Source organism: Nannocystis bainbridge (assembly GCF_028368995.1).
GTDB lineage: Bacteria > Myxococcota_A > Polyangia > Nannocystales > Nannocystaceae > Nannocystis > Nannocystis bainbridge.
Genome location: NZ_JAQNDL010000001.1, coordinates 1,379,300 through 1,436,970, shown reverse-complemented (window position 1 = coordinate 1,436,970; position 57,671 = coordinate 1,379,300). Strand labels below are relative to the sequence as shown.

The following is a 57,671-nucleotide window of genomic DNA, read 5'->3' as shown; positions in this document are numbered from 1 at the left end:
GCCGCAGCGCTACCTCGAGATCGATCGCCTGCCGACGCACGAGAGGTTCCAGCGGATGGAGCGATTCGCCCGCGAGGAGGTGGGTGACCCGCAGTTGCGCGAGCGCCTGCTGCGGGCGCTGGAGGGCCGCGGGCCGTTCCGCCGCTTCAAGGAGGCGCTGCTGTCGGCGCCGCCGGTGCGTCAGCGGTGGTTCGCCTACGAGGCCGCCGCGCTGCGCCGGGCGATCGAGCAGTGGTTCGCCGAGCGCGACCTGGCGGTCCGCACGGCGCCGCCGTGGGCCCGCGGCAGCGACGCGACGAGCCACGCGGCGGGCGGATGAGAGGCGCGGGGACGCGTGGCGCGAGCGGCCTGACTCGATCGCAGCGCTGCGTGCATTCCTCGTTTGCGGCTCGTTCGCGGGTTCACAGCAAGTTTCACGTGGGTCAATGCGAGTCGAAAGGCCGCTTCGTCGGCGGGGCGTGGCGCAGGTTGACCTCGATCCAGGAGCGGCGCATCGAGCCGTCACGCAATTGCTGTCAGGTGGCCGCGTGGAGGGCGAAGGCGGCGCCCTGCGGATCCTCGCAAACTGCCACGCGCGCGCCCCCGGGCCCGCGCAGCGGCTCGCCGGCCACGCGGCCGCCCCCGCCGCGCACGCGTCCCAGCGCGAGCTCGAGGTCGTCGACCGCGAAGTGAAACAGCCAGTGGGTGTGGATGCCCGGGCGCAGCGCCGCGTCCGACATGCCGCCGACGCTGTGACCGTCGGGCTGCCACGCGAACTCGTGATAGCTGCCGCGCGCGGGCCCGAGGTCGTGCTGCTGTTTCGGTGCCCAGTTGAAAAGTTCGCCGTAGATCGCCGCGGCGCGAGCGGGATCGCCGGTGTGAAGATCACACCACGCGAGCGTCGCCGTCGCCGGCGGGCGCGAGGTGACAGCCAGCACGGCTCCCAGCGGATCGCGCAGCGGGGCGACGAGGTTGCCGTCGGGGCGCGTCTGCGTCGGCCCCAGCGGGCTCGCGCCGGCAGCGACGAATCGTTGCACCGCGATCGCTACGTCGGCGACGGCGATGTGGCCGAGCCAATGCGCGGGAGCGCCGCGGGCGGCCGCCTGCGCCGGCAACGGGGCGAACTCGCCGAGCTCGGGCCCGCCGCTCGCGAGGCGCCAGCGGGCGTCACCCGCGGCGGCGAGGAGGCCGAGGGCATCGATATAGAAGGTTCGCGCGGCGGTCGGGTCGGTGGTCCGGAGCTCGTACCAGCAAAAAGAGTGCATGGGCGGCGATCCTCGGCTCGGCGCGCAGGCTAGCAGAAGCGCGCGCGCACGGGCCTGTCGCTGCGGTGATTGCCGGCCAGGGCCGCGGTGATACGCATGACGATGGAGCCTTGCGCATGCGATCACCGGACCTGGCGTGGATGTTGTCGTCGTGGCTCGTGCTTGTGAATTGCGGCGAGCCCGCGGCGCGCACGGAGGCTGTGACCGCGGTCGGCAGCGCGGCAGGAGCGGCCAGGAGCGTCGAGACGGAGGACAGCGCCGCGCGGGCGGACGCGGCCGAGGTCGCGGCGCCCGAGGCGATCGCGGGCGAGGATGTCGTGCCGCGAGCACCGGTGCCGGCGACCGCGGAGGCGGCCGCGCGGCAGATGGCGGCGTGGCTGGTGGAGCGCGACGCGCCGGTGCCGGCGCTGCTCGACGATCGCTCGCAGATCGTGGTGGCGATGGACTGCGGCGCGTGCGACGGCAGCGAGCCGGGCAAGACGGCCCAGGCGGTCGGCCTCGACGGCCTTATCGCGGTCGATCGCGACCTGCGCAAGGGCGTGGTGCTCGGCCTGTGGGACTTCGGCGATCAGGTCGATTGCAAGGACGGTTGTTGCCGCTTCCTCATCGACCCCGAGGTCGGGCTGCAAGAGCACATGCTCGGGCTCAAGAAGGTGTGCGTGCGCACCGACGAGGATGGCAAGCCGCTGGGGTACACGCGCATCGAGGGCGTCGGCGGGCGGCTCAAGCTCGGCGCGCGCTGAGGCCAGGCCGTCGCGCGCTTCAGGACGCGAGCGGGCGCGTCAGCGAGGTCGGCGTCACGCCGAGCACGCGGCGCATGCAGCGGGCCATGTGGCTCTGGTGCGAGAAGCCGACCTCGAGCGCGACCTGACTGGCGGCCATGCGCCCGTGCAGCAGCATCGCGCGGGCGCGGTCGACCCGGCGATGGATCACGTAGGTGTGGACCGGCAGGCCGAGCGAGCGGCGAAACAAGGTCTTGAAGTGCGAGGCGCTGAGGCCGGCGACCTCGGCGAGGGTCGCCAGCGAGAGGTCGCGGTCGAGGTGGTCCTCGATGTAAGCCGTGACGGCGCGCAGCTGCTGCGAGGTGAGGCCGCGAGCGGGCCGCGGCGGGGCGGCGACGGGACCGAGCAGGCGGACCGCGAGCGCCAGGCCGAGGCTCTCGCGGAACAGCGCGCCGCCCGGGTGACCGGCCGCGCGCTCGGCCTCGAGCGCCCAGGCGATGTGCTCGAGCTGCGGATCGCGGATCTGGTGGCGCATCGCCACCTCGACGCGGGCTGGATCGCGACCTGCCTCTTCGGCCACCCGGCGCACCAGCGCCGGCGCCAGCGAGACCACCAGCCCGACGCTCGCATCGGCCTGGTGCCACTCGTCGCTGGTGCCGGCGGGGTAGACGTCGATCTCGCCGCGCGTGTGGACGAAGCGGTGATGGCGACACTGGCCGTGCGAAGGCGGGCCGGCGTGGAGGCGCACGCGGTGATCGGCGGAGGCCGCGAGCGTGGCCAGGCCGGCGTCGCGGGTCTCGAGGGCGAGGTGCGGGGCGAGGGGAGCCGCGAGCCGATCGGTGCCGGTCATGGCCGCGAGCGTACCCGAGAGCGCGCGCGAGCTGACCGCAGGCGGTCGTCCGATCGTGTCCTCGCGGCGTCCGAACGTGCGCGACCGCGGCCGCCCGCGCCTCTATCCCTGGGGCATGCATTCGCACTCCACAACCCACGAGGCCGCCTTGCTCGGCCTGGGAGCGATGGGCACGGCCCTCGCTCGCGCGGCGGCGTCGAAGGGCCGCCGCGTCACTGTCTGGAATCGGACCCCGGCCAGGGCGACGCCGCTCGCAGCCGCGGGCGTCACGCTGGCGCCGAGCGCCGCGGCGGCGGTGGCCGCGAGCCCGCTGGTGATCGTGTGCGTCACCGATTACGCGGCGACCCGTTCGCTGCTCGAGACGGTCTCGCTGGTCGGCAAGACGCTGGTCCAGCTCAGCACCGGCACCCCGCACGAGGCGCGCGAGCTGGCGGCCTGGGCGACGGCCCGCGGGGCGCAGTACCTCGACGGCGCGATCCTGGCGGTGCCGAGCCAGATCGGCGGACCACACGCGAACATCCTGACGTCGGGCGCGCCGCGGGCGTTCGCGGCGGCCGAGGGCGTGCTCGCCGACGTGGCCGCGGTCCGCTTCGCCGGCGAGCCGCCGGGCGCGGCCGCGGCGTTCGACCTCGGCGTGCTCGGCAGCCTGTTCGGCGCGCTGCTCGGCTTCTATCACGGGGCGCGATTGATGGAGTCGGAGCAGCTCCCGGTCGACGCGCTCGGCGAGCTGATGGTCGCGGTCGTGCCGGCGCTCGCCGAGATGGTCCGGGCCGACGCCGAGGCGATCCATCACGACCGCTACGAGGTGCCCGAGGCGTCGCTCGACATCTGCTGGCGCAGCATGGAGCTGCTGGCTCGCCAGGCCCGCGAGGCGGCGATCGACAGCAGCTTCCCGGCGTTCGCGGCGGGGGCGTTCCACCGCGGCATGGCGGCCGGCCTCGGTCACGAGGCGCCGGCGGCGATGATCAAGGTGCTGCGGGCGGCGTCAGCCGAGGGCGGAGCGCGGTGATGACGGACCACGCAGACAAGCGCGCGGTGATCGTCGGCGGGACGCACGGGATCGGGCTGGCGACGGCGAAGCTGCTGCGCGCCGGCGGGGCCGAGGTGCTGGTGACCGGCCGCGATCCGGGCAACGCGGCCGCGGCCCGGCGCGAGCTCGGCGATCGGGTGCTGCAGTCGGACCTGGCCGATCTGGCGGCAATCGAGGCGCTGCTCGATCCGGTGCGCGCGCGCCTCGAGTGGATCGATCTGCTGTTCATCAACGCCGGGGTGGCCGAGCTCGAGCCCTTCGACCGCGTCACCGCGGCGTCGTACGACCGCACGTTCGCAGTGAACACCCGCGGGGCGTTCTTCGCGGCGCAGCGGCTGGCGCCGCTGGTGCGCGCGGGCGGGTCGATCGTGTTCACGACCTCGATTGCCAGCACCAGCGGGACCCCGGGCATGGCGGTGTACTCGGCCAGCAAGGCGGCCCTCGGGGCGTTCGCGCGGGTGATGGCGGCCGAGCTGCTGCCGCGAGGCGTGCGCGTCAACACGGTCAGCCCGGGCTTCATCCGCACGCCGACGATGGGCACGGCCAGCAGCACGCCGGACGAGCGGGCGGCGTTCGAGCGCGAGGGCGACGCGATCACGCCGATGGGCCGGATCGGCACGCCGGAGGAGGTGGCCCGCGCTGTCGTGTTCCTCGCCTTTGCGGCGACGTTCACCACCGGCTCCGAGCTGTACGTCGACGGCGGGCTCGGGCAGCAGCTGTCGCCGCCGCAGGAGCATGGGGACATGTCCTCGGGGACATAGATTCACCGACATGTCCTGGAGAGCATGTGCTTCGAGACATGCGCTTCGGGACATGCGGGCCGCGGAGCAGCGGCGCGGCGATCGTCCCGCGCCCGGTGACGGCGACGGCGCGGTGACGCCGACGAACGTCCGCGGACGTGGCTGATGTGTCCGGGCCGCGGTTTGCCGCGGCGGCGAAGCGGTGACCGGCACGCCGGCGCGGCGAATGCCGCGGGTGGCGTGCGCTTCGTCATGCATCCCTGGCCGCGCCGCTCGCTCGCCGCGCGACCAGAGGTGCGAAGCTCCGTCCCCGCCGGCGTGCCCCATTCTCGAGAGATCCCCGTGATGTTCGACCTCCGGAGCCTGCGCGCATGATCGAGACGATCGTGGCGACCGCGGCGCTCGTGGTGTTGGTGACGGTGCTGGCGGCGAATTTCGCCACGCCGGAGAAGAAGCTGGCGCGGCGGGTGCACCACCACCACGACGTGTGCGACCCGCAGTTCCGGCGCGAGATGGGCGTCCTGCTGGGGCCGTCGATCGTCGAGGGCAACAGCGTCGTCGACCTGCAGAACGGCGACGAAATCTTCCCGGCGATGCTCGCGGCGATCCGCGGCGCCCGCAGCACGATCGAGTTCGAGACCTACATCTACTGGTCGGGCGCCATCGGCCGCGAGTTCAGCGAGGCCCTCAGCGAGCGCGCCCGCGCCGGGGTCAAGGTGTGCGTGATCCTCGACTGGGCCGGCGTCCTCAAGATGGACGACGCGCTGCTCGACGAGATGCGCCGCGCGGGCGTCCGCGTCGAGCGCTATCGGCCGCTCCGCTGGTACAACCTGAGCCGGCTCAACAACCGCACCCACCGCAAGCTGCTGGTCGTCGACGGCCAGATCGGCTTCACCGGCGGGGTCGGCATCGCCGACCTGTGGACCGGCCACGCGCAGGACCCCGAGCACTGGCGCGACATGCATTTCCGCGTCGAGGGCCCGGTGGTGTCGCAGATCCAGGCGGCCTTCAACGACAATTGGATCAAGACCACCGGCGAGGTGCTGAACGGCGAGCCGTACTTCCCGGCGCCGACCCGAGCCGGCAGCATGGCCGCGCACCTGTTCATCAGCTCGCCGGCCGGCGGCAGCGAGAGCATGCACCTGATGTACCTGATGGCGATCGCCGCCGCCGCGCGCAGCATCGACCTCGCCGCCTCGTACTTCGTGCCCGACGCGCTCATCGATCAAGAGCTGCTGGCGGCCCGTCGCCGCGGCGTGCGCGTGCGGATCTTGCTGCCCGGCGTGCACACCGACTCGGAGGCGGTGCGCCTGGCCTCGAAGGCCGGCTGGGGTCCGCTGCTGGAGGCGGGCGTGGAGATCCACGAGTACGCGCCGACGATGCTGCACACCAAGCTGCTGATCGTCGACGGCGAGATGGTCTCGGTCGGCTCGACCAACTTCGACATCCGCTCGTTCCGCCTCAACGACGAGGCCAGCCTCAACGTCTACGACGCCGGCTTCGCCGCCCGCATGACGGCCCAGTTCGAGGCCGACCTCCAGCGCGCCCGCGCGTGCACGCTCGCCACGTGGCTCGCGCGCCCGCTGCGCGAGAAGCTGGCCGAGAAGCTGGTCCGGCCGATCAAGTCGCAGCTTTAGCGGCTGACGCGGCGCGGCGAATGGTGCGACCCGAGAATCGCATGAGCATGCGATTCGCGGGGCCGCGAATAGAGGGCCGGGTGGGGATCGAACCCACGACCGATGGATTAACAATCCATCGCTCTCCCGCTGAGCTACCGACCCGGGAGGACGCGACATTTGCTCTGTAGGGGATTCGAACCCCTGCGAACCTCGGTGAAAGCGAGGTGGCCTGAACCGCTGGCCGAACAGAGCGCTGATGCGCGGGCGGAGGGACTCGAACCCTGCGTCTCGGGGGTGAGGACCCCGGATCCTGGCCTGTTAGACGACGCCCGCGTCTGCTGGAGAGATTCTCCTGCGCGGGCCCATCACTCAACCCCCGCGCAGGATCCGCTCGAGCTCCCGTTCCTCGTTGCCGAGGACGCGGAAGCGAGCAGGATTGCTCGTATTGGGATTGAGGCGCGACATGGCGAACCGGAGTATCCGCGAGGTCCGGCGCCGCGTCAAGCCCATTCAGAGAGGTATGGCCTTTAATTCGTAGGAGAGCAGTTCCGCGCGAGGTGTGTACATTCCGGCCGGGCGGCCGCCGGACGCGGGGAGTCGTGGCGGAGTCGGCGGCAAAATGCCCGAATCGCCATGTTCTTTGGAGCATGTTCGAATGAGCATGTCCTCGAGGACACGCTCAGACGAAGAACTCGCGGAACACGTGCGGGCCGTAGACGGCCTCGCGGATCCGCTCGAGCTCGGCGTACATGTCCCAGGCGTCCTGGGCCCGCTGCTGCCGGCTCGGGCGGGCCAGGTAGCGGACGAAGCGCTGCAGCGGGTCGGGCACGTGGGCCGGCAGGTCGAGGCTCAGCGGGTCACCGCCGAGCAGGAACGCCAGCGTGCGGCCGACCGACAGCAGGTCGGCGGCGGGCGTCGGCGGGCCGCGCTGGGCCACCTCGGGGGCGCTGTACTCGTCGTGCACGGCGCGGAAGCCCTGGCCGGTGCGGGCCGGCTCGACGATCGCGTAGCACCAGTCGACCAGCACGACCCGGTGGTCGCGCGGGCGGACGATGATGTGCGCGGGCTCGATGTTGCCGTGCAGCACGCCGCGCTCGTGCGCGTGGCCGAGCACGCTGAGCGTGCGGCGGGCGATCCAGACGATGTGCTCGGGCGGTACGCCTTCGGGCAAGCGGGCGCGCAAAGCGGCACCGTCGAGGCCCTCGACGAGGCCGAGCAGGTTGCCGGCGCGGCCATCGGCGGTGAAGAAGCGATCGTGCAGGCGCGGGAGCAGGTCGCGCTGGCGCGGATCGCCGGCGTGCAGCCGCTGCAGCACCTCGGCCTCGTTGAACAGCAGGTCGTTGTCGGCGGCCGCGAGCGCGACCTTGGCGACGCACGGGTCGCCGTCGTCACCCGCCGCGCGCCAGATCGCGGCGAGGTCCCCGTCGCCGAGGTGGTCGGCGAATTCCCGAATCACACCGGCGACCTCGACCCGCAGACCAGGAGGCGGAGGCGCCGCCGCTCGGTAGGGACCCGGGTCCGCAGAAGCATGCGCCGGGAGGGCCGCGGGGGATCGATCCTGCTGCAGGGTCGCAGGCCCGGACTGCACGGTTGCAGCGGGGCCAGACGGACCCGAGGACAGGCGTTGCAGGGCTTCGGCGTGGAGCTGGTGGAGCTGGCGTTGCAGCTGTCTGGCCAGGTCCTGCGCGTCGGGGTTGCCGCCGTAGCGCTCGGGCGCGGCGACCGTCGACCAGCGTCGCAGCTCGTCGGCGAGGGCCCGCGCGCGCGCCGGGCCTCGCAGCGAGCCGTCGCGCAGCGACATGAACACGAGCTCGGGTCCGCCGCCGCGCGCCAGCAGGTCTCGCAGGCCTCGCAGCTCGTCGATCCGCATCGCCGGCGACTGTATCACGGGCGCCGCGAACGACGCCGGCGGGGGCCCGCAGCCGCGCCCGCGTCGCCGCGTCGGAGCGCGCGCGGATCCACGTGGCAGGCCGGGCGGAGGGCGCAGCGGGCCGGCGGTTGACGCCGCTCGCGCGGCTCGATATGCCGCGTGTGCCATCATGTCCAACGAGCTTCGCTACGACGGAAGAGTCGCCATCATCACCGGGGCCGGCAACGGGCTCGGTCGCGCCCACGCCCTCCTGTTCGCCTCGCGGGGCGCCAAGGTCGTCGTCAACGACCTCGGCGGCAGCACGCGCGGCGACGGCCAGAGCTCGGCCGCCGCCGACAAGGTGGTCGAGGAGATCCGGGCCGCGGGCGGCGAGGCGGTCGCCAACTACGACAGCGTCGAGGACGGCGCCAAGATCGTGCAGACGGCGATCGACGCGTTCGGCCGCATCGACATCGTCGTCAACAACGCCGGCATCCTCCGCGACGTTTCGTTCCACAAGATGACGGACGGCGACTGGGACATCATCCAGCGGGTCCACGTCAACGGCGCGTTCAAGGTGTCGCACGCCGCGTGGCCGAAGATGCGCGACCAGGGCTACGGCCGCATCATCTTCACCGCCAGCGCCGCCGGCATCTACGGCAACTTCGGCCAGGCCAACTACAGCGCCGCCAAGCTGGCGCTGGTCGGCTTCAGCAACACGCTCGCGCTCGAGGGCCGCAAGTACAACGTGCGCGCCAACACGATCGCGCCGATCGCCGGCTCGCGCATGACCGAGACGATCCTGCCGAAGGAGCTCATCGACGCGCTGCGGCCGGAGTACGTCAGCCCGCTGGTCGCCTGGCTGTCGCACGAGTCGTGCGAGGACACCGGGGGCCTGTACGAGGTCGGCGGCGGGTTCTTCAGCAAGCTCCGGTGGGAGCGCACGCAGGGCCACACGGTCCGCCTCGGCCGCGCCATCACGCCCGAGCTCGTCAAGTCGAAGTGGAGCACGATCGTCGACTTCGCCAAGGCCACGCACCCGGCCGACGTCGCCGCCGCGCTCGGCCCGGTGATGGACAACGTCAACGCCGGCGCGAGCAAGGGCGGCAACGACCTCGTCGACGTCGACCAGGCGCTCGGCTACGAGATGCCGAAGGTCACCACCGAGTACGACGAGCGCGACCTCTCGATGTACGCGCTCGGCGTCGGCGCGGCGTCCGATCCGCTCGACGACACCGAGCTGCGCTACGTCTACGAGATGCACGGCAAGGGCTTCTGGCCGCTGCCGACGTTCGCCGTGATCCCGGCCCAGACCGGCATCATGCAGGCGTTCAAGGACGGCCACACCGCGCCCGGGTTCAACTTCGGCCTCGACCGCCTGCTGCACGGCGAGCAGTACACGGAGCTGAGGCGCCCGCTGCCGCCGCACGCCAAGCTGACCCATCGGACATGGGTGAAGGACATCTTCGACAAGGGCAAGAACGCGTTCATCGTGTTCGCCACCGAGAGCTCGGACGAGTCGGGCGAGATCATCGCCTACAACGAGCTCGGCGCGGTGATCCGCGGCGCGGGCGGCTGGGGCGGCGACCGCGGCCCGTCGGGCGACAGCAACACCCCGCCCGACCGCAAGCCCGACGCGGTGGCCGAGGAGCAGATCCGGCCCAACCAGGCGCTGCTCTACCGCCTGTCGGGCGACTGGAACCCGCTGCACGTCGACCCGGCGTTCGCCGGCGCGTTCGGGTTCCCCAAGCCGATCCTCCACGGCCTGTGCACTCTCGGCGTGGCCGCCCGCCACGTGATCAAGCACTTCGCCGCCGGTGACCCGCGCAAGTTCAAGAGCATCAAGGTCCGCTTCAGCGAGAGCGTGTTCCCCGGCGAGACGCTGGTGACCGAGATGTGGAAGGAGTCGGACAACCGCGTGATCCTCCGCTGCAAGCTGAAGGAGCGCGACAAGGTGGTGCTGTCGCAGGCGGCGATCGAGTTCTATTCGGAGATCCCGCAGCCGAAGCCGAAGGCCAAGCCGGTCGCCGCGACGGCGAGCGCGAGCGCCGAGGCGACGCCGATCAGCGCCGATATCTTCGCGGCGATCGATCAGTTCCTGACGAAGAACCCGGACCAGGCCAAGAAGGCCGGGCTGGTGTTCCAGTTCAAGCTGAAGAACCCCGAGAGCACGTGGACGCTCGACCTCAAGGACGGCAAGGTCGCGGCCGGCGAGGCGGCGCCGCCCGAGTGCACCCTCGAGCTGAACGACGCCGACTTCATGGACATGTGCTCGGGCAAGGCCGACGCGCAGAAGCTTTACATGAGCGGGAAGATGAAGATCGCCGGCAACCTGATGGCGTCGACGAAGCTCAACTTCCTGACCAAGCTCGATCCGGCGACGGTGATGGCGGCCGCGCGGGCCCGCGTGGGCGCGGGCGGCGGCGATGTCGTCGGCAACGGCGCGGCCGCAGCGGCCCCTTCGACGCCGACCAGCGCCGACTACATGGCGGCGATCGGCGAGTTCGTGAAGGGCAACGCCGAGCTGCCGGCCAAGGTCGCCACGGTGTTCCAGTTCCGGCTCAAGAACCCCGACTCGAGCTACGTGTTCGACCTCAAGTCGAACCCGGGCAAGGTCCACGCCGGCGAGGTCGAGGGGGCGAACTGCACGCTCGAGCTCAGCGACAGCGACTTCATCCTGATGACGACCGGCAAGGCCGACCCGCAGAAGCTGTTCGGCGAGGGCAAGCTGAAGATCGGCGGCGACTTGATGGCGTCGATGAAGCTCGGCTTCCTCAAGAAGATCGACATGAGCAAGGTGAAGCCCGGCAGCGCGCCGAAGGCGGCCGCTCCCGCAGCGGCAGCGGCGGCTCCGAAGGCCGCGCAGGCGCCGGCGGTGCTCGACCAGGCCGCGGCCAGGCTGGCGGCGCTCAGGTCGGACCCCGAGGTCACGATCGCGCTGCGCGTGAAGAACCCCGACGCGGCGTTCTTCCTGCAAGTCGGGCCGCAGGGCGGCAAGCTGGTCGACAAGGCCGCCGGCCCGGCGACCGCCACGATCACCGTGGCCGACGAGGACCTGGCCGCGCTCGCGCAGGGCAAGGCCAAGCTCGTCACGCTCTACCAGCGCGGCAAGCTGCGCGTCGACGGCGACGTCGCGGCGGCCCACCTGCTCGCGGCGCTCGAGCAGAGCAACTAACGGACGAACGAAAGCCAAGCAGAGGAATCACAGCCATGAGCAACAAAGTCAACGTGATCGGCGTCGGCATGGTGAAGTTCGCCAAGCCCGGCGCGAGCGACGATTACCACGTGATGGCGGCCAACGCGGCCCGCACGGCGCTGCAAGACGCGGGCGTCGATTACAAGGACGTCGAGCAGGCGTTCGCCGGCTACGTCTACGGCGACAGCACCTGCGGCCAGCGAGCGGTCTACGAGCTCGGCCTCACCGGCATCCCGGTCGTCAACGTCAACAACAACTGCTCGACCGGGTCGACGGCGCTGTGGCTCGGCCGCCAGGCGATCCTCGCCGGCGAGGCCGAGTGCGTGCTGGTCGTCGGCTTCGAGCAGATGGAGAAGGGCGCGCTCGGCAGCAAGTTCAACGACCGGCCGGGGCCGCTCGACAACTTCGCCGGGACGATGGACCGCGTGCAGGGCTTCAACCAGGCCCCGCCGGCGGCGCAGATGTTCGGCGGCGCCGGTCGTGAGTACCGCTGGAAGTACGGCACCCGCCGCGAGACGTTCGCCAAGGTGTCGGAGAAGGCGCGCAAGCACGCCAATCGCAATCCGTACGCGCTGTTCGGCGACCTCCTCAGCGTCGAGGAGATCCTGGCCTCGCCCGAGGTGTTCGACCCGCTGACCCGCTATCAGTGCTGCCCGCCGACCTGCGGCGCGGCGGCGGCGGTGCTGTGCTCGGAGGCGTTCGCCAAGAAGAAGGGGATCGCCAACCCGGTCTACATCGCGTCGCAGGCGATGCGCACCGACTACCCCAGCACGTTCGAAGACAACAGCATGATCAAGATGGTCGGCTACGACATGGCCAAGAAGACCGCCGAGGCGGTCTACGAGAAGGCCGGCCTGGGCCCGCAGGACGTCCAGGTGGTCGAGCTGCACGACTGCTTCACCGCCAACGAGATCCTGACCTACGAGGCGCTCGGCCTGTGCCCCGAGGGCGGCGCCGAGAAGTTCGTGTGGGACGGCGACAACACCTACGGCGGCAAGTTCGTCACCAACCCGTCCGGCGGGCTGCTGTCGAAGGGCCACCCGCTCGGCGCGACCGGCCTGGCGCAGTGCACCGAGCTGGTGTGGCAGCTGCGCGGGCAGGCCGACAAGCGCCAGGTCGAGGGCGCGAAGGTGGCGCTGCAGCACAACCTCGGGCTCGGCGGCGCCTGCGTGGTGACGATGTACCGCCGCGACTGAGCTGGCCGTCAGGGCAGGTTCGATAAGACATGGCGCGCGGGACAGGTCCGAAGGGACCTGCCCTTCGCGCCATGTGATTTTCGCGCGCGTCGGTGACTCATGAACGAGGCGACTCACGCGCGAGCGGCGGGCGACCGGGCCGGTGTTTGCTAAGGTCGCGGCGATGTCCGAGATCGACGCTCTCCTCGCGCTCACCTCCACGGGTCCCGGTCGCTTCCAGGCCGAGGTGCCGGACGGCTGGCAGCAGGGTCGCGGGGCCTTCGGCGGGCTGGTGCTGGGCCTGCTGGTGCGGGCGGCGGCGGCGGTGGCGGACGACCCGACGCGGCCGCTGCGGTCGCTGAGCGCGGAGCTGTGCGGGCCGACCCAGGCTGGCCCGGCGGACCTCCTTGTCGAGACCCTGCGCACCGGCACCGGGGTGACGACGCTGGCGGTCCGGCTGGTCCAGGCCGGCGAGGTCCAGGCCCACGCGGTGGCCGTGCACGCGCGCACCCGCGACGCCAGCCTGCAGTGGAACGAGCTGCGGCCGCCGGAGTTCACGCCGGCGCGCGAGCAGCCGCTGGGCACGCCCGACGAGGCGCCGGTGTTCGCCCGCCACTGCGAGTTCCGCCCGGTCCACGCGCCGCTGTTCACCGGCGGCGACGAGGCGCGCGCGGAGGGCTGGTTCCGCTTCAAGCAGCCGCCGCAGCAGCGCGACGCGGCCTACCTGGCGATGCTGTGCGACGGCTGGTGGCCGGCCCTGTTCTCGCGCCTGACGACGCCGCGGCCGACGGCGACGCTGGCTTTCACGTTCCAGCCGCTGGCCGACATCACGCAGCTCGACCCGGACCAGCCGGTGTACCACCGCGCCCGCGCGGTGGCGATGCACGCCGGGTACTCGGTGGAGTTCCGCGAGATCTGGTCGCCGGCGGGCGAGCTGCTGGCGCTCAATCAGCAGACGTTCGCGGTGATCCGCTGAGCTGAGGGATCGCTGGGCGATCGAGCATGTCCGATTGAGCATGTCCGATTGAGCATGTCCGATCGGACATGCTCAACCGAACAGGAACTCGAGGGCCGCGGGGGCGCGGCGGCGCCAGGCGCTCTCGTGATGCACGGCGCCGGGGTCGAACACCCAGCGCATCGCCTCGGGGCCGTAGCCGCGGGCGCGCAGGTGCTTGACCATGCGCTCGGTCGCAGGGCGCACGCGCGGCTCGTTGCCGCCGGCGTCGAGGTAGAGGCGCGACGTGAGCGGGCGCGGGCGGTCGGCCACGAACTTCAGCATCTTCTCGCGCGCGACCCACAGCGAGGGCGACATGCACAGCGCCGCGCCGAACACATCGGGGCGGTGCCAGTGGGCGTAGAGGGCCGCCAGGCCGCCGAGCGACGAGCCGCCCACGGCCGTGCCGGCGAGGTCGTGGCGCACGTGGAAGCTGCTGCGGATTTGCGGCTGCAGCTCGTCGATCATCCAGCGCACCAGGTGCGGCGCCTGGCCGCGCTGGCGCATGCGGAACGGTGAGAGCTCGCGCATGCGGTAGATCCCGCCGTGGTCGATGCCGACGATCAGCGGCGCCGTCCCGCCGCGAGCGCACAGGTCGCGCGCGGCGTGGTGCAGGTACCAGCCGCCGCTGTGCGAGGTCTCGTCGTCGAAGATGTTCTGGCCGTCGAACATGAAGAGCACCGGCGGCGGCCGGCCGGTGTCCGGCGGTACGTACACGCGCACGGGCCGGGCCCCCTTGAGCCAGGGGATCTGGAACACGCCGAAGATGTGGATGCGGTCGTGCAAGCGGACGCGCGGAGGATAGCAGCCTCGCCGCCGACGTGGGCCCGGGCGTGACTTCGCCGACGTCCGACGCGCATGAGCGAAGCTTCATCGTCAGATGCGCCGGACCGGCGTGTCAAACTCGGTCGTGAAGGGAGACACTGTGCGGACATGCGCCAAAGGACATGCCTTTACAGGCATGTCCGAGGGGGCAGGATCACGGCGCGGGCGTGGCGGCGACGATCGCGGCCAGCAGGCGCTCGCTGCGGGCGGCGTCGTCGGGCATGCCGTGGGCGCGGAAGAACTCGCCGAGCTGGCGTTCGCGGATGGCCGGGTCGAAGGCGACCGAATACTGCAGCTTGCGCCGGCACAGCGGACAGAGGTGGAGCGGGGCGGCGTCGCTCTCTTCGAGGTGGTTGCAGCCGTTCATGATGCAGTGGAAATGTATGCAGTGGTGGAGCCCGAACATGTGGCCGACCTCGTGGACGAGCAGGCCGAGCGAGCGGCGCAGGATCGTCGCCTTGACGCCGGCGCCGCGCGGCTCGCCGTAAAAGGCGGGGTCGAAGCGGGCGAAGCTGTAGACGCCGACGCGCTCGTCGAAGCTGGCGTAGCCGAACACGAAGTTCCAGGCGGAGTCGGGGTAGAGGTCGGCGGTGGTGACGGCGATGAGGGCGTAGGCGTCGCTCGGGACGCGCCGCTTCATGCCGGCGAGGATCGTGCGGGTGTGCCACTGATAGAAGCTGCCGCGGTCGCGGCCGCGGGCCTTGAGCGCGGCCATCGTGGTGGGATCGAGGCGCTCGACCGGCAATTGAAAGAAGCGGGCGGCGAAGTCGGCGACGACGGCGAGGGCCGGCCAATCGCCGCCCTCGATGGCGCCGACGGGCAGCACGCTCAGCTTGCGCCGCGCCTCGCTCGGTCGATGGTGACGCTGGCCGACGAATTGCGCGAAGGTCTGGCCTGGCTCGTGGTGCTCGGTCAGCCAATCCTGGCGGCCGGGCCTGGGGATCGGCCGATCGTCGTCGCCGGGCTTGAAGGCGGCCTGCAGGTCGGGCGGGAGGTTGCTCAGGTCGCCGAGCGCCGCGAGCCGGGCCTTCAGCTCGGGCGGGCTGAACTTGCGGGCCCAGGCGGGCGCAGGCGCGAGGACGACGGGCGCGGCGAGCAGGGCCCGCAGGAGCGAGCGACGCGGGACAGGCATGCCGGGTGCTACGCGCGAGCTCGGGGTCGGTGTTCCAGAGGGCGAACAAAGATGCGAGGCGCGAAGGCGGCCACGGGGTGAAGATGTCCGAAGGGACAGGTATGTATCGGCGGTGATGCCGAGGTGGGAGAATGAGATGGCCGAAGGGACAGGTTGTGTGACGAGGTCGTCGAGTGGAGGCGTGGATTAGATGTCCGGAGAGACAGGTCGTGGGGTGGTGAGCGAGCCCGTCGAGGCAGAGGGCCGGAGGGGCAGGTGCGGCGGCACGCGGCGGCGGATTCGCAGCGCTCGCGGCCGCTGTGGCCGGTGCACGCGCGCGGCTGCGGGCGTGGCAGGCGGGCGGCCGGTCGTGCTAGAGTCGCTTGCGATCGCATGCCGGTGACGTCTTCGCATCCCGCCGATCTGCGCCTCGGCGAGGCGCTCGGGAGCGGCGCGGTGGCCACGGTGGTGCGCGTGCACGCGGAGGGCGGGCAGCAGTTCGCCGGCAAGATCCTGCACGCCTCGCACCAGCAGGACGCGGCCGCGCAGTCGCGCTTCGCCCAGGAGGCCGAGCTGCTGCGAGGGGTCCGCGATCCGCACATCGTCGAGGTGTTCGGCGTGGTCGAGATCGAGGGCGAGCGGGTGCTGCTGCTCGAGCTGGTCGAGGGGCCGACGCTGGCCGAGCTGATCGCGCGCGAGGCCCCGCTTGGCGAGGCCCGGCTGGCGGCGCTGGGAGCGGGGATCGCCCGCGGGCTGGCGCGCGCGCACGCGGCCGGGGTGGTCCACCGCGACCTCAAGCCGGCCAACATCCTGGTCGCGGGCGGGCACACGCCGAAGATCGGCGATTTCGGGATGGCCCGCGGGACGTCGCTGGCCGGGGTCGATCGCAGCGCGCTCACCGTGCTCGGCACGCCCGATTACATGGCGCCGGAGTGCCTCGATCCGCTGGCGGTCGACGTGCGCAGCGACCTCTACGCGCTCGGCTGCATCCTCCACGAGATGGCGACCGGCGGCCCGCCGTTCGCCGGAGCGACCGCGTTCGGGGTGATCGAGGCCCACCGGCGGGCGCCGGTACCTGTCCTTCCGGACAGCTTCTCACCGGCGCTGCGATCGCTGGTCCAGAGCCTGCTGGCCAAGGCGCCCGGGGACCGGCCGCAGGCGGCGGCGCAGGTGGCCGCGCTGCTCGAGCAATTGGCGGCCGGCAGCACCGCGGCGCTGGCGGTGTTCACGGGCGAGCGCGGCGGCGACGAGCCGCGCTGCGCCGGCTGCGGGCAGCCGCGGCCGGCGGCGCTGGCGGTGTGCCTGCACTGCGGGCTGCAGGCGGCGCGGGCCGAGGCGGGGCCGTTCACGGTGCTGGTGGCGGGGCCAGGCGAGCCGGGCGATCAGCTCGACGTTGCGCTGCGCGAGGCGCTGCGGCGATGGGTCGCCGGCAACCCGGGCCTGCGGGTCACGCCGGGCTCGCTCGACAAGCGGCTCCCGCGGGTGCCGTTCACGCTGCTGCGCGGGGTGTCGGAGGCGACGGCGCGCAGCGTGGGCGCGGCGCTGGGGCAGCTCGGCGTCGAGGTCGAGGTGGTGCGCGGGGGGCCGCTGAAGTCGCCGGCGATGCGCAAGAAGGCGCGCGCGCTGGTGGGTCGCAGCCTGGCGGTGGCGGTGGCGTCGTCGGTCGGGGTCATGAGCAGCAAGGCGATCTTCGTGATGGCGCCGCTGCTGCTGATCGGCGTGACGGTGGGGGCGATGTGGTCGTCGCTGCGCCAGGTGACCGGCCGCGGCGAGCGTCCGGCCGCCCTGCCGCCGCCGCTGCAGCGGGCGCTGGCGGAGGTCGAGCGGGTCGGGCCGACGATCGACGAAGCGCGGCACCGGCACAGCCTGCGCGCGGTGGTCGGGCGGGCGCTGGCGCTGGCGCCCGCGCTCGGGCCGGCGACCGGCGACCCGGACGCGCCGGTCGAGGAGCTGGCGCAGGCGGTCACGGCCGCGACCGCGGCGGCGGCTCGGCTCGATGCGCTCGACCGCGAGCTCGCGGCCCGAGGGATCCAGGGCGGCGACGAGGCCGTGCGCGCGACCCTCCACGAGCGCGACACCTGGGCCGCGCGCCTGCTGTCGCTGACCGCGGCGCTCGATGGGCTGGCGGCCCGCGTGGCGCGCTCGCAGGCGACCGCCGGGGCCGGCGAGGGCGAGGCGCTGGCCGACCTGCGGGCCCGCGTCGAGGCGCTCGAAGAGGTCCAGCGCGGGGGGCGGGGCACGTGAGGGCGATGGGGTGCCGGGGGCAGGCGCGAAACGACATGTCCTCGTGGGCATGTCTTCGGGGACAGCTTTCAGGGGCGCGCACCGGCTGGACGCGGTTGTCCGTGCCTGTTCGTTCGAGCATGTCTTTCAGAGCATGTCGGATAGGTCATGGTGATGGGAGCATGTCCTTGAAGACATGGCGGAAGGGGCAAGTATGAAGGGGCCGGCGATCCCGACGTTGCCGGCGGAGCTGGGGGCCGAGGTCGTCGGTGCGGCCGAGCGCGTCGGCTCGGAGCTGCGCTGCCCGGTCCGGCTCGGCGACGGGCGCGGCGCGGTGCTGGCCTGGCTGGCGCCCGAGCTGGCGCGCGAGCCGGCGATGCGGCGCCGTTATGTGCGCGACGTGGCCCGCTTGCGCGAGCTCGACGCGCCCGGGGTGGCGCCGGTGCTCGCGGCCGGCCCGGCCGATGCGCGGGCCCCGGGCGCGCCGCCGCCGTGGCGGCTGCGGCTCGACCCACGCGGCGAGACGCTCGAGCAGTGGCTGCGGCGGCGGGCGGCGGCGCCGATCGACGAGGTCGTCGCGCTGGCGATCGCGCTGTGTGAGCTGCTCGCGGGGCTGCACGCGCGTGGGGTGGTGATCCGCGACCTGCACCCGCGCCTGGTGGTGCGCGGCGACGACGGGCTATGGCTGACCGACGTCGGCCTGGCGCGGGTCGACATCCTCTCGACGCGGACCGCCTCGAGCCTGCTGCTCGAGGGCTCGCCGTACGCGGCGCCGGAGCAGCTGGCGCGCACGGCCCTCGACCCGCGCGCCGATCTCTACGCCGTCGGCGTGATCCTCTACCGCGGGCTCACGGGGCTGCTGCCGCGCGGCGAGGGCCCGGCGTTCCTCGGCGAGGCCTCGCCGGCGCCGCCGCGCACGCTGCGGGCCGAGGTGCCCGTCGAGCTCGACGCGCTGGTGATGCGCTGCCTGTCCCTCGAGCCAGGTGCCCGCCCGGCCTCGGCCCGCGAGCTGGCCGCCGCGCTGGCCGGCGAGGGCCCGGCCGGCGCCAGCGCGGCCCGCACGATCTGCCAGCACTGCGGCGCCCGCCTGCGCCTCGGCCAGCGGCTGTGCCTCGCCTGCGGCCGGGTCGGCGTGCAGTTCGAGCACACGCCCGCCGGCTCCTGCGCGGTCGACCTGCGCGCGGCCAAGGAGGACGCGGCGTTCTTCGACCTCCTGGCCGGTGAGTTGCGCACGCTGGCCGAGGGCGAGCTGCCGGCGCTCAACCTGGTGATCGGCGACGCTCGCATGTATTCGAAGGCCGAGCTCGAGCGGCGCCACGCGCTGCCGCTGCGGCTGTTCTCGGACCTGTCCCCGGAGACAGCCAAGCGCCTGCACGCGCGCCTGGCCGCGGCCAAGCTGAAGGTGGCGGTGGTCGATCGCTCGCCGCGGGCGATCCGGCGCACCGGCTGGCAGGCGGTCGGCTGGACCGGCGGGATCACGGCGGCGGTGGTGGCGTTGACGGCGGCCTTCGGGGCGCCGCTGTTCGTGCCGCTGATCTTCGCCGGGCTCGGGGTCGTGATCGCCATGATCGCGCTGTTCGCCGCGGTGGCGACGCAAAAGAAGGAGCGGCCGACGCTGCTGCGGCTGCGCGCCGCACCGGCCGCCCTGCCGGCCTCCGATCCGCTGGTGGCGCGGCTGGCCGGGCTGCTGACGCCGGACACGGCCGCCGAGGTGCGCGAGAGCGTCGGCGAGCTGGCGCTGGCGGTCCAGCGCCTGGTCGACCATCGCGCGGTCGCCCCGGGAGCGCGCGCCGAGCTCGACATGATCGCGGGCTCGCTGACGCCGCTGGTCGAGCTGATCGCGCGGCAAGTCGAGCGCCTGCGCCGCGTCGACGCCGACCTGGCGGGGCTCGACGAGGGGGCGCTGGTCCGCGCCCTGGCCGGCAGCGAGGCCCGCCGCGAGCCGCCCGAGCGCCGCGAGGAATTGCTGGTCGGGCTCGACCGCCTGCGCGCGCTCGAGGACGAGCGAGCGCAGACGTTCCACCGCCTGCTCGAGGCGGAGCACCTGCTGCGCCGGGCGGTCGAGCTGGGCCTCGAAGTCCGCGACGATGCGGCCGAGCACGAGCGCCGCGTCGCCCAGGCGCTGCACGAGCTCGGGGCGGGGTAGTGGAGCCTCATTTTTGACGCTTCGGCAGAGTTGTCCCTCCCGACTTTTTCGCGGCGTTCTTCTTTGAAGTGTTCTTCTTAGCCGTGCCTTTCGATTTAGCCATCAGCGGTGCCTGCATCTTCTGGAACATGAGATATTGCTGACGTGCCTGCTTTCCGAGGTCGTGCAAGACCGACTTCTGCTTAAAGTCGACCTTGAAGTCGTCGAAATCCTGACCTTGCTTTTTCTCATCCGCCCGTTGGCTGAGGACCGTTGCAGCCATGCGTGCTAGTTCGTTCAAGACTCCTTTGGTGCCTGAGTTGTTCAGTGCGCTAGCGGGGTCTTGTAGAATCTGCTCAAGCGAACGAGATGTGCGAAGCATCTGCCCGACTAGAAAGGCCGCAACGAGTCGAGTGAGCTGCCAGCTCTTGGTGTATTCCGGTGGAAATAGATCCTTGCGATCTTGAATGCATTTAGCAACATCGTCGGCCAAAATGAGATGCTCAGCCGTGATCTTGTCGTTGAAGATCTGCGGATACACCTCGGATTCGAATAACAGCAGCCGTTTTACGGCGAGCCATGGCATCTCGTTGTAAAGCGCACACAAGAGCTGCGCTACAGCGTCATTGTGGATGGTCCGCCCCCCTGGTGGCAGTGACTGATCCGGTCTGGTCTCAAACGTGATCTTCGGATGCCTATTCCTGAATTCGGCTTCCAGTCTTAGCTGAACACCGTCTCTTGCGCGCAGATTCCTTGTCGTGACTGGATTCTGTGTGTTGCTACGGATGGCGACCTCTCGCGCAACCTGTTGATCGGGCTTGACCTCTACAAATTTTACAACGACTCTCAGAGCGTCAGTAAGTGAAGCTTGAGCTTCATGGAAAGCGACAGTTGACTGCGCTCCGTTTACAACCGAAAGGTTCGTGATGCCGAGCGTATCGCGTTTCTTGTCATCAATCTCTTCGCATACGACAGTTAATCCGTTGTGGAATGCTACGAAATTCGCATGGTCGCTCTTTTTGTCAATTGCACGGTCGAGAGCTTTCCGGACGGAGTTGCGGCGTAGCTCTCTTCGGACGTTGAGATCGAAAATGGTGCGATCGCTGATCCCTGGCCACTTGACGATGTCAGTAACCTTAACCGCACACACCGCGACACGTCCGTCAGGGATTGCCACGATGAAACGATTCTGTGCGGAGCAATCAATTGTGACTGTTGCCTTGTACGTGGTGGGCCCTTTAAATGCCCGGACGATGGGGGAGAGACGTTCTGCATCGTAGAGGCTGATGAAATCCTCGCCCTGCTGATCGCATAATGTATCAGCGTACTTCTTTGCTTGCGCTGTCATTACTCCAGCGGTCACAAAAATGAGCCGTATGCGCAACGTGCCCGCCGCCATTCGATCTTGTACTTTGAACCTGCGCAGCAAGGCATCAAGTTCCGGTTCGAGGTTCTCGCTAAGCAGTCGCGTAAGGGACTTTATTGAATTGAAATATTGGGCCGTCCCCGCAAAATGCTTCAGTTCGTTGACCCCCACATGCTTTGGGCTTTCAGGGTACTTTGATTGCAAGAGGACGAGGGTTGAAGTCTCCTCTCCAGGCTCAAAAATGACTGCATCGATGCCTTGATCGTTGTCTCCATCACAAATATATTCATATGCTTCAAGATCATCGATTCCCATGACATTGCGAATGAACCAAAGCAAGAGAATCGCACGTTCCTTTTTTAGCCCTTCCGAGGCGGATGGCCTCGCCACGGTCACGACGTCATTGTAGGCCTGAGTTTGGGCTGTAGAGAGAGGGCTGGCTGCCATGACATACGATAGCCCGATGTTAGCCATTTGTCATGCTGTTCATGTGTTCATGTGTGATATTTGCGCCAGTCTTATGCGAGATGACATGTCGAAGCAAGAATGTCCTTAAAGACATGTTCAAGCGAATATGGGTTAGGTGAAGCCGATGCGAAGTCACCGCGCGGGACTCTAGCGGCAACGGGCGCACCGAGTCTGTCCTTGTGGACAGACGAATGTCCGCAGCGAGCTCCCTGCGGCTGGCGGCGGCTCGCTCGACGGGCGAGGGGGTGCTTGCTAGAGTCCCGCTCGCATGCGCGCCGTCCGTGTTCACGAGCTGGTCGGGCCCTCGGGCCTCCGCGTCGACGAATTGCCGGAGCCGGTGCCGGGCCCGGGCGAGGTGCTGCTCGACGTGCGAGCGGCCGGCGTCAACTTCCCCGACGTGCTGCTGTCGCACGGCAAGTATCAGTTCAAGCCGGCGCTGCCGTTCGTGCCGGGCGGGGAGGCGGCGGGCGAGGTGGCGGCGGTCGGCGACGGGGTCACGGCGGTGGCGGTCGGCGATCGCGTGGCGACCACGCTGGTCCACGGCGCGTTCGCGGAGCGGGTCGTGGTGCCGGCGACGGCGGTGGTGAAGCTGCCGGACGGGGTCGGGTTCGAGGTCGCGGCGGCGACGTTGCTGACCTACGGGACGACGTGGCACGCGCTGGTCGACCGCGCCGAGCTCAAGCCGGGCGAGACGCTGCTGGTGCTCGGAGCGGCCGGCGGCGTCGGCATCGCGGCGGTCGAGATCGGCAAGCTGCTCGGGGCGCGGGTGATCGCGGCGGCGTCGACCCGCGAGAAGCTGACGTTCTGCCGCGAGCGCGGGGCCGACGAGGGCGTCGAGTACACGCACGAGGATCTCAAAGAGCGCTGCAAGCAGCTGACCGGCGGTGAGGGCGTCGACGTGGTCTACGACGCCGTCGGCGGCCCGTTCGCCGAGCCGGCCCTGCGCTCGATCGCCTGGAAGGGCCGCTATCTGGTGGTCGGCTTCGCCGCCGGCGAGATCCCCAAGATCCCGCTCAACCTCGTCCTGCTCAAGGGCTGCCAGATCGTCGGCGTGTTCTGGGGCGCGTTCGCGGCCCGCGAGTCGGCGCGCAACCGCCTCAACGCCGAGCGCATCCTCGCGGCCGTGGCCGAGGGCAAGCTGCGGCCGCACCTCGACGCGACGCTGCCGTTCGAGCAGGCCGGCGAGGCGCTGACGCGGATGGAGCGGCGCGAGGTGCTGGGCAAGCTGGTGCTGGTGCCGTAGGCGCGGGCGGCGGCTCGTCGAAGACTCGAGTGTGGCCGCCTCTCGCCGAGTCGAGAGCGAAGGACGCGCCACCGCGGACCGTTGGCAGCGAGCGCGCGGAGGGCAGCGTGGCGATCCTGAGCGAGTTCACGGATTTTAGGAGGCGCAATGGCGGGAGCGCGTGTCTACAATGGGTGCGAGCTCTCGACCCTCGGTCTCGCCGGTCGGATGCGATGCGCGTCCGGAGCCGCGCGGGGGCGAGGCTATGCGCGACCTGGCGGATGCCTGCGTTACATCATCGCCGTCGAGGGCGTGTACCCGTCGCGCGAATGAGCCGGTGGCCGCCGTGGCCGGCTGCGGTCACGGCGGGCCGAATTTCGGGTCGGTCAGGAACGCGTCGTCGGTGAGGCTCTCGAGGAACGCGACCAGGTCGGCGCGGTCCTGCGGGGACAGCTCGACCTCGCGGACCAGCGGGCTCTTGTTGGGGTTCTTGCGGCCGTCGCCGGCGAGCGGACCCTCGGCGGTGACGCGGCCGCCGGCGGCGTAGTGGTCGACGACCTCGGCCAGGGTGGCGATGCTGCCGTCGTGCATGTACGGCGCGGTCACTGCGATGTTGCGCAGGGTCGGCACGCGGAACTTGCCCTGGTCGCGCGGGTCGCCGGTGAACTCGTAGAGGCCGCCGTTGCCGGCCGGGTAGGCGCCGGCGCCGTCGAGGTCGTAGAGGCCGTTGTTCTGGAAGTCGGGCGGGCCGGGCTCGGTGGCGGCGCTGCGGAACGACGTCGAGAAGTTGGGCCCGGCGTGGCAATGATAGCACTCGCCGGTCTCGGAGAAGAACAGGGCCATGCCGCGCTGCGCCGACTCGGACATCGCCGCGGCGTCGCCGTCGTAGATGAAGCGGTCGTAGGCGCTGTCGCCCGAGATGAGCGTGCGCTGGAACGACGCCAGGGCCCCGACGATGCGCTCGACGGTGAACGGGTCGGCGTCGTCGGGGTAGGCGGCGGCGAACAGCTCTTGATATTCGGGGTCGTCGGCGAAGCGGCGGACGATCGCGTCGGTGTCCTGCTGGACCCCGAGCTCGAGCGGGAAGTCAGCGAACATCGGCACCAGCGCCTGCTCCTCGAGGGTCGACAGCTTGGGGTTGGCCCAGGTGTAGACCGACTGGAAGGCGACGTTGGTGAGGCTCATGGCGTTGCGCGGGAGCACGTGGCCGGTCGAGCCGATGGTGGTGGCCTTGCCGTCGGTGAAGGCCCGCGCCTGCTCGTGGCAGGTGGCGCACGACATGGTCTCGTTGTGCGACAGCCGCTCGTCGTAGAAGACGTGGCGCCCGAGCTCGACCTTGGCGGCGGACATCGGGTCGTCCGCGGGCACGAACGGCTCGGGGAAGCCCGGCGGCAACTGCCACTCCCACGGCGCCTCGGCCGGGGCCTGGTCTTCGGGACATGCCCCGAGGAACAGGGCGCAAAGGACAGCCGCGCGCCGCACGTCAGGCCTCCGGGAGCCGCACGCCGAAGCTGCCGGCGTGGCAGACGTTGCACGCGCCCGAGCTGGTGGGGAACGGCATGAAGCTCTTGCGCGCACCGTCGCCACTGTACACCGTGGGGAACAGAGACGAGGCGGGCAGCGGCAGCGGCTCGGTGGTGTAGAAGTTGCCGAGGCTGTCGACCTCGACCGCGGCGACGAGGTCGCCCAGGCCGTCAGGGGCGCTGCGCAGCTCGACGAGGCCGTCCGCGTACGGGGCGCCCGAAGCGTCGTGGAGGGTGCCGGCGGCGGTGAACTTGCCGGGCGCGGGGCCGTTCTCCTGGTGACAGCGCATGCAGTTGTCGCCGGTGGCGTGGCTGATGGCGTCGCCGTGGGCGCTGACGAGCTCGACGTCGAGCGCGGGATCGCGGACGAAATCGTCGTCGCCCATGAACGGGGCGGGATCGCCGGGATCGTCGCAGGCGAGCGGGGCGGCGAGGAGGAGGATGAGCAGCGCGCGGTGCATGGCGAGACCTCAGTCGACGACGGAGAAGACGGTCTGGGCGACGCCGGCCTCGTCGCTCTCGTAGCGCAGGCCGAGCGGGGCGAGCATCGCCGGGCACTCGGGGTCGCCGGGGAAGGCCATGCAGCCGGGCAGCTTGTCGGAGGTGCCGTCGGGGACCTTCTCGACGTCGACGCCGGCGAGGATCGCCGCGCCGTCGATCTTGATGGTGTTGCTGTCAGGGTCGAAGCCGTCGAGGCGCACGGTGGCGAGGTTGGCATGGGCGCAGGTGAAGCCCTCGGCGACGCTGCCGGCGCAGGAGGTGGCGCCGAGGTGGTAGAAGAATTCGGGCTGGGTGCTCGGGCGCACGTCGAGGCGCACGTACTTGTAGCCGCCGGCCCAGCTCCACCACAGGCCCTGAGCGTTGAGCGGCGCGGGGGCGGTGGCGCCGTCGAGGTGGTTCTGTTCGTCGGGCACGCCGACGATGAACTCGACGCCGGTGTAATCGTCGTGGTCGGGGGCGGTGCCGCGGACCTCGGCGTTTTTGCCCGGGCTGCCGGTCATGCAGGCGCCGCTGCCGTCCTCGAAGTCGAGCAGCACCAGGCCGTCGTGCTGCCAGGTGTCGTCGTCGGTGACGACCAGCGGGACCCGCTCGCCGCCGGCGCGCACGAGCGCGACGTCGTGGACGTAGACGCGGAAATCGAGCGGGGTGACGGTGGCGCCCGAGGTGCCGATCCCGGCGAAATCGCGGCCGCAGGCGAACGGCTCGCTGCCGAGCCGCGCGTCGAAGCGGAGGGTGACTTCGCGGTCGCCCGCGGCGCAGGCCGAGGCGAGGAGGAGGAGGACGGGCAGGGCGCGGGCTCTCACTCGAACACGAATAGCGGAGGTCGCGCCGCCCGGGGATGCGACGCGAGGTCGCAGCGCGCAGGCCGTGCGACCGGGTGTCGCAGGACACTTTTGCCGAGGGCGGTCAGGCAAAACATGTCTCTTGAGACATGTGGCCTGCGGACTGCGCGGTCGTCGGCGGTGCGAGGGCGCGAACTCGCGCTCGGGTGAGGTCGACCGTGGGGCAATGCGACATCGCAGTCATAGGGGCCGACGACGAGGCTTCGATGATATGTCCGAAGAGACAGATCGATGGCGACGGAGGCCATACTTCGCCGGCGTGCGGGCCGTTCGGCGCGATCGGCCTTGAACGGGGTCGCGTCCGCTTTCAGACTGGGTGCATGCATTTTAGCCTTAAGCATTTCACGGCATTGACGGCGATATGGGCGCTGTCCGGCTGCCCGAGCGACAAGGGTGAGACGAGCGAGTCGGGCGAGACGGAGACGGGCGAGCCGGCGACGGCAGGCGAGACGGAGACGGGCGAGCCGGCGACGGCAGGCGAGACGGAGACGGGCGAGCCGGCGACGGCAGGCGAGACGGAGGAGCCGGCGACGGCGGGCGAGTCGGAGACCGGAGATCCGTCGCCAGCGGAGTGCGAGCAGCCCGATCCGGCCGCGAACGCGGCGTTCGAGCTGGTGTTCAAGGACTGGGAGGCCGGCAATTTCGCCGAGTTCGACGTGCAGTGTGTGGTCGATGGCGTGACCGTGGCCGACGCGGCGGTGACGACGGCGATAACCTGCGAGGTCGAGGGGGCGCCCGAGCCGGCGTCGCTGCGCTTCGCGGTGGCGCCCGAGGGCGCGGTCGCCTGGGACGCGGGAGCGGCGGTGCGGCTGCTGGTCGACAAGAACTTCGATTTCGCCAGCCGCCGCATCGTGCAGCTGCGCGCGGCCGCGGACGACGCGATCCTGGTGGTGGCGGTGTCCGGCGGGATCGACAACAACTCGGGCTACCCGGAGGCGTTCTTGCCGCTGGTCTACGATTTTTCGTCCGTGTGCCCGGTGTCGGACGACACCGGGGGCGACGGGACGCCGGCGCAGATCGACCTCAGCGACCCGGGCAAGGCGGAGCTGCACCTGATCTCGCAGCACCGCGGGAGCCTGGCGATCGACGCGGAGCACGCGTACGCGGTCGACGCCGGCGAGGTGGTGATCGGCGAGTCCAATCATTACCCGGTGTCGCAAGAGGTGCTGCTGCGTCGGGTCCGCCTCGGCGAGTGAAGCCGGACGTGGCGATCGCTGGAGAGGCAGCGAGCGTTGCGAGCGCTCGCTGCCGCGGGCGAGCGCCAGATCGCGCTGGACCCGGACGGTCTCCTTCAAGAGACGCCCGAACGAGCGGGTGAGTCGCGCGCGCGAGTCGCCGCAGCGACCGCGAGCTCCGAGGCTGGAGCATCCGAGATAGGATGGCCTTCAGGACATGTTTGAACGATCATGCTCTTTCAGACATGCCTGTTCGGACATGCTCGTTCGGGCATGCCCGTGCGGGCAGGTGCCTAGACCGCGAAGCCCGCGAGGCTGGCGCCGGCGAGCGGGCGGGTGACGGCGATCGGGGCGCCGTCGCGGTAGCGCAGCAGCTGGCCGCGCACGGCGGGCACGCGCGGGCCGGGGGTGATGATGCCGACCAGGTTGAGCGGGTCGACGGCGGCGACCTCGAGCTCCTCGGCGTCGGCCGGGACGCGGCGCAGGCCGGCCAGGGCCTCGACCGCCTCGGGCAGGGCGAACTGCTCGCCCTGCTGGCCGGCGACGAAGCGGCCGCCGCGGATCTCCCCGCGCGCCTCGAGCCGGCGGTAGACGTCGAGCAGCGCGCGCCACGGCGGGGCCCCGGTCTCGCGGGTCAGCAGCGGGCGGGCGACCACGCCGTAGCGGCGCAGGTAGAGGCGGGCCAGCTCGACCGGGCTGCCGTCGCCGAATGGATCTGGCCGTTCGCACAGGTCGCGGGCGAGCAGCGACCAGCGGCCGCGCAGCAGCCGGCGCGGGCCCTTGCGCGGGTCGACGGTCTCGCACAGGGCGCGCAGGCCGGCGAAGCCGTCGCTGGTGATCGCGCCGGCGCGGGCGAGCTCCCACAGCGCCTCCTCGAGGTCGTCGTGGCCGGCCCCGGTGGCGGCGCGCAGGTCGGCGGCGAAGGCGGCGCCGCGCTCGAGCGCGCGGGCGACGTCGCGGGCGAGCTGCGACAGGTGCGGCCATTCGTGGGGCGGGGTGGCGCTCGGGGCGACCAGGGTCGGGGCGTGGGCGCGCAGGAACAGGGCGACCTTGCCGGCGCCGCGCGGCAGCTCGCCGGGCTCCAAGCCCTCGGCCGGCAGCGGCGTGAGGCGGCCCCAGGCGACCTCGCCGGCGAGGCAAAGCTCGTCGAGCCAGGCCGGGTCGTAGTCGCGGACGCGCCGCGGCAGGACGTCGCGCTCCCACGATTGCGCCGGCAGCTCCATGCCCTCCAATTGTTCGATGACGCGGAGCAGGCCCTCCGGTCCGTGCAATTGCGTGCCGGGCTGGACGTGCTGCCAGCGGGCCAGGAAGCGCACCAATTCGGCCGGCGCGACCGCCCGCACCTCTTCGCGCAGGCGCCCGAGCGTGAGCCGGTGGATCCGCTGCAGGAGGCGGCGCTCGCACCATTCGGGCTCGGGGGCGGCCGGCGTGGAGAACTGGCCCTGGAGGACGATGCCGTCGAGCTCGAGCCGGGCCAGCGCGCCCTCGGTGTCGGCGCGGGTCAGGCCGAGGGCGGAGGCGAGGGCGGCGGCGGTCATCGGCGCGGCGGTCTGCACGAACGCGCGGACCAGCCGCAGCGCCGCCTCCTCGGGGTCGATCGGGCCCGACAGCGCCGGCGGCAGGGCGATCGCCGGCTCGGTGGTGGCGGCCGGCCACAGCGCGAGCGCCAGCGGGATGACCTCGGCGGCTATGTACAATGGCCCAGAGGACATGTCCCCGGGGACATCCGATGCGGGGCGGCGGAGCAGGGCGGCCCGGCCGGCGCGGACCAGGGCGGCGAACGAGTCGGCCCATTCGCGGCGCGGCGCCAGCAGCCGCGGGGCGCACAGCAGGTCGTGCAGCTCGTCGGCGTCGCGCGGGCCGGCCGGGCCCTCGATGGCGACGGCGGCGATCACCGACTCGATGGCGCGCGGGTCGAGGCCGAGCAGGTCGCCGCCGCGCAGCGCGAGCTCGCCGGGGCGGGCCGTCTTGACCTGACGCGCCCAGCGCTCCTCGAGCGGGGCGTCGTCGAGGAAGGCGAACGGGTTGGCGGCCAGGATGCCGTGCGAGAACGGCGAGGGGGCGACGGTGTCGCGCGCGAGGGCCCGGATCTCGCCGCCGTGCAGCCGCCGCAGCACGGCCTTGAGGCCGTCGGCGTCCATGGCCTCGTGCAGGCAGTCGCGGGTGGTCTCGTGGACCAGCGGGTGGTCGGGCGGCTCGATGGTCTCGCCGCCGTGGTTGTCCTGGCAGCCGGCCTGGGCCGGGAACACGGCCGCCAGCAGGTCGGCGGCCTTCATGCGCAGGATCGGCGGCGGGGTCCGGCGGCTGCCCTGGTGGCGCAGCACGGCGAGCGAGCGGGTCGCGTTCCACCGCCAGCGGGTCTCCCACATCGGCGACTGCAAGGCCGCCTGCGTCAGCGCCTCGTCGACCGCCTCCTCGTGGAGGAAGTGGAAGATCGCCTCGAGCGGGAACGAGTGCTGCGGGCCGAGCGACAGCAGCACCGCGTCGTCGGTGGCGGCCGCCTGCAGCTCGAAGTCGAAGGTGCGGCAGAACTTCTTGCGCAGGCCCATGCCGAAGGCGCGGTTGATGCGGGCGCCGAACGGGGCGTGGATGATGAGCTGCATGCCGCCCGCCTCGTCGAAGAAGCGCTCGGCGACCAGGCACTCCTGGGTCGGTACGGCCCCCAGCGCGCGCGCGCCCTCGGCGACGTAGGCGATCGCCTGGTCGATGGCCGGCTGCGACAGGCCGCAGTCGCCGGCCAGCAGGCCGCGGGCGCGCTCGTCGGCTTGCCCTTCGAGCATGTCCCAAAGTTCATGTCGCAAGGTCGCGACCTCGGCCGACAGCGCCTCGCTGCGGGCCAGGCCCTCGCCGTTCCAGAACGGGATCGCGGGCGACTGGCCGCGGGCGTCCTCGACGCGGACGCGCCCGGCCTCGACGCGGCGGATCTTCCACGCGTGCGAGCCGAGGCGAAACACGTCGCCGACCATGCTGTCGATCGCGAAGTCCTCGTCGACGGTGCCGACCACGGCCTCGCTGGCGTCCTCGACGACGGTGTAGTCGGCCTTGTCGGGGATAGCCCCGCCGGAGGTGAGGGCGGCCAGCTGGGCGCCGCGGCGGCCGCGGGCGCGGCCGTGGATGCGGTCGAGGTGGAGCAGGGCGCCGGCGCGGCCGCGGCGGGTGGCGATGCCGTCGCCGAGCATGGCGACGACCTGGTCGAAGTCGCGGCGCGTCAAAGTGGCATAGGGGGCGGCGCGGCGGGCCAGGGCCCACAGCGCCTCGACCTCCCACTCCTCGGCGCTGCAGGTGGCGACCAGCTGCTGGGCGAGGATGTCGAGCGGGGCCTCGCGCTGGACCGGGCGGTCGATGCGGCCCTCCTTCATCGCCCGCACCGCGGCGGCGCACTCGATCAGGTCGTCGCGGGTGGTGGCGAAGATCCGGCCCTTGGGCGTGCCGCCGACCGAGTGGCAGGCCCGGCCGATGCGCTGGCGCAGGACGCTGATCGAGCGCGGCGAGCCGACCTGGACCACGAGCTCGACGTCGCCGATGTCGATGCCGAGCTCGAGCGAGGCGGTGGCGACCACGGCCTTGAGCGCGCCGGTCTGCAGCTTGAGCTCGACCATCTGCCGGGTCCGCTTGGCCAGCGCGCCGTGGTGGGCCGCGACCACGCCCTCGCCGAGCCGCTGCTCGAGGTCGTGGGCGATGCGCTCGGCCAGGCGCCGGCTGGGGACGAAGATCAGGGTGGTGCGGTGCTCGCCGAGGTAGGCCTCGAGGCGGGCGTAGAGGTCGTCCCACGCGGTCCGCGAGGCCACCGCCGACAGCGTCTCCTGCGGCACCTCGACCGCGACGTCGAGCGGCTGGCGCCGGCCGGCGTCGACCAGGTGGCACGGGCGCGCGCGCGGGCTGTCCGCGAGGACATGGGCTTCAGGGCATGTCTGATCGGGCATGGCCTCGAGGACATGTCCGACGAGGAAGCGGGCGGCCTCGGCCGGCGGCTCGACGGTGGCCGATAGACCGATGCGCTGGAGCTTGCGGCCGCACAGGGCGTCGAGGCGCTCGAGCGAGAGGGCCAGGTGGGCGCCGCGCTTGTTGCCGACGAGGGCGTGGATCTCGTCGACGATGACCTGCTGGCAGCCGGCGAGCGCGGCCCGGCCACGCTCGGAGGTGAGCAGCAGGTAGAGCGACTCGGGGGTGGTGATGAGCAGGTGCGGCGGCTGCTTCAAGATCCGCGCGCGCTCGGTCGCGGTCGAGTCGCCGGTGCGCAGGGCGGTGCGGATCTTCGGCAGCGGGGTGCCGAGCGCAGCGGCGGCGGCCTCGATGCCGCGCAGCGGCTGTTGCAGGTTGCGCTCGACGTCGGCGCCGAGGGCCTTGAGCGGGGAGATGTAGAGGATGGTGACGCCGTCCGGCAGCGCGCCGACGAGGCCGCGGCGGACCAGGGCGTCGACGCCGGCGAGGAAGGCGGCGAGGGTCTTGCCCGAGCCGGTCGGGGCCATGACCAGGGTGTCCTCGCCGCGGCCAATCGCGGCCCAGCCGCGCCGCTGAGCCTCGGTCGGGCCGGCGAACCGCTCGCCGAACCACCGCGCCACCGGGGCCGAGAAGGCTGTCCCCAAGGGCATGTCCGAAGAGGCAGGCGGCATCAGGCCGGCGACGACTTCGGCGAGGTCGAGCCCGAGGGGCGCGGAATCGTCCGACATGGGCGCAGCTTAGCCCGGGGCTGATTGGATGTACAGTGCGCCAGGACCCGCCGAGCGGCGCTTTGCAGTCGCGACGCGGCGCTCGCCCGCGGTCCGCGGAGCGAGCGCCGAGCGGGCGAAATCCGAGGGTTACTCGATCACGACCTGGAGCTCGTAGTTCGGCGTGGTGTAGCCGAAGTCCGAGTAGGTGACCTTCACGAAGTAGTCACCGGCGGCGGGGATCGCCTCGCTGGTGAAATCCTCGTGGTAGTCGTCGTCGCTCGAGGGGCCGCCGAGCGAGGTGGTGCAGTCGCCCTCGAACACCTCGACGACGGTGTCGGTGGTGTCGTCGCCGGCCTGGGTCAGCACGTGGATGACCTTGCCGATGTCGGCGTCGGTGGCGGTGAACTTGAACCAGTCGACGTCCTGCTGGTCGGGCAGGGTGGCGAAGGTCAGCGAGGGCAGCGTGAGCTCGTTGGCCTGCGCGCACTCGTTGTTCGGCTCGGTCTCCGGCGGGGGCGGGTCGGCGACGGTGACGTTGATCGTGAAGTCGTAGCCCGAGTAGCCGCTGTTGTCCCAGTAGACCAGGTAGAACGGGTCCTCCGAGTTGGTGTAGACCGAGATCTCGGAGTCGAACTTGATCAGGTCGGCGAAGCTGCCGCTGGCCGGCAAGGCGATCGCCCGCGCGGAGGCTTCGGCGTCGGCGGAGGCGATCGAGAAGGTGATCTTCTTCGGCTCGGCCGGCGGGGTGAACGAGTAGAGCTGGGTCTCGAGCGGCTCGGCGATCGAGCCGACCTCTTCGTTGCCCTCGGTCAGCGGGACCGGAGCGCGGGCCGCGATCTCGAGCGCGGCCGGGGCCGTCGACGAGATTTCGGAGCCCTCCGGGCCGCTCAGCACGCCGACGTCGTAGGTGCCGGCGGCCACCGGCACGTCGACGAACAGCAGGTAGTTGAGGCTGTAGAGGTTGACCGAGTTGATGTCGCCGTAGATGCCCGGGTCGCTGCCGCCGATGAGGATGTTCGGGTAGGCGATCGGCTCGAACAGACCGTCGCCGGTCTGGGTGGTGTCGAACGGGGTCGAGATGTCGTGCTGGAAGGCGTCGCCGACGATGATCGAGCCGGACGCGAGGGTGCCGGTGATCGGCTCCAGCAGCGTCAGCGGGGCCTCGACCTTGAAGGCGCCGGCGTACACCACGTCGCTGCCGCCCTCGCTGACCGTCACGTCGCGCGCGCCGATGCTGGCGCCGGCGTCGACGGTGATGTTGGCCAGGATGCCGGTCGGGCTGGCCACGGTCACGCTGTTGACGGTCACGTTCTCGCCGAAGTCGACGGCGACCGCGTCGGTCCACTGGGTGCCGAAGCCGCTGATCGCCACGTCGAGGGTGCGCTCGAGATAGACCTTGCCGGGGACGATGCCGCTGATGCTCGGGTCGCTGCCGGGGCCGGGCTCGCCGGGCGGGCCAGGCTCGCCGGGCTCGCCGGGCTCACCGGGCTCGCCGGGCTCGCCGGGCTCTCCGGGGGGGCCGGGCGGGCCCGCGGTGGTGGTCGGCAGGGCGTCGGTGTCGGACTCGGAGCCGGTGCCGTCGGTCTCCGTGTCGGAGTCGCTGGCGCTGCTCGCGGTCGAGTCGCCACATCCCACTGCCATCACCGGCATCACGGCCATCGCCGCGACCAACAAATCAAGGTGTCTATCTCTATTGCGCGAAGTCATCATGTGAACGGGATGGTAACGAAATCTCCACGCGCAGGTGACGCATTCCGCGGGAGGTCCGATCGGCTCTGGGGCCAGCCCCACGGCCGCGCGGAGCCGCCCGGCGGTCACGTGACCGTGGCGCGCGGGCGCGCGGGGACTGATGATAAATGTCCTTCGGGACAGGTCCGGAGAGACATGACAATCCGTGTGCAGCCGTGCCATTCGCGCTGCGTGCGCGACCTGGAGCGGGGCCGCGGCGGCGGCCGGTCGCAGGATGGGCTTTAGGACATGTCCAGAAGGACATGTTCTCGGGCGGGCCGTAAAGGGGCCGTCAGCGGGCTTCCGGGGCGCTCGCAAGCGCCTCGGCGCGAGCCTTGAGGGCGCGAGCGTGGCGGTCGAAGCCGTCCCGGACCTTGGCCAGCGGGAGGAAGCGGGTCAACAGCCCGGCGAACTCCTCGCGGGTGAAATAGCGGGTGTGTCCGCCCGGCAGCGGGGTGATTTGCTGGATGCGGGTGGCGCGGACCAGGCCCAATGTCGGCAGGAGGCCGGTGAAGCGGTAGGCGAGCCGCCCGGGCCGCTCGCCGTCGGGGGCGGTGAGCTCGGTGATGCGCTCGCCGGAGCTGGCGCCGGTGCCGTCATTCCAGCGCACGCGCAGGCGCAGCGCGGCGTCCAGCGCGGCCGGCCCGGAGTGCTCGACGCCGACGATGAAGGGGTTCCATTCGTGGTAGCGCGGCAGGTCGAGCATCACCGCCCAAACGCACGCAGGGGAGGCTTCAATGTCGATCGTGGCTTCGGCGAAGGGTCGGGTCATGGAGCTTCACGGGGCGACTTCGGCCCAGACTTGCAGGTTGGCCCAGGTGGCGCCGTACCACGGATAGAAGCGATCTTCGGCCGGGCCCGGCAGGCCGAGGCGGACCACGGGGTCGCGGGTGACGGCGACGTCGAGCGGGTCGAGCGCGGCGGTGACCATCGGCCCGATCTGCTTGCCGCCGCTGAACACGGTGACCCGCGTGAGCCACGGCCTCGCCTCGAGGATGACGTGCCACACCTGTCCCGGAGACCAGGGACCGACGGTGTCGGCGGTGTACGCGAGGTGGTTGCCGACCTCGAGGCGGCTGGCGCTGGGCAGGCACTCGCCGCGGGCGCGATCCATCGGGTGATAAAAGACGGTGGCCAGGACCTTGCCGGCGGGCTGGGTGCCGAACACCGAGGCGATGCCGAAGTACTCGGGGCAGCCCTCGGGGTCCATGGCGATGATGTCGTCGAGGTTGGCGAGCGTCTGCAGGTCGAACTCGACGCGCACGCAGGTGAAGCCCTGGCCCGGCTGCAAGAACGGGCTCTCGAAGACGCTGCCGTCGGTGGTGGCCCAAAGGACAGGTCCGGGCCGATCGAGGACGAGGGCGTAGCCAGGGCAGGGGCCGGCGTCGACCGGGCCGTCGGTGCCGCTGGTGGCGCTGGTGGTCGGCCACGGGGTGAGCGTGGTCGGCTCCGGGTCGGTGGTCGTGCCGGTGGTGCCCGTCGCGTCGCCCGTGGTGGTTGCGGCGGCGGTGGTGTCGGTGGCAGGCCCGGAGGTGGTGGCGGCGGTGGGCTCGTCGCCCGGGCCGACGCCGCCGCCGCAGGCGAGCAATGTACTCAGGGACAGGTTACGCAGGACATGTCGCATGGGACAGGGACGATCGCGCCGGCGACCGCGACGCGCGGCCGACCGCGGTAGTGTATGCGGTCGGCCGCGCGGCGCGGCGTCTCCTCGGAGGACGATCGGGCGGGGCCTGGGGACCCCGATGGCGCGTGGCGGGCGCGAACCCGGGCGCGCGAGCCGTCTAGAAGCGGATCAGCAGGCCGCCAGGCGAGGCGCCGAGGCGGGCCATGCCGCTGTAGCGGTTGTGGCGGCTGAGCCGGGTCGTGTAGATGATCGCGGGGATGATCGCGGCGAGCGTGAGGGCGCCGAAGATCGGGGCCGCGATCGCGGCGGTCCGCCGCTCCTGGCTGCAGTCGACGGCGCGGGTGCGGTCGAGGTCGTCGCACCGGCGCAACATGCCCAGCGGGACGGCCGTACCGGCCATACCGATGCCGGTGAGCACCCACGAGACGGCGGTCTGGGCCCGCAGCTTCCGCCGCTCGCGCTCCCACTCGTGGGCCTGGATCCGCGGCGGGCGGATGCTCTGCGGCGGCGGGGTGGCGCTCGGCGGGCTGACGGACGAGGGCGTGGTCGGCTCGGTGAGCACAGGCTCGCTGGTGTCCGGCGACTGAGGCGTGCGCGCGGCGAGCAGGACGGGGGCGAGCCCGCCGGCGTAGCCGGAGCGGACCGGCGGAACCGGCTCGCGGGCGACCGCGACGGTCGAGGTGGTGAAGAGGACCAGAGTCAGGACTGTACGGACGAACATGGTTTCAGACTCCTTGACGTGAGAGCGAAGAGAGCGATCGCAATGGGCGTACCGTGCCGTCGCAATCGAGGTCGAGCCCGGCGGGCGCAAGTCCCATCATTGCAGTCGAGGTCGCCCGCAGCGGGCCGGTAGATCGAGCGGACACGTGCGTCTCCTGGGCGCATGCCGGGGGTCGATTCGCTGTATGTGCCGATTCGTGGCCTCGCACAAATTGATGGGAGGGGGCGCGTGACCGGCGATCGCGTGGCGACATTCCGCGGGCGCACGATCGCCTCGGGACCGCGAGGTGCCGGCGCCCGGTCGTCGGGCTCGTGCGCGCGTGGGCGCCCGGACCGCCGCGATGAACAGGATGTCTCTCGGGACAGGTAGAACGCCGGCCGGCGAGCAGACGACGGCGCCGGCCGCGAGGCGTGGCTCGCGGCCGGCGGCCGGCGGATCGGTTTAAAAGAATCACTCGAGCGCGATCGTCAGCTCGTAGGTGCCGCCCTCGGAGGCCTCGGCGCTGAGGCTGACCTTGACGTAGACGGGGCCGGCGACCGCGAGGGCGGTGCTGGTGAAGTCTTCGTGGTAGGCGAAGTCGGGCGAGGGGCCGCCGAGCGAGGTGGTGCAGTCGGCGGCGAATACCTCGACGACGGTGTCGGTGGTCGGCTGGCCGGGCTGGGTGCGCACGTGCACGGTCTTGCCGACGTCGGCGGCCCCGGCGGTGAACACGAACCAGTCGACGTCGCTGTTGTCGCGCAGCTCGCCGAGGGTCGACGACGCGGCGGTGACCGGGGTGGCGGCGGCACAGTCGTCGTTCGGCTCGGCCTCGGGCGGCGGCGGCGGGGCGGTGGCGAGGTTGATGGTGTAGGCGTGGGCGTCGGCGCCGGTGGCGTCCCAGTAGATGACGTAGATCGGCGCGGCGCTGTTGCTGTCGACGACGACCCGCGCGTCGGCGCCGAGCAGGTCGGCGAAGCGGCCGCTGGCGGGCAACACGGCGAGGATGGGGCTCGCGCCCTCGATGTCGGCGGTGACGGAGAGCGTGAGCCGGGTCGGCTCGGCCGGCGGGGTGAACTTGTACAGCTTGGTGCCGAAGGGTTCCTTCAGCGCGCCGGGGTTGTCGCCGACCTCGAGCGGGAGCGGGGTGCGAGCGGCGATCGGGAGGATGTCAGGGCCGGTCGACCGCAGCTGGGCGCCGGCGAGACCGCTGACGACGGTGAGGTCGTAGGTGCCGGCGGCCACGGGGACGTCGACGAGCAGGGCGAACTCGGCGGTGTACTGCTGGGCGTACAAGTAATCGACGGTGAAGCCGGGGTCGTCGAAGGTGAGGGTGTTGTCGATCGGGTCGAACGGGGTGGTGATGTCGCGCTGGACGAGCTTGCCGTTCAAGATCGATCCGGCGGCGCGCGTGCCGTTGAGGACCTTGAAGGCGAGGGGCGCCTCGAGGGTGAAGGCGCCGGCGTAGACGACCTCGACCTCGCCCTCGCGCACGGTGACGTCGCGGGCGCCGAGCGCGGCGTCGTCGTCGACGGTGATGCGCGCGACCAGGCCGGTGGGGCTGGCGACGCGCACGCTCTCGACGCGGATGCCGTCGCCGAAGTCGACGAGGGCGGCGTCGGTCCACTCGGTGTCGTCGCCGCCGATGGTGATGTCGAGGGTGCGCTCCAGGAAGGCCCGGCTGGGGTAGACGGTGCTGATGCTGGGCTCGTTGCGCGGCTCCTCGGGGGCGAGCGCGACCGGGTCGGGGGCGCTGCGCTGGGCGGCGAGGAGCTGCGAGAGGCGGGCGCGGGCCGAGGGGTCGGCGGCGAAGGTGAGCAGGGTGATGACAGTGGCTTGCAGGATCATGGGTTCTCCAGGCGCGAGCGACGAACACGCGGCGCGTCATGCATCGAGCGCGTCGTCGCAATCGCGGTAGAGCCCGCAGAGACCAGTCTGCGGGCGGTTCGAGGACGATCCCGTATGGGGCGAGTTACCCCGGCGAACAATCCGACATGTGTGACGGCGCGGGCGGTGCCGGTCGCGGTGGTGAAGTTGCGGCGAGGTGGGCGAGGTTCACGGGGCCGCGGGGCGACTGCCCGATCGCCGGCGCGGTGATGGCTGCGGGCGTGGCGTCGGGGGCTGAGGAGTGGAATGCGCGGTCGCTCGAGCGCCTGCGGGCGTTGCGAGGCGAGAGGCGCGAGAGCGTGAATGGACGGTCGGGCGCCCGACGCGAGCGGGCGCTCGGTCGAGCGTCAGGGGCACGACGACAGCGCCGGGCCGCGCGGGCGGTCGCTCGCGCGGGCCGTCAGGGGCACGAGCGGGCGGCGAGCGCCGGCTGTCCGAACGGGCATGCGCGAAAGTACATAGGCTTCAGGACATGTCCGGATGAACATGTCCTGAGAGACTCACGAGCGGCGCCGCTGCGCCCGGGCGGTCAGCGGCCGATGCCGGCGTATTCGAAGCCGAGGGCCTCGACGTGCTGGCGGTCCCACTGGTTGCGGCCGTCGAACAGGTGGGTGCCGGCCATGATCCGCTTGAGGCGCTCGAAGTCGGGGCTGCGGTACTCTCGCCACTCGGTGGCGAGGATGAGCGCGTGGGCGCCCTCGGCGGCGTCGTAGGGGTCGGCGGCGAGGGTGCAGGAGGCGGCGACGTGCGGGCTGAGGTTGGCGATGAAGTTCTTGCCGGCCTCGGGGTCGTGCAGGCGCAGGCGAGCGCCGTCGCCGACGAGGGTGCGGACGATCTTCAGCGCCGGGGCCTCGCGCACGTCGTCGGTGTTGGGCTTGAACGACAGGCCCCACACGGTGAAGGTCTTGCCGGCCAGGTCGCTGCCGAGCCGCTGGCGCAGCTTGCGGACGATGACGAGCTTCTGGGCCTCGTTGATGCGCTCGGCGCTGGCGACGATCTCGAGCGAGTGGCCGAACTCGCGGGCGGTGGTGAGCAGGGCGCGGATGTCCTTGGGGAAGCAGGAGCCGCCGTAGCCGACGCCGGGGTAGAGGAACTTGTTGCCGATCCGCGGATCGGAGCCCATGCCGCGGCGCACCAGCTCGACGTCGGCCCCGAGCGCGTCGGCGAGGTTGGCCATGTCGTTCATGAAGCTGATGCGCGCGGCGAGGTAGGCGTTGCAGGCGTACTTGGTGAGCTCGGCCGAGCGCGCGTCCATGAACAGGATCCGGTCGCTGGTGCGGCAGAACGGCTGGTAGAGGCGGTGCAGGACCTCGCGCGCGTGCGGGTCGTCGGTGCCGACGATGACGCGGTCGGGGTGCATGAAGTCGTCGACCGCGGCGCCCTCTTTGAGGAACTCGGGGTTCGAGACGACGGTGAACGGGACGCGGGTCTGCTCGCCGACGATGCGGGCGATCCGCTCGGCGGTACCGACCGGCACGGTGCTCTTGTCGACGATGATCGTCGGCCGGGTGATGTGGCGCCCGATCTCGCTCGCGGCCTGGTAGAGGTACGACAGGTCGGCGCTGCCGTCGGCGGCCGTCGGCGTGCCGACGGCGAGGAAGATGACGTCGCCGTGGACCGCGGCCTCGGCGTTGCTGGTGGTGAAGCGCAGGCGCCCGGCCTGGATGTTGTGCTCGACCAGCGGCTCGAGCCCGGGCTCGAAGATGGGCAGCTTGCCGGCCTTGATCGAGTCGATCTTGCCGGCGTCGATGTCCGCGCACAGGACATCGTTTCCGTAGTCGGCGAACACCGCGGCGGCGACGAGGCCGACATACCCTGTACCGATGACGCTGAGCTTCATGAGGCGCGCGGGAGGATACCGAAACAGCGTCGCGTCTGCTACGGTGGCCGGTGCCCGTGGCGACGCCGAGCGAGCCGAGCGAATCCGCCGAGATCACTCGGTCTGCCGCGCTGTCGCGGTTCGTGTACTTGCTGCCCGTGATCGGCGCGCCGCTCGGGATGGGCGCGGCGATCTTCGCGTCGTTTGCGATCGCAGGGTGGCACGTGACGCACTCGGCGATCGTGCAGGTCGAGCCGCAGTGGGTCGCGGGCGAGCCGGTGGCGGCCCGCGTGCAGGTGTTGAACGGCGCCGGTCAGGCGGTGCCGGAAGCGCAGGTCGAGGCGACGCTGCGGCGCGGCGAGGAGCGCGCGTCGCTCGGGACGCTGCGCGACGCGGCCGCGGTGGGGATGGCGCAAGGGCGGCTGACGGCCCCTGACTGGGCTCCGGGCCCGGCGACGCTCGAGCTGGCGATCTCGGGGCACGAGCAGTTCCGCGAGGTGGTCGAGGTGGAGCTCGTCGCGTCGCGCGCGCTCCGACGCGGGACGCCGACGGTGTCGGGTTCGACGAAAAACTACGCGGACGACACCGAATCGCAGCCCGAGAAGCTGCGCATCGTGCTGCGTCCGCTGGGCCGGCTGGCGGCCGGCTTCGAGAACGCGCTGGTGGCCCGCGTGACCGACGCGGAGGGAAAGCCGCGCCAGGGGCCGGTCGAGGTCCGCCTGCTCGACGGCGAGTTCGGGCCGCACAAGTCGTCGGCCGACGCGCCGGCGACGGTCGTGCGCGGCGAGACGGACGCGGCGGGGCTGGTCCGCGTCGCCGGGCTGCTGGCCACCGACGTGGTCCGCTTCGAGGTGCGGGCGCTGCCAGGCGCTCAGGACATGTCCGTAGGGTCAGGTGCGGAAGGACCTGCTGCGAAGGACGTGTCCGAGGGAGCAGGTCCGAAGGGGAAGGTCGGGCCGAAGGGGAGCGCGAGCAAGGACGCGGGCGCGAAGGATGCGGGGGCGAGCGCGGAGGACATCGCGCGCGAGGCGAAGGGGCCGGGGGCGAAGGACGAGGACGGGAGCGCGGCGAAAGACGGCGCCGCGAGCGTCGAGCCGGTCGCGGCGCGGAAGTTCCGCATGGTCAGCTTCGCGGGCGCGGTGACGGTCGACGCGGCGCCGTGGACAGCGGGGGCCGGCGACACATTGACGATCAAGGCGCGCGGGCTGCGGCCCAAGCGGGCGGTGTTCGTCGACGTGCGCGGGCCCGACGGGGCGTGGGTCGATACGCTCGAGCCGCCGGTGGTCGGGCCGGAGCCGCCGCGCACGTGGTCGTCGGCCGGGCTGTCGCCGGGGCTGGTGCAGGTCGAGGCGTATCACTTCACCAACGCGCCGGGCGAGTCGTCGGCGCTGGCGCGGGTGGTGCTCGGCCCGGGCCCGGGGCAGAAGCCGGCCCTTTCGACGCTGATCGGGCTGCAGCGCGAGCGGCTGGGCATGCCGCGGGTGGAGAAGGAGTTCGACGCCGCGCTCGAGGGCAAGTACCTCGACGCGCTGGCGACGGTGAGCCTCGATGCGGAGGCGCAGCAGCTGACGGAGGCGTGGCTGATCGGGACGCTGCCGGTCGAGATCCACGGGCCGCCCACGGCGCTGACGACCCGCGGGCGCGAGGACGCGGACATGACGGCGCTGCGCCGGCTGTGGGCCGGGCGCGTACGCCTGCTGCTGCTCGGCGGCGGCGGGCTGTTCCTAGCCGTGACGACGCTGCTGATCGTCGTCAGCCACCGCGGCGCGGCCGAACGGCTGGCCCGCGAGATGCTCGGGCATGGCCCCGAGGTGGCGGTCGAGGTGCGCAAGGCCCAGCGCGCGGTGCTGTGGCGCGCGCTCGGGCTGCTGGCGTCGATGGCCTTCGGCCTGGTGCTGACGGCGGCGGTGCTCGACAAGCTGTTCTGGCAGACATGACCGAAGGGTCATGGCCGAGCGGGCATGTCCAGCGGGACATGACCGTTCGGACAGGGTCAGCCGAACGCCTGGCGCAGGCGCTGCTCGAGCTGGTCGAGGGCGGCGCGGAAGGCGTCGATCCGCGGGCCGAGGGTCGGCAGGTTCTCGGGGACCGCCAGCTCCTCGATGTCGCGGCCGTATTCGAGCAGCGGGCCGCCCGAGAGGTTGGCGAGGGTGCCGACCACGCGGTGGGCGATGCGTCGCACCGCGCCGGCGTCACCGGCCGCGAGCGCGGCGCAGAATTCGTCGTGGATCTGCGGCAGATCGGCAGAAAAGAGGCCGACCAGCATCGCCAGGAGGTCTCGGCGACCGCCGAGACGCGCGAGCAGTTCGGCTTCGTCGACCTCTACGGGAGGCGGCGCTTGCACGTCGTCATCCTCGCGGATCTCGGCGCGCGGCGCAAGCTCGCGGCGGACCGAGCAGCCGCGAGGCCCCGTTCGCGCCGCGCCGCGTGGGCGAACCGGGCGACACCACCGGCGCGGCGAGGAGGCCGCCCGGCGAGCTCGGCGGGCGTGTTGCGGGCGGCCCCTCGCGGGGCGCAGCGAGCCGACGGACGCAGTTCCAGCCGATTCCTTGGGGGCCCGATCGGGCGTTGCTATGGTGCGGCGTCATGAACGCTCCGCGCGCGATGATCCTCGCCGCCGGCCTCGGCACACGCCTCGGCGATCTCAGTGGCTTGCGCCCGAAGCCGATGTTGCCGGTGTGCGGCACGCCCCTGGTCCGCTGGGTGGCGCTGTGGTTGCGCTCGCAAGGAGTGCGCGAGGTGGTGGTCAACCTGCATCACCTCGGCGAGCAGATCGAGGCCGAGCTCGGCGACGGGTCGAAGCTCGGGATGGCGATCGCCTATTCGCGCGAGGACGGGGAGATCCTCGGGACAGGTGGCGCGCTGCGTCACGCGAGGCACCTGCTCGACGACGGCAGCGGCAGGCCGATCGTGGTCGTCAACGGCAAGATCTTGCTCGAGCTCGAGCTGGCGCGCGTGCTGGCGACGCACCGCGCGGCCGGGGCCGAGGCGACGATGGTGCTGCGCCCCGACCCCGAGGCCGAGCGCTGGGGCAGTCTGCGCGTCGACGCGGCCGGGCAGGTCGTGGGTTTGCTCGGGGCGCACAGGCCCGGCGCCGAGGCGGCCGAGCCGCTGATGTTCACGGGGGTTCATGTCCTCGAGCCGCGGTTCTTGGACCGCATCCCTCCGCAAGGGCCGCAGTGCGTGATCCGCACGGCGTATACCGAGCTGTTCCACAGCGGCACAGGCCTCGCCGGCGTGGTGACCCGCGATTATTGGTGGGAGCACTCGACGGTGCAGCGCTACCTGCAAGGCGTGGCCAACGTGCTCGAGGGCCGGGTGCGCCTGCCGTTCGCGGAGCGGCACCTGCGGGGCGTGGCCGCGAGCGCGACGATCGGTGCGGGGGCGCACGTCGATCCGGCGGCGTGGATCGGCGAGGGCGCGGTGATCGGCGCGGGGGCGCACGTGGGCCCACGAGTGCAGATCGGTGACAGGGCCGTGATCGCGCCCGGTGTGCGCCTGCGCGACGCGATCGTGTGGGACGGGCTCGACGTCACGCGCGATGTCGAGGGGACTGTGCTGTCCGAAGGGACAGGCTGATCGAGCGCCGCGGGCGGACGCGAGCGCCCCCGGTTCGGCGGGTACCTTGACGATGTTCGCGCCGGTCCGCTATGTCCCGCCCATGCACTCATTCAAGATGACCTTGGGCGCGGCGCTGGTCGCCGGTTCGATGTCCGGCTGCGTGATCAGCACCGGCGGCACCGACACGAACTTTACCAGCCTCGGCACGACGACCGACGCCACCGACGGCACGGCCGGCACCGAAACGACCGAGACGACCGAGACGACCGCGGGCACCGACTCGACCGACGGCACCGCGACGGACTCCGACGGGACCGACGGCACCGAGACGACGCCGACGACCACCGCGCCGACGACGACCGACGCGACGACGACGACCACCACGACCACCACGACCACGACCGACACCGGTGGTGCGCTGTGCGGCTGGAGCCCGCGCGACAACTACTACAGCTGCGGCTTCGAGGGCGAGGACCCGGACGGCACCAACCCGATCGCTTGCCCGACCGGCCTGGTCGAGGGCGATGCGTGCGCCACCACCGGCCTCACCGGCCAGGGTTGCTGCGACGAGGACGGCAACAACTGGTACTGCGGCGAGGAGATGGGCGCCGAGATCGCCGTCCTCTCGACCTGCTCCTGAGCGAGACCCGGTCCCGCTGCCTCGGCCCTCCGCGCGTACGCACGCGGGGGGCCGACGCGTTTCAGGCCCGGCCCCCGCGTCGCTCGCGGGGGCCTTCGTGCTTCAAGACTGCGCCTCGGCGCGGCCCATGAGCTCGTCGATCTTGGCGCTCAGGAACTGCGACAGCTGCTGGGTGGTCGAGACCCGGAACTGCGCCAGCTCGAACACCAGCTTGGTCTGCTTGTCGAACTTGAAGAGGCTGGTCTTCTCGACCTCCATGGACAGCTGGAGGTTGGCGCCGAGGTACTCGACGGCGAGGTTGATGTCGGTGATGCCGAAGTCCTTGCGGGCCTGCACCGGCGGCTGGAACTTGCCGGTGAAGCGCTGGCCGAGCGGCTCGGGGTCGAGCTCGGCGAGGCGGTAGTCGAGGGTGCCGAGGGCGTCGCGGATCTTCTCGATGTCGAGGTTGCGGACGGTGATCGGGCTGGCAGCGGCGATGTCGTAGGCCCACTCGATGTCGACGTAACCGCGGACCTCCCAGTGGACGTCGCGGCCCGAGGGCGAGGTGCCCGGCGGCACGCGCAGCTGGAAGGTCAGCGGCAGGACCTCGTTCTTGGCGGTCCGCCACGGGCCCTGGCGCACCAGCACGCGGTCCCACACGTGGCCGTTCTTGGGCCCGCGCTTGTGGTGCTCGACCAGCTCGACGAAGATCGAGGCGACGGTCTCGTTGTCGAGCGCGGTGAACTCGAGGTAGCCGTCGATGAGGGCGGCGTTGGTGAAGGTGTCGCCGCGCAGCGCGATCAGCAGCACGCCGTTGTTGTTGGAGCCCTGACGCCGGTAAGCGTAGTCGGCGGCCTTGGGCGCCAGGGTCCCGCCGATCCCCAGCATCGTCTTCATCGGCCCGCCCTGCGACGGCGGGTCCTGGAAGGCCGCGGCGGTGGCCGCGACCGGGCTGGTCGGCGCCATCTTGGCCAGCTTGCGCGACTCGATCAGCGCCTTGAGCTCCTCCGGCATCTCGCCGAGCACCGTGGCCCCGCCCTGACCGCCGCCGATCCACTCGACGAGCAGCGGGATGTGGCCGAGGAACACCTGCTGGCCCGGCTGCAGCGGCTGCGAGTCGGCGCCCACCGGCTCGCCGTTGATCCACGTGCCGTTCGACGAACCCATGTCGCGGATGACGAGCCGGTCGCCGACGAACGCGACCTCGGCGTGGCGCCGCGAGACGCTGACCTCGCTGGTGGGGAGGCCGCAGGTCGGGTCGCGGCCGAGGAGGACGCGCGGGTTGCCGGCGTCGAGCTGTACGGAGGCGCTGCCGAGCTGGAGCTTGACCTTGTGCATGTCCCGCATGGCAACCGCATTCGCTTGCAGAGTCAACAGGGCCGGGGAAAAACGGCGCCATCACGGCGAATCGCGATCGCTCGCGCGATCGCGTCCGGGCCATGATCATGCGGTCGTGTCCGGTCCCGCGGGCGGCTCGCCGAGCTCGACCGGTGGGGGGCTACGGCCTCCACGGCCGCGAGCTCGCGCGCGTGGACGAGGCCTGGCGCGTGATTGCTGCCGGGACGAGATCCCAACAATGACGAAAGGTGGGCGCAGCGCGACCCCGCGGGCCGCGAGACCGAGGCGCGCGAAACGACGCGCGCCTCGCTTGCAATGACAAGAATGTCCGTGGGGACAGGCGCGATCAGGCGGCGGCCGGCTCCTCGTTGAGCAGGACCAACAGGACCTCGAGGGCGTCGACGACGGTGAAGATGCCGTGGAGCTGACCGCCGCGCATGACGAGGGCGGCGCCGATCTTGCGCTGGGACATCTCGGCGACCACGTGCGCCAGCGGATCGTCAGGGTCGCAGACGTAGGGGTCGGGGGTGCACACCGCCTCGACGGTGGTGTGCTGCGGGTCGAGGCCCTGGGTGGCCATGATGTGGCCGAGGTCGCGATCGGAGACGATGCCGACGAGGTGACCCTGGGTGTAGACCGGCAGGTGCCGGACCTGCAACTGGAACATCCGGGTGTAGGTGTCGACGAGGTTGAGGCCGCCGTCGATGACGTGCGGCTCGCGGGTCATGTACTGGCCGACAGTGGGTTGGGATCGACGCATGCGAACTCCTCCGGGCGAGAGTTTGACCTGGATCGTGCGATCGCGCCAAAACGAGGCTCATGGGGCCATGCACACTGGTATAGGCGATCGTGCGCGCGACACCGCGGGGCTCGCGTGGTATGGGTCGCGGCATGCATCGAGCTGCGATCCTCATGTCGGCGCTGGTCGTGGGCGGGTGTCCGCAAGGCTCCGGGGACGACACCGGGGCGACCGAGACCGCCAGCACGTCCGCGACGACGAGCTCCGCGACGGACGAGGGCACGACGACGGCGGGCTCGACGTCGCCGACGACTTCGACGACTTCGACGACTTCGACGACGACGACGTCGAACTCGACGACGACGGGCCCGACGACGGATGAGGTGACCTCGGCGACGACGGAGGCGAGCACGGAGGCGACGACCGACGGGGTGTGCGAGCTGCCGCCGCTGGCCGCGGAGGTGCTCATGACGCTCGGCTTCAACGTGTTCGGGCAGGCGTACGAGGGCAAGCCCGGCGATGTGCTGGATCTGTCGGTCGGCGCGATCGAGTGTTGTTATATCAAGCAGCCGGTCGAGGCGTGTGTGGCCTACTCGATCAGCCCCGTCGAGGGCGCCTCGATCGACGCCGCGGGGCAGCTGACGATCGCGCCCGACGTGGCGCCGGGCGCGACGTTCACGGTCACGGCCGACGTCGAGGACGGGGCGAAGGTGCTGACGACCGACGTGTTCGTGTACACGCCGGAGTCGAATCCATTCGTCGGCCTTTGGCATGAGGTCGCGCAGCTGCCGTGCGGCGGCGGGGTCGAGGTGGCGCCGGAGGTGGCGATCCAGGAGCTGTGGTTCCGCGCCAGCGGCGAGGTACGGGTGACGTGGCTGCCGTTCGAGATCTACTTCGACTACTGGTCCGATTATACGTACGACCTGCCGACGGGCGAGCTCGAGATCGTGCCGTCCGGTGGCAACTACGTGCCGGCCGACGTCGACGGAGCGGGCACGTTCAAGCTCGAGGGGCAGCAGCTGGTGCTCGAGGACCTGTGGCTCGGGTCGCCGCAGAACGGGATGAAGCCGGCGAACTGCGGGCACCGCTTCGAGCGCTAGCCGGCGGAGTATGTACTATGGGGCATGTTCACGAGGACATGCTCACGAGAACATGTCCATGAGGACATGTACAATAGTTTGGGTCGATCGCCGGGCGGTGAACGCGGCAGCGGGGCACGGCGCGGGTGGTGAGCCCGAGGCGGCGGTCTGCGGCAGCAGGAGGGCCGATCTCGGGCGGGCGGTGGCGCGCGGCGCGGAGAATCTGGCGTGCGGGTCGAGCGTCGGGGAGAGTTCTCGCCCGGGACTCGCTTCGGTGTGAGGGATTCTCCTCGCCCTCCTCGGTGCATGTCACTACATGATTCTTCGGACATGTTGTAACGGGAACGTAATCGCGGCGCCAGCGCCGGCGCGGCCGCGACTGCGGGTGACGGCGGCGGTGTAGAGTCGGCGTCGACGCATGTCGACTCCCACGCACGACAAGCCCCTGTTCCGCAGCGTCGCCACGTTCGTCGCCTTCGTCCTGGTCGGGGTCGGCGTGTACGCCTGGCTGCAAGCCTCCCGCGAGGCGCCGCGCCAGCGCAGCGCCGCGGTGCAGGGCCGTCCGGTCCGCGTGCTCGAGCTGGCGCCGCTCGAGGTGGTGCCGCGGGTGGTCGGCTACGGCGCGGTCGAGGCCCAGCGCGAGTGGCAGGCGCTCTCGCAGGTGTCGGGCACGGTGGTGGAGGTGGCGGACCGGCTCGAGCCGGGGCGCATCGTGCAAGAGGGCACGGTGCTGCTGAAGATCGATCCGGGCAGCTACGCGATCGAGCAAGGCCGTTCGGAGGCGGTGGTGAAGGCGGTGCGGGCCCAGATCGCGGAGATCAAGGCGCGCGAGGCCAGCGCGGCGTCGAACCTCAAGATCGACGAGCGCTCGCTCGAGCTGGCCCGCGGCGAGCTGGCGCGGGTGCGCTCGCTCTACGACCAGGGCGCGGCGCCGCTGACCGACGTCGAGGTGGCGGAGAAGGCGGTCATCGTCGCCGAGAAGACGGTGCAGACGTTCCGCAACACGCTCGGGGAGCTGCCGGCGACCCGCCGCGTGCTCGAGGCGCAGCTCGAGCAGCAGCAGGCGGGGGTGGCGACGACCAAGCTCGAGCTGGCGAAGACGGAGATCGTGGCGCCGTTCACGATGCGGCTGCGCGAGGTCAACGCGGCGCTCGAGCAGGCGGTGACGGGCGGGCAGGCGCTGATCGTCGGCGACGGCATCGACGTGTTCGAGATCCCGGCGCAGGTGCCGGTCGGCAGCCTGGGCTCGCTGATGCCGCCGCGGCGGCCGGAGGAGACGAAGCAGGCGCCGGGTGGGCCGTCGCGGCTGGAGTCGATCGAGGCGATCGTGCGGCTCGAGGGCCAGGGCGTGCAGCGCTCGTGGAAGGGGCGGTTCCGCAGGTTCGGCGGCATCGATCCGAACACGCGGATGATGATCGCGGTGGTCCAGGTCGACGACAACCGCGAGGCCGGCGGACCGCCGCAGGGGCCGCGGCTGAACCGCGGGCTGTACGTCGAGGTCGAGCTGCGCGGGCCGCCGCGCCCCGACTGCCTGGCGGTGCCGCGCGCGGCCTACCACGACGGGACGCTGTACGTGGTCGGGGCGGAGGACAAGCTCGAGCTGCGCAAGGTCGAGGCGGCGCTGGTGCAGGAGGAGTACGTGTGCGTGACCGGCGAGGTGCAGGCCGGCGACAAGATCGTGCTGACCGACCTGGTGCCGGCGCTGGCGGGGATGCTGCTGGCGCCGCGCGCCGATGACGAGGGGACGGCCGCGCTGCAGCGGGCGGCCCGCGGGGAGGCGTCGTGATCGTCTACTTCGCGCGGCACCCGACGGCCGCAAACTTGTTGATGCTGGTGTGCGTGATCCTCGGCATGGTCGCGCTGCCGGGGCTCCGGCGCGAGTCGTACCCGGAGTTCGAGCCGTCGCAGATCCGCATCAGCGCGGCCTATCCCGGGGCCGACGCGGAGATCGTCGACGAGACGCTGGTCCAGAGCATCGAGGAGGCGATCGCGGGGCTCGACGGGGTGGCGGTGATGACGTCGCAGGCCCGCGAGGGCTCGGCGTCGATCACGATCGACGTCGAGGACAAGGTGCCGCTCGCCGACGTGCTGGCCGACGTCAAGTCGGCGGTCGACGGGCTGCGCGACCTGCCGCCGGACCTCGACCCGCCGATCGTGGCGGCGGCGACCCGCCGCGCGCCGGTGGCCTCGATCGCGGTCACGGGGCCGATGTCGGCCCAGGACCTGAAGCTCTACTGCGAGCAATTGCGGCGCGAGCTGCTGCGCGACGAGCACGTGGCGCAGGTCTCGATCGCGGGGTTCTCGACCCACCAGATCCTGATCCAGCTCAAGCAGTCGGCGCTGGCCCGCCACGGGCTGTCGGTCGCGGACGTGGCGGCGGCGGTCCAGGCCCAGAGCGTGGACAGCCCGATCGGGACGATCGAGCGCGCCGGCGGCGACATCCTGGTCCGCTACTCGGACAAGCGCACGGAGGTGTCGGCGCTCGCCGAGCTGGTGGTCAAGGGCGCGGCCGGGGGGGCGGAGATCCGGCTGGCGGACGTGGCGAGGATCGAAGACACGTTCGCGATCGAGGAGGAGCAGACGCAGTTCAACGGCGAGCGCGCGTGCACGCTCGGGGTCACGAAGACGGCGTGGCAGGACAGCCTCGACGTGCTCGGCTCGATCGAGGGGTTCATCGCCGAGCAGGAGCTGCGCAAGCCGACCGGGGTGACGCTGACGCTGACGCAGAACGTGGCGTCGGCGGTGTCGGACCAGATCGGGCTGCTGTTCACGAACGCGTGGCAGGGGCTGCTGCTGGTGTTCGGGACGCTGTGGCTGTTCTTCCACGTGCGCCTGGCGTTCTGGGTCGCGGTCGGCCTGCCGGTGTCGGTGCTCGGGTCGCTGTGGGTGCTCGGCCAGCTCGGTCAGACCATCAACATGATGACGATGATGGGGATGCTGGTCGCGCTCGGCCTGGTGATGGACGACGCGATCGTGCTGGCCGAGAACTTCGCGGCCCACCGCGAGCGCGGGGAGTCGGCGATGCGCGCGGCGGTCGACTCGGTCAAGGAGGTCGCGTCGGGGATCGTCTCGTCGTTCCTGACGACGGTGGCGGTGTTCCTGCCGCTGATGGGCATCGAGGGCCGGATCGGCCGGGTGCTGCAGGTGATCCCGATCGTGCTGGTGGCGGTGCTGGCGGTCAGCCTGGTCGAGGCGTTCCTGATCCTGCCGAACCACCTGGCGCACACGTTCCGCGACGTCGACCCCAACCAGAAGAGCAAGGCGCGGGTGTGGTTCGACGCGGGGTTCGCCCGCTTCCGCGAGCGCCGGCTCGGCGGGGCGGTCGATTTCGCGGTGCGCCACCGCTGGGCGACGCTCGGGCTGATGGTGGCGCTGCTGATCGGCTCGATCGGGATGCTGTCGAGCGGGCGCCTGCGCTACGTGGCGTTCCCGGCGGCCGAGGGCGACGTGGCCGAATTCCGGCTGGCGCTGCCGCCAGGGGCGCCGCTGGAGCGCACGCAGCAGGAGGTCGATCGGGTGGTGGCCGCGGCCTGGCGGGTGAACGACACGCTGACGCCGGAGCAGCCGGAGCAGCAGCCGCTGGTCCGCAACGTGTCGGCCCGCTTCAACTACAACGCCGACGTGACCGACGAGTCAGGGCCGCACCTGGCGACGGTGTCGGTCGACCTGCTCGGGATCGAGAAGCGCTCGACCACGCTCGAGAAGTTCTCGCGGGCGTGGCGCGAGGCGACGGGGCCGCTGCCGAGCGCGGCGGTGACGAAGTTCGCCGAGGGCACCAGGGGCGGCCCGGCCGGCAACGCGATCGAGGTCGAGATCCAGAGCGAGGACCTCGAGCGCGCGAAGGAGGTGTCGCAGCGGATCCAGGCGTGGTTCATGCAGAACCCGGGGGTGTTCGACGTCGGCGACAACCTCGATCCGGGCAGCGAGCAGGTGCGCGTGCGCCTGCGCCCGGGGGCAGGCTCGCACGGGCTGACCGGCAGCGCGGTGGCGCAGCAGGTCCGCTCGGCGCTGACGGGCGTGTCGGTGCAGACGTTCCACACCCACGGCGAGGACTACGAGCTGTACGTCGAGCTCGAGCAGCGCGGCCGCGACACGATGGCCGACCTCGAGCTGATGCCGATCACGGTGGCGCCGGGGATCAACATGCCGCTCGGGTCGCTGGCGACGATCGAGCTGTCGAGCAGCTTCGCCCGCCTGAACCGCCGCGACAGCGTGCGCACCGTGACGGTGACGGGCGGGGTGTCGGCGGAGGAGGCCAACGCGTCGGAGCTGATGAGCCGCTTCATGGCCGAGGCGGCGCCGGAGATCGAGCGCGAGTTCCCGGAGGTCCGACTGGCCGCCGGAGGGGCGGCCAAGCAGTCGGCGGAGGCGCTGAGCTCGATGCTGACGCGGATGATGATCGGGCTGTTCGCGGTGTTCGCCCTGCTGAGCCTGCAGTTCCGCAGCTTCGTGGCGCCGCTCATCGTCATGCTGGCGATCCCGTTCGCGTTCGTCGGGGTGATCTGGGGCCACCTGCTGATGGGCATGCCGCTGTCGTCGCAGAGCATCTTCGGCCTCATCGCCATCTGCGGGGTGGTGGTCAACGACTCGATCCTGCTGATGGAGTTCATCAACATGGCCCGGGTCCGCGGCGACTCGCCGACCTCCGCGGCCGGGCAGGCCAGCCGCGACCGCTTCCGCGCGGTGCTGCTGACCTCGGCGACGACGATCGCCGGGCTGTTCCCGATCATGTTCGAGACCAGCCGCCACGCGCAGTCGCTGATCCCGGTGGCGGCGTCGATCGTGTTCGGCCTGGCGGCGTCGACGGTGCTGGTGCTGATCGTGATCCCGGCCGCGTACGCGGTGCTGGCCGACCTGGGCCTGGCGCCGCAGCCGTACGCGGGCGACGAGGAGGCGTAGCGGTCCGGGGATATGACTCATAGGGCATGCCCGATCGGGCATGTCCCATGGTTTATGTCCCCGAGGGCATGTCCGAAGGGGCGCGCGGCAGCTCGAGCACGAAGGCGGCGCCGACGGGCGTGACGTCCTCGACCCACAGGTCGCCGCCGTGGAGCCGGGCGATCTTGCGGGCGATGTAGAGCCCGAGGCCGGCCATGCCGGCGTGCTCGCCGCGGCCGAAGCGCTCGAAGATCTGGTCGCGCAGGCCGGGCGGGACGCCGGGGCCCTGGTCGCACACGGTGCAGCGCAGGCGCGCGGGCTCTTCGGTGATCGCCACGATGATGGTGCTGGCGGGCGGGGCGTGGCGCACCGAGTTCTCGAGCACGTTGCCGAGGACCTGGCCGACCCGCACGCCGTCGACGACGAGCCACGGGTCGGCGGCGCGGCAGCGCAGCTCGAGGGTGAGGCGGGCCCGCTCGGCGGCGCCCTGGACGGCCTCCATGGCGTCGTGGGCGAGGTCGACCAGCGAGACGCGGCGCCGCTCGAGCGCGACGACGCCGCCGCCCAGCCGCGCGGCCTCCAGGACCCGGGTCATCAGGGCGTCCATGCGCGCGACGTTGCGGGCGATGAGTCCGCCGCGCCGGGCGACCTCGGCCGCCGACGGACGATCGGCGCCGCGCGTCAGCATCTCGGCCTGCAGGCCGATCGTCGTCAGCGGGGCGCGCAGGTCGTGGGCCATCGCGGCCATGAAGTCGTCGCGCAACGCGCCCAGCGCCTCGAGCCCGGCCCGCGCGGCCTCGATCTCGACGGCGCGGCGGCTGAGGTCGCGGGTGAGGTTGGCCAGCTCGCCGTGGCTGGCGAGCAGCCGCCGCTCGAGGTCGACGCCGTACCGCGGGTCGAGCGGGGCGGCGACGAGGAGGTGCTCGCGCGGCTGCAGCGGCACGACCAGGAACCGCAGCGGCCGCGCGTCGCCGGCGTCGCACACCACCTGCAGCTCGAACACGGCAGCGGTGGCGGCGGCCAGCGCGGCGGCGAGCTTGGGCGCCGAGGCCGTGGCGACGAGCGCCTCCATGCGGGCGCCGCCGCACGCGCACGGGCCGAGCAGCGCGCGCACGGCGGGGCTGGCGGCGACGATCTCGCCGTCGACGAGGTGGAGCACGACGAGGCCGTGAGGCTGGGCGAGCAGGGCGGTGAGCAGCGAGCCGTCGCTCATGGTTTCCACCTCCGCGCCCACTCGACGGCGGCGCGCGCCGACGACAGCACCGCGCCGGCGCCGGGCGGCAGATCGAGGTCCTCCTTGCCGAGCATGCCCGCGCCGCCGACGAGCAGCTTGGGCGCCGGGGTCAGGCGCTGCAAGCTGGCGACGAGCGGGGCGAGCCCGCGGCGACCCGGGACCATCGTCACCGAGAGCACGACCAGGGCCGGGCGTGTCTGCGCGACCCGTTCGAGCAGCGCGGCGTCAGAGACGTCGGCGCCGAGGAACATGCCGTCCCAGCCGTCGAGCGTCAGCAGGTCGGCGACCATGCGCGCGCCCAGCTCGTGGAGCTCGCCCGCGACGCAGGCGATGATCGCCGGCGGCCCGGGCGGCGGCCACGGGAACTCGGGGTACAGCGCGCCGAGCACCGACTGCGCGAGCGCGGTGGCCACGTGCTGCTCGGCGATCGTGATCTGGTTGCGCGCCCACATCTCGCCGATCCGCGCCAGCGCGGGCTTCACGACGTCCTCGTACAAATAGTCGACCCCGCGCGTGAACGCCTCGCGCGCGCAGGCGTTCGCGGCCGGATGATCGCCGGCGAGGAGCGCTTGCGCGAAGCGGTCGCCCTGGGTGGTTTCGAGAGTCACGACAAAGCCCCGCTCCGAGGGCGCAGCGCTCGCGCACCGTGGATCCGCGAGGCTCGAGCGTAGCACCCGGCAGGCGGCGCTCCCGAAGAGGCCGACGCCGGCGGGCTGACCGCCGCGCTGCTGCCGACGCGGCGCGCCGGGCCGCAGTCAGGCGGACGTGCGCTCGCCGGGTCCGCGGCGGCGTGGCGGCGGTCGCGGCGGCGGGCGGTCTACCGCGACGCGGGCGCCGTCGCGGCCCTGACAGCGGATGACTTTAAAGACATGTCCTTTTGAGAATGTCCTGAAGGACATGTCTTACGGGGCATGTTATCGCGGTCAGATCGGGCGGGGGGCGCGGGCCAGCGCGCGCTCGAGCGTGGGCCGCAGCCTCTCGCCGCGGAGGTCGGCGCCGAGCTCGAGGATCTTGCCCTCCTCGTCGACGAGGACGCCGGTGGGCACGCCGGAGAAGCCGAAGCGAGCCATGACCTCGCGCTCGCCGGCGAGGCCGACGAACGCGTGCGTCCACGGCATCGACCAGTGCTGGGCGCGGAAGTCCTGGACGACGCCGGGGCCCTGGTCGAAGGAGACGAACACGAACTCGATCCGCGGCTGGGCGACGGCGCCGAGCTTGTGCAGGCCGTCGGGGCCGGGGCCGGGCGCGGCGCCGTTGATCGCCGCGTAGGCGGCGTGGATGTCGGGCATGTCGGCGACGCAGGGGCCGCACCAGGTGGCCCAGAACTCGATGAAGTAGAGCTTGCCGCGACGGTCGGCCTGGGACACCGCGGGGGCGCCGACGTCGAGGGCGGGGAAGCGAAACTCGGGCAGCGGCTTGCCGCGCTGCAGGGCGCGGTCGGGGTCGAACTGCTCGGCGAGGTACTTGGCGGTGAAGGTGCCCTCGAACCGCGGCTCGCGGGCGCTGGCGTACAGCTCGGCGACGCGGTCGTCGAGGCCGCGGTCGCGGGCGCGGTAGAGGAGCAGCGAGAGGGCGTCGAGGGCGGTCCCGGCGTCCTCCTGGGCGGCGGCGCGGGCCAGCCACGCCTCGGCGCGCGCGGCGAAGGTCTCGTCGGCGGTGTCGAGGACGCGGGACAGGAGGTTGGTCAGGTTCCAGAACGCGCTGAGCCGTCGGTCGAGCGGATCGACGCGCGCGAGCAGCCAGTCGGCGCGGGCGCGGGCGTCGGCGTGGTCGTCGTGGCCGGTGAACAGATCGAGGTGGGCGAGGCGGAGCAGCAGGCGGGTGTCGTCGTCGGCGGCGGCGTCGGCCTCGGCGAGCGCCTCGGCGGCGAGCGCGGCCATGGTCGCCCGCCAGGTCGCGTCCGGGACGAGCAGCTTGCCGTCCTGGTGCGTCATGCTCTGCTGCAGCGCGGAGACGCGGGGCTGCCAGGCGTCGCGGAAGAGCCGGAGGGCGCGCATGCCGGACGGCTCGCCGCGCCACTCGAGCTGCGCGGGCCGGTCCGCGGGCGGCAGCCTGGCGAGGTCGAGCTCGAGCGCGCTCTGGCCGACGAGGTCGACGACCGACCAAAAATCGCCGCCGCCGTCGCTCTCGTGGCGGTCGGCGAGCGGGCCGTTGTAGGTGCGGCCGGTCCCGCTGTCGAGCTGGTAGCGCAGCCTGGCGGCGCGGGGCGGGCGGCCCGAGAGGTCGAGGCGATAGGCGCCGGCAGGGCCGCGCGGCGCGGTCCGTGATTCGGCGCCCAGCTGCGCGCCGGCGGCGTCCTGCCACTGCAAGTGGACCTGCAGCGACGCACCAGGCTCGGGCCGCGCGTAGGTGCCGAGGTTGCCCGTGACCTCGACGGGGCCGGTGACCTGCAGCGCCTGCACGAGCTGGGCGTGGTCGACGGCAGAGACGGCGAGGATGTACATGCCGGGCTCGATCTCGACGCGGAAGCTGCCGTCCTCGCCCAGAGGGCCGCGCGCGGCCGGCTTCATGAAGCCGTTGCGGATCAGCGCGAACTCGCCGGCGCGCAGCGGGCTGCCGTCGTGGGCCCGGAGGCGGCCGGTGACGCTGCCCGCTGCGGCGGGCGTTTCGGGGACGACGGCGACGTTCGCCTCCGGAGCCGGCGCAGGGCCGGCCGGAGCTTGGGCCGCAGGACCGCAGGCGACCAGGGCGAACAACCAGGAGATCCTGCGCATGGACATTCGCCGGCATCGTACCACGGCGGGCGGGGCCGGTGCTGCGAGGGAACGGCGATCGGCGCGAGCCACAGCGCCGGAGCGCCGGGGCGGCCGCTCGGGCCGGAGCAAGGATGTCCTGCGAGACATGTCCCTCGGGACATTTTTTATAGATGCGTCCCTCGAGACATGTCCCTTGGGACATGTTTAAAAATGTGTACCGGGGGACAGGTGATGCTGTCCCGAGAGGCAGCCGCGGATCAGTCGCGCCGGCTGGCCTCGACGGCGACGGCGACCCGCCACAGCGCCAGGAACACGGCGACGCAGGCGAGGCCGCGGGCGGACCAGGACGCCCAGGCCTCGCCGCTGCCGTGCACGGCGATCACGACGATGGCGCCGGCGATGGCCCAGCGGGCGAGGGTGAGGGCGCCGGAGGCGAGCCACAGGCGCGGGCTCCTGGCCACGTCGGCGCAGGCGCGCAGGTACTCGCGCGGGTGGACGCCGCGCTCGCCGCGGAGGACCCGGCGGGCGGCCGCGAGGTCGCCGGCGCAGGTCGCAAAGGTCAGGAGGAGCACGAGCACGACCAACTCGACGAGGGCGTGCGCGCCGGCCAGGGCGTTGGCGACGAAGCTGAGGACGACGCGCAGGACCAGGCCGTAGAGGCCGATCAGCGCCAGCACGGGCAGGTTGCCGAGGCTGGCGCGGCCGAACTCGGCCCACGCGCGGGTGCCCCGGTCGCTGGCGTCGCCCAGGCGCAGCAGCACGCCGCCGCGCACGAGCAGGGCGATCGCGGCGCCGAGCAAGCCGCTGGTGATGGCGGCGGCGACGAACACGGTGAGGATGGCGGGGTTCTGGACCAGCAGCTCGGCGAGGGCGGCGATCAGGCGGTGCGGGTCGGTCCACACGCGCCCGCCCATGGCGGCGCGCACGGCCCCGGCGACCGGCTGGGCCAGGCCCCAGGCGAGGCCGAGCTGGAGGGCGCACAGGCCCAGCCACAGGCCGGGGACGCGGAGCACGCGGCGCAGCGCGTTCACAGGCCGAGACCTCCGAGCACCGCGAGGTCCATGGCCTCGTGGAAGCGGGCGACCGGATCGCTGAGGCCGTCGGGGGTGCGCTGGCCCGGGCCGCGCACGCGGTTGTCGAGCCGCTCGCCCTCGAGCAGGAGCTTGTCGTCGGGGTCGATCGCCACGCCGGCGAGCTTCTTGCCGGGGAAGGTGAACACGCGGTAGCGGGCCTGGCCGTCCCACCACAGCCGCTCGCGCGCGCCGCCCTTGAACGCGAACTCGATCTCGACCGGGACGCGGAACTCGCCCTCGCGCACGATCAGCGCGAAGCCCTCGCTGGCCTCGTCGCCCAGCTCCTCGCCCTCGGGCGCGGGCTCGGGCTCGATCAGCGCGAGCGCGCCGTCCTGGCCGCGGCGCCAGCCGGCGTCGCCGACGGCCCGGCGGTTGGCGACCCGGGTGACGGCGAAATCGACCGAGGCGGTGGTCTCGATCGCCTGGGCCAGGTAGTCGGCGACGTCGAGGTCGACCGGCTGGCCGTCGGGACCTGTGTCGGAGATCCTGACCTTGGGGCCGATCTCACGCAGGAGCGCGGCCCGCAGGTCGGCGCCGGTCGGGTGACGGAAGCGCCAGGTGTCGCAGTAAATGCGGAAGGCGCGGTCGAATTTCTCGGGGCCGACCAGCGCGCGCAGGGTGTGGAACACGGCGGCGGTCTTGCGGTAGACGGTGCCGCCGAAGGTGCCGGTGAAGTCGCGGTAGTCCTCGGCGCGGCGGTCGACGGGGTCGAGCTCGGCGGCGGTCTGCAGGGCGACGCGGATCATGTCGATGGTCGACACGCGCTGGTTGCCGATGCGGGCGATGGTGGCGTCGTCGCCGAGCCAGTCGTCGAGCGCGAGGGTGTTGGAGAACGAGTTGATGCCCTCGTCGAGCCACGGCTGGGTCGCCTCGTCGGAGGCGAGCAGGCCCTGGAAATACTGGTGGCCGAACTCGTGGATGGTGGTGAACTCGCCGGTGAGCAGCTCGTGGATGCCGAGCAGGCGCAGCGGCAGCGGCACGCGCAGGATGTCGGAGGTGGTGAAGAAGGTCGGGTACTCCATGCCCTGGGCGCCGCCGGCGGACTCCGGCGGGTGGACGATGGTGATCGTCGACCACGGGTAGGGCCCGAAGCGAGCGTCCATGCTCTCGAGCGCGGCGACCTGGGCGTCGAGGTGGCGCTGCACGTCGCCCGCGAGCGCGCGCGGGACGAGCTGGCGGATCCTGACGTCGCGCCAGGTATCACCGTACTCGAGGAAGTCGGGCGAGGCGGCCCAGGCGAAGTCGTG

Annotated in this window: 42 protein-coding genes and 3 tRNA genes (2 of these 45 running past the window's edge); 18 read left to right on the top strand and 27 right to left on the bottom strand. The window is 71.8% G+C overall.

Annotation, left to right across the window (positions count from 1 at the left end):
- On the top strand, window positions 1-319 hold the 3' portion of the coding sequence (locus tag POL25_RS05670) for a UPF0158 family protein (protein WP_272084811.1). It extends 167 nt beyond the left edge of the window; 319 of the gene's 486 nt are visible here — the last part of the coding sequence; its start codon lies off the left edge, out of view; it ends in the stop codon at window positions 317-319.
- A gap of 196 nt (window positions 320-515) precedes the next feature.
- On the opposite strand, the gene POL25_RS05665 is transcribed toward POL25_RS05670, so the two are convergent.
- The gene (locus POL25_RS05665; protein WP_272084810.1) at window positions 516-1,244 is read right to left on the bottom strand and encodes a VOC family protein; all 729 of its coding nucleotides are present in this window, start codon (window positions 1,242-1,244) and stop codon (window positions 516-518) included.
- Window positions 1,245-1,360: 116 nt separating this feature from the next.
- Here POL25_RS05665 and POL25_RS05660 point away from each other — a divergent pair, with 116 nt between their 5' ends.
- The gene (locus POL25_RS05660) at window positions 1,361-1,987 is read left to right on the top strand and encodes a hypothetical protein (RefSeq protein WP_272084809.1); all 627 of its coding nucleotides are present in this window, start codon (window positions 1,361-1,363) and stop codon (window positions 1,985-1,987) included.
- Window positions 1,988-2,006: 19 nt separating this feature from the next.
- On the opposite strand, the gene POL25_RS05655 is transcribed toward POL25_RS05660, so the two are convergent.
- Window positions 2,007-2,816 carry an AraC family transcriptional regulator gene (locus tag POL25_RS05655; RefSeq protein WP_272084808.1) on the bottom strand — a complete coding sequence of 270 codons (810 nt, stop codon included), beginning with the start codon at window positions 2,814-2,816 and terminating at the stop codon, window positions 2,007-2,009.
- Between the two features lie 115 nt (window positions 2,817-2,931).
- Here POL25_RS05655 and POL25_RS05650 point away from each other — a divergent pair, with 115 nt between their 5' ends.
- From POL25_RS05650 to POL25_RS05640, 3 genes are all read left to right on the top strand, one after another.
- Window positions 2,932-3,825, top strand: coding sequence for an NAD(P)-binding domain-containing protein (locus POL25_RS05650; RefSeq protein WP_272084807.1), 894 nt, complete (start codon window positions 2,932-2,934; stop codon window positions 3,823-3,825).
- Window positions 3,825-4,607: an SDR family oxidoreductase gene (locus POL25_RS05645; protein WP_272084806.1), complete on the top strand. Its 783-nt coding sequence runs from the start codon at window positions 3,825-3,827 to the stop codon at window positions 4,605-4,607. The genes POL25_RS05650 and POL25_RS05645 overlap by 1 nt, the downstream gene beginning before the upstream one ends.
- A 350-nt stretch (window positions 4,608-4,957) precedes the next feature.
- The gene (locus POL25_RS05640) at window positions 4,958-6,223 is read left to right on the top strand and encodes a phospholipase D-like domain-containing protein (protein WP_272084805.1); all 1,266 of its coding nucleotides are present in this window, start codon (window positions 4,958-4,960) and stop codon (window positions 6,221-6,223) included.
- Between the two features lie 72 nt (window positions 6,224-6,295).
- Here the strand turns inward: POL25_RS05640 and POL25_RS05635 are convergent.
- The 4 genes from POL25_RS05635 to POL25_RS05620 form a co-directional block, all read right to left on the bottom strand.
- Window positions 6,296-6,367: transfer RNA gene (locus POL25_RS05635), tRNA-Asn, on the bottom strand.
- Between the two features lie 16 nt (window positions 6,368-6,383).
- Window positions 6,384-6,457 (bottom strand) — tRNA-Glu (locus POL25_RS05630).
- 7 nt (window positions 6,458-6,464) lie between these two features.
- Window positions 6,465-6,538, bottom strand: a tRNA-Glu gene (locus POL25_RS05625).
- Window positions 6,539-6,884: 346 nt separating this feature from the next.
- Window positions 6,885-8,075 carry a protein kinase family protein gene (locus POL25_RS05620; protein ID WP_272084804.1) on the bottom strand — a complete coding sequence of 397 codons (1,191 nt, stop codon included), beginning with the start codon at window positions 8,073-8,075 and terminating at the stop codon, window positions 6,885-6,887.
- Window positions 8,076-8,244: 169 nt separating this feature from the next.
- Here POL25_RS05620 and POL25_RS05615 point away from each other — a divergent pair, with 169 nt between their 5' ends.
- From POL25_RS05615 to POL25_RS05605, 3 genes are all read left to right on the top strand, one after another.
- Window positions 8,245-11,229 (top strand): peroxisomal multifunctional enzyme type 2, encoded by a 2,985-nt coding sequence (locus POL25_RS05615; RefSeq protein WP_272084803.1) that lies wholly within the window; start codon window positions 8,245-8,247, stop codon window positions 11,227-11,229.
- Window positions 11,230-11,264: 35 nt separating this feature from the next.
- Entirely contained in the window at window positions 11,265-12,446 is a 1,182-nt protein-coding gene (locus POL25_RS05610) for a lipid-transfer protein (RefSeq protein WP_272084802.1), read from the top strand.
- 163 nt (window positions 12,447-12,609) lie between these two features.
- Entirely contained in the window at window positions 12,610-13,401 is a 792-nt protein-coding gene (locus POL25_RS05605) for an acyl-CoA thioesterase (protein ID WP_272084801.1), read from the top strand.
- Between the two features lie 72 nt (window positions 13,402-13,473).
- Here the strand turns inward: POL25_RS05605 and POL25_RS05600 are convergent, their stop codons facing one another.
- Together POL25_RS05600 and POL25_RS05595 are read right to left on the bottom strand one after the other, a co-directional pair.
- Window positions 13,474-14,205 carry an alpha/beta hydrolase gene (locus POL25_RS05600; protein ID WP_272084800.1) on the bottom strand — a complete coding sequence of 244 codons (732 nt, stop codon included), beginning with the start codon at window positions 14,203-14,205 and terminating at the stop codon, window positions 13,474-13,476.
- 193 nt (window positions 14,206-14,398) lie between these two features.
- Window positions 14,399-15,376: an archaemetzincin gene (locus POL25_RS05595; protein ID WP_272084799.1), complete on the bottom strand. Its 978-nt coding sequence runs from the start codon at window positions 15,374-15,376 to the stop codon at window positions 14,399-14,401.
- Window positions 15,377-15,754: 378 nt separating this feature from the next.
- Between POL25_RS05595 and POL25_RS05590 the strand changes: the two genes are divergently transcribed.
- Together POL25_RS05590 and POL25_RS05585 are read left to right on the top strand one after the other, a co-directional pair.
- Window positions 15,755-17,599, top strand: a complete 1,845-nt coding sequence (locus tag POL25_RS05590) for a serine/threonine-protein kinase (RefSeq protein ID WP_272084798.1) — start codon at window positions 15,755-15,757, stop codon at window positions 17,597-17,599.
- Between the two features lie 175 nt (window positions 17,600-17,774).
- Complete coding sequence (locus POL25_RS05585; protein ID WP_272084797.1) at window positions 17,775-19,724, top strand: serine/threonine-protein kinase; 1,950 nt, start codon at window positions 17,775-17,777, stop codon at window positions 19,722-19,724.
- Between the two features lie 7 nt (window positions 19,725-19,731).
- Here POL25_RS05585 and POL25_RS05580 read toward each other — a convergent pair whose 3' ends face one another.
- Window positions 19,732-21,516 carry an AIPR family protein gene (locus tag POL25_RS05580; RefSeq protein WP_272084796.1) on the bottom strand — a complete coding sequence of 595 codons (1,785 nt, stop codon included), beginning with the start codon at window positions 21,514-21,516 and terminating at the stop codon, window positions 19,732-19,734.
- 289 nt (window positions 21,517-21,805) lie between these two features.
- On the opposite strand from POL25_RS05580, the gene POL25_RS05575 reads away from it, so the two are divergent.
- Entirely contained in the window at window positions 21,806-22,780 is a 975-nt protein-coding gene (locus POL25_RS05575; protein ID WP_272084795.1) for an NADPH:quinone oxidoreductase family protein, read from the top strand.
- 339 nt (window positions 22,781-23,119) lie between these two features.
- On the opposite strand, the gene POL25_RS05570 is transcribed toward POL25_RS05575, so the two are convergent.
- The 3 genes from POL25_RS05570 to POL25_RS05560 are packed head-to-tail and all read right to left on the bottom strand — an operon-like array spanning window position 23,120 to window position 25,586.
- Window positions 23,120-24,241, bottom strand: coding sequence for a methanobactin export MATE transporter MbnM (locus POL25_RS05570; RefSeq protein WP_272084794.1), 1,122 nt, complete (start codon window positions 24,239-24,241; stop codon window positions 23,120-23,122).
- Window position 24,242: 1 nt separating this feature from the next.
- A complete protein-coding gene (locus POL25_RS05565; protein ID WP_272084793.1) occupies window positions 24,243-24,743 on the bottom strand; it encodes a hypothetical protein in 501 nt (166 codons plus the stop codon).
- Window positions 24,744-24,752: 9 nt separating this feature from the next.
- Entirely contained in the window at window positions 24,753-25,586 is an 834-nt protein-coding gene (locus POL25_RS05560) for an MbnP family copper-binding protein (RefSeq protein ID WP_272084792.1), read from the bottom strand.
- 359 nt (window positions 25,587-25,945) lie between these two features.
- Here POL25_RS05560 and POL25_RS05555 point away from each other — a divergent pair, with 359 nt between their 5' ends.
- Window positions 25,946-26,821 (top strand): hypothetical protein, encoded by an 876-nt coding sequence (locus tag POL25_RS05555; protein ID WP_272084791.1) that lies wholly within the window; start codon window positions 25,946-25,948, stop codon window positions 26,819-26,821.
- Window positions 26,822-27,093: 272 nt separating this feature from the next.
- Here the strand turns inward: POL25_RS05555 and POL25_RS05550 are convergent, their stop codons facing one another.
- The 7 genes from POL25_RS05550 to POL25_RS05520 all read right to left on the bottom strand — a co-directional run bounded on the left by POL25_RS05550 (window position 27,094) and on the right by POL25_RS05520 (window position 39,228).
- Window positions 27,094-31,470: a DEAD/DEAH box helicase gene (locus POL25_RS05550; RefSeq protein ID WP_272084790.1), complete on the bottom strand. Its 4,377-nt coding sequence runs from the start codon at window positions 31,468-31,470 to the stop codon at window positions 27,094-27,096.
- 129 nt (window positions 31,471-31,599) lie between these two features.
- Window positions 31,600-33,093 (bottom strand): hypothetical protein, encoded by a 1,494-nt coding sequence (locus tag POL25_RS05545; RefSeq protein ID WP_272084789.1) that lies wholly within the window; start codon window positions 33,091-33,093, stop codon window positions 31,600-31,602.
- Between the two features lie 379 nt (window positions 33,094-33,472).
- Entirely contained in the window at window positions 33,473-33,952 is a 480-nt protein-coding gene (locus POL25_RS05540; RefSeq protein WP_272084788.1) for an SRPBCC domain-containing protein, read from the bottom strand.
- A 6-nt stretch (window positions 33,953-33,958) separates the two neighbouring features.
- Window positions 33,959-34,804 carry a hypothetical protein gene (locus POL25_RS05535; protein ID WP_272084787.1) on the bottom strand — a complete coding sequence of 282 codons (846 nt, stop codon included), beginning with the start codon at window positions 34,802-34,804 and terminating at the stop codon, window positions 33,959-33,961.
- Between the two features lie 157 nt (window positions 34,805-34,961).
- Window positions 34,962-35,525: an RAD23 family protein gene (locus tag POL25_RS05530; RefSeq protein ID WP_272084786.1), complete on the bottom strand. Its 564-nt coding sequence runs from the start codon at window positions 35,523-35,525 to the stop codon at window positions 34,962-34,964.
- Window positions 35,526-35,975: 450 nt separating this feature from the next.
- On the bottom strand, window positions 35,976-37,349 hold the full coding sequence (locus tag POL25_RS05525; RefSeq protein ID WP_272084785.1) for a hypothetical protein: 1,374 nt from the start codon (window positions 37,347-37,349) through the stop codon (window positions 35,976-35,978).
- 568 nt (window positions 37,350-37,917) lie between these two features.
- Window positions 37,918-39,228, bottom strand: a complete 1,311-nt coding sequence (locus tag POL25_RS05520; RefSeq protein WP_272084784.1) for a UDP-glucose dehydrogenase family protein — start codon at window positions 39,226-39,228, stop codon at window positions 37,918-37,920.
- Window positions 39,229-39,284: 56 nt separating this feature from the next.
- On the opposite strand from POL25_RS05520, the gene POL25_RS05515 reads away from it, so the two are divergent.
- Complete coding sequence (locus tag POL25_RS05515) at window positions 39,285-41,144, top strand: collagen-like domain-containing protein (RefSeq protein WP_272084783.1); 1,860 nt, start codon at window positions 39,285-39,287, stop codon at window positions 41,142-41,144.
- A gap of 56 nt (window positions 41,145-41,200) precedes the next feature.
- Here the strand turns inward: POL25_RS05515 and POL25_RS05510 are convergent, their stop codons facing one another.
- Complete coding sequence (locus POL25_RS05510) at window positions 41,201-41,551, bottom strand: Hpt domain-containing protein (RefSeq protein WP_272084782.1); 351 nt, start codon at window positions 41,549-41,551, stop codon at window positions 41,201-41,203.
- 242 nt (window positions 41,552-41,793) lie between these two features.
- Between POL25_RS05510 and POL25_RS05505 the strand changes: the two genes are divergently transcribed.
- Window positions 41,794-42,786, top strand: coding sequence for a nucleotidyltransferase family protein (locus POL25_RS05505; protein ID WP_272084781.1), 993 nt, complete (start codon window positions 41,794-41,796; stop codon window positions 42,784-42,786).
- A gap of 82 nt (window positions 42,787-42,868) precedes the next feature.
- Entirely contained in the window at window positions 42,869-43,408 is a 540-nt protein-coding gene (locus POL25_RS05500) for a hypothetical protein (RefSeq protein ID WP_272084780.1), read from the top strand.
- A gap of 102 nt (window positions 43,409-43,510) precedes the next feature.
- Here the strand turns inward: POL25_RS05500 and POL25_RS05495 are convergent, their stop codons facing one another.
- Together POL25_RS05495 and POL25_RS05490 are read right to left on the bottom strand one after the other, a co-directional pair.
- Complete coding sequence (locus tag POL25_RS05495) at window positions 43,511-44,725, bottom strand: FHA domain-containing protein (RefSeq protein WP_272084779.1); 1,215 nt, start codon at window positions 44,723-44,725, stop codon at window positions 43,511-43,513.
- Between the two features lie 346 nt (window positions 44,726-45,071).
- Window positions 45,072-45,485, bottom strand: a complete 414-nt coding sequence (locus POL25_RS05490; protein WP_272084778.1) for a CBS domain-containing protein — start codon at window positions 45,483-45,485, stop codon at window positions 45,072-45,074.
- A gap of 131 nt (window positions 45,486-45,616) precedes the next feature.
- On the opposite strand from POL25_RS05490, the gene POL25_RS05485 reads away from it, so the two are divergent.
- From POL25_RS05485 to POL25_RS05475, 3 genes are all read left to right on the top strand, one after another.
- Window positions 45,617-46,564: a hypothetical protein gene (locus POL25_RS05485; protein WP_272084777.1), complete on the top strand. Its 948-nt coding sequence runs from the start codon at window positions 45,617-45,619 to the stop codon at window positions 46,562-46,564.
- A gap of 397 nt (window positions 46,565-46,961) precedes the next feature.
- Window positions 46,962-48,329, top strand: coding sequence for an efflux RND transporter periplasmic adaptor subunit (locus POL25_RS05480; RefSeq protein WP_272084776.1), 1,368 nt, complete (start codon window positions 46,962-46,964; stop codon window positions 48,327-48,329).
- Window positions 48,326-51,442, top strand: a complete 3,117-nt coding sequence (locus POL25_RS05475) for an efflux RND transporter permease subunit (RefSeq protein ID WP_272084775.1) — start codon at window positions 48,326-48,328, stop codon at window positions 51,440-51,442. Before POL25_RS05480 ends, POL25_RS05475 begins: the two co-directional genes overlap by 4 nt.
- Window positions 51,443-51,494: 52 nt before the next feature.
- Here the strand turns inward: POL25_RS05475 and POL25_RS05470 are convergent, their stop codons facing one another.
- The 5 genes from POL25_RS05470 to POL25_RS05450 form a co-directional block, all read right to left on the bottom strand.
- A complete protein-coding gene (locus tag POL25_RS05470; protein WP_272084774.1) occupies window positions 51,495-52,634 on the bottom strand; it encodes a sensor histidine kinase in 1,140 nt (379 codons plus the stop codon).
- Complete coding sequence (locus POL25_RS05465; protein ID WP_272084773.1) at window positions 52,631-53,263, bottom strand: cobalamin B12-binding domain-containing protein; 633 nt, start codon at window positions 53,261-53,263, stop codon at window positions 52,631-52,633. The genes POL25_RS05470 and POL25_RS05465 overlap by 4 nt, the downstream gene beginning before the upstream one ends.
- Window positions 53,264-53,578: 315 nt before the next feature.
- On the bottom strand, window positions 53,579-55,369 hold the full coding sequence (locus tag POL25_RS05460; protein WP_272084772.1) for a TlpA family protein disulfide reductase: 1,791 nt from the start codon (window positions 55,367-55,369) through the stop codon (window positions 53,579-53,581).
- A gap of 239 nt (window positions 55,370-55,608) precedes the next feature.
- Entirely contained in the window at window positions 55,609-56,382 is a 774-nt protein-coding gene (locus POL25_RS05455) for a hypothetical protein (RefSeq protein ID WP_272084771.1), read from the bottom strand.
- On the bottom strand, window positions 56,379-57,671 hold the 3' portion of the coding sequence (locus POL25_RS05450; protein ID WP_272084770.1) for a M1 family metallopeptidase. Its footprint extends 840 nt past the window's final position; only the last 1,293 of its 2,133 coding nucleotides appear in the window; its start codon lies beyond the right edge, outside the window; the stop codon is at window positions 56,379-56,381. The genes POL25_RS05455 and POL25_RS05450 overlap by 4 nt, the downstream gene beginning before the upstream one ends.

Excerpts from the sequence above, each read along its gene's own strand:
- POL25_RS05665 (WP_272084810.1), bottom strand. The coding sequence starts at position 1,244 with ATGCACTCTTTTTGCTGGTACGAGCTCCGGACCACCGACCCGACCGCC.
- POL25_RS05660 (WP_272084809.1), top strand. The coding sequence starts at position 1,361 with ATGCGATCACCGGACCTGGCGTGGATGTTGTCGTCGTGGCTCGTGCTT.
- POL25_RS05655 (WP_272084808.1), bottom strand. The coding sequence starts at position 2,816 with ATGACCGGCACCGATCGGCTCGCGGCTCCCCTCGCCCCGCACCTCGCC.
- POL25_RS05650 (WP_272084807.1), top strand. The coding sequence starts at position 2,932 with ATGCATTCGCACTCCACAACCCACGAGGCCGCCTTGCTCGGCCTGGGA.
- POL25_RS05645 (WP_272084806.1), top strand. The coding sequence starts at position 3,825 with ATGACGGACCACGCAGACAAGCGCGCGGTGATCGTCGGCGGGACGCAC.
- POL25_RS05640 (WP_272084805.1), top strand. The coding sequence starts at position 4,958 with ATGATCGAGACGATCGTGGCGACCGCGGCGCTCGTGGTGTTGGTGACG.
- POL25_RS05620 (WP_272084804.1), bottom strand. The coding sequence starts at position 8,075 with ATGCGGATCGACGAGCTGCGAGGCCTGCGAGACCTGCTGGCGCGCGGC.
- POL25_RS05615 (WP_272084803.1), top strand. The coding sequence starts at position 8,245 with ATGTCCAACGAGCTTCGCTACGACGGAAGAGTCGCCATCATCACCGGG.
- POL25_RS05610 (WP_272084802.1), top strand. The coding sequence starts at position 11,265 with ATGAGCAACAAAGTCAACGTGATCGGCGTCGGCATGGTGAAGTTCGCC.
- POL25_RS05605 (WP_272084801.1), top strand. The coding sequence starts at position 12,610 with ATGTCCGAGATCGACGCTCTCCTCGCGCTCACCTCCACGGGTCCCGGT.
- POL25_RS05595 (WP_272084799.1), bottom strand. The coding sequence starts at position 15,376 with ATGCCTGTCCCGCGTCGCTCGCTCCTGCGGGCCCTGCTCGCCGCGCCC.
- POL25_RS05585 (WP_272084797.1), top strand. The coding sequence starts at position 17,775 with ATGGCGGAAGGGGCAAGTATGAAGGGGCCGGCGATCCCGACGTTGCCG.
- POL25_RS05580 (WP_272084796.1), bottom strand. The coding sequence starts at position 21,516 with ATGGCAGCCAGCCCTCTCTCTACAGCCCAAACTCAGGCCTACAATGAC.
- POL25_RS05575 (WP_272084795.1), top strand. The coding sequence starts at position 21,806 with ATGCGCGCCGTCCGTGTTCACGAGCTGGTCGGGCCCTCGGGCCTCCGC.
- POL25_RS05565 (WP_272084793.1), bottom strand. The coding sequence starts at position 24,743 with ATGCACCGCGCGCTGCTCATCCTCCTCCTCGCCGCCCCGCTCGCCTGC.
- POL25_RS05555 (WP_272084791.1), top strand. The coding sequence starts at position 25,946 with ATGCATTTTAGCCTTAAGCATTTCACGGCATTGACGGCGATATGGGCG.
- POL25_RS05550 (WP_272084790.1), bottom strand. The coding sequence starts at position 31,470 with ATGTCGGACGATTCCGCGCCCCTCGGGCTCGACCTCGCCGAAGTCGTC.
- POL25_RS05545 (WP_272084789.1), bottom strand. The coding sequence starts at position 33,093 with ATGGCAGTGGGATGTGGCGACTCGACCGCGAGCAGCGCCAGCGACTCC.
- POL25_RS05540 (WP_272084788.1), bottom strand. The coding sequence starts at position 33,952 with ATGACCCGACCCTTCGCCGAAGCCACGATCGACATTGAAGCCTCCCCT.
- POL25_RS05535 (WP_272084787.1), bottom strand. The coding sequence starts at position 34,804 with ATGCGACATGTCCTGCGTAACCTGTCCCTGAGTACATTGCTCGCCTGC.
- POL25_RS05530 (WP_272084786.1), bottom strand. The coding sequence starts at position 35,525 with ATGTTCGTCCGTACAGTCCTGACTCTGGTCCTCTTCACCACCTCGACC.
- POL25_RS05525 (WP_272084785.1), bottom strand. The coding sequence starts at position 37,349 with ATGATCCTGCAAGCCACTGTCATCACCCTGCTCACCTTCGCCGCCGAC.
- POL25_RS05520 (WP_272084784.1), bottom strand. The coding sequence starts at position 39,228 with ATGAAGCTCAGCGTCATCGGTACAGGGTATGTCGGCCTCGTCGCCGCC.
- POL25_RS05505 (WP_272084781.1), top strand. The coding sequence starts at position 41,794 with ATGAACGCTCCGCGCGCGATGATCCTCGCCGCCGGCCTCGGCACACGC.
- POL25_RS05500 (WP_272084780.1), top strand. The coding sequence starts at position 42,869 with ATGCACTCATTCAAGATGACCTTGGGCGCGGCGCTGGTCGCCGGTTCG.
- POL25_RS05495 (WP_272084779.1), bottom strand. The coding sequence starts at position 44,725 with ATGCACAAGGTCAAGCTCCAGCTCGGCAGCGCCTCCGTACAGCTCGAC.
- POL25_RS05490 (WP_272084778.1), bottom strand. The coding sequence starts at position 45,485 with ATGCGTCGATCCCAACCCACTGTCGGCCAGTACATGACCCGCGAGCCG.
- POL25_RS05485 (WP_272084777.1), top strand. The coding sequence starts at position 45,617 with ATGCATCGAGCTGCGATCCTCATGTCGGCGCTGGTCGTGGGCGGGTGT.
- POL25_RS05480 (WP_272084776.1), top strand. The coding sequence starts at position 46,962 with ATGTCGACTCCCACGCACGACAAGCCCCTGTTCCGCAGCGTCGCCACG.
- POL25_RS05470 (WP_272084774.1), bottom strand. The coding sequence starts at position 52,634 with ATGAGCGACGGCTCGCTGCTCACCGCCCTGCTCGCCCAGCCTCACGGC.
- POL25_RS05460 (WP_272084772.1), bottom strand. The coding sequence starts at position 55,369 with ATGCGCAGGATCTCCTGGTTGTTCGCCCTGGTCGCCTGCGGTCCTGCG.